This is a genomic window from Kitasatospora sp. NPDC087314, assembly GCF_044744365.1.
In the GTDB taxonomy this organism is placed as follows: domain Bacteria; phylum Actinomycetota; class Actinomycetes; order Streptomycetales; family Streptomycetaceae; genus Kitasatospora.
Genome location: NZ_JBIUYE010000020.1, coordinates 139613 through 195268, shown reverse-complemented (window position 1 = coordinate 195268; position 55656 = coordinate 139613). Strand labels below are relative to the sequence as shown.

Genomic DNA, 55656 nt, shown 5'->3' with positions numbered 1-55656 from the left:
AGGCCGAGGTTGACCAGCCACCACAGCAGCCCGAAGACCGTCCAGAGGACGGCGAGGGCCACCACCCACACCATCGGGCCGTCGTTCTCGGTGGGCTCGCGCCGTCCGAGCCCGAGCCGGACCAGCGGGTAGTTGAGGAAGAACAGGAGCGTCACCATCAGCGGAACGGAGGCGACGAACCCCAGGACGATGTTGACCGCCGCCGGGGCCGCCCACACCGCCCGGCCCGCCCACGTCGCCCGGCCCGGCTGCGGCTCAGGCACCACGGAGGGGCGCACCGCGCTTCTCCAGCTCGTCTGCCACGGTGCTCCTCCAGCCCTCCCCGCCCTGGCGCAGACACATGACCAGCGCTTTGCCATTCACATGCGCATCGATCGCCTTCGAATCCGGGGATCGGACAACCCCGGCGCGCAGGTTTCGTCGCCCGTCGCCCGAGGGGAGGAGCGCCGCCCCGGGCGGCCCCTCGACCCCCCGCCCCACGACGGGCACCGGCCTCCCGGCACCCCGGCGACACGAGAGGACCGCATCGTCCCCGCGTCCCCTCCGCCCCCCAGGCAGAATGACGGAGAGGGCGTCACCACTCACCGAGCGTGACGAGCGTGCCCCGGTGTGGTCGCGGGCGAAGCGGGCAGACGCGGGGCCTTCCGTTTCGAGGAGCGAAGGAGGCCCGTCGTGGCCGATCACGCGAAGCCGTCCGCACCCCGGACACCGGCCGATCCCGCCGGTGGATCCCTGGTCGTCGAGACCGACGTGCCGGCCAGGCTGGACCGGTTGCCGTGGTCCCGCTGGCACTGGCGGATCGTCATCGGCCTGGGCACCGTCTGGATCCTGGACGGCCTGGAGGTCACCATCGTCGGCAACATGGCGGCCCGGCTCGCCCAGCCCGGCAGCGGCATCAGCATCACGACGGCCCAGGTGACCACCGTCGCCGCCGCGACCTACGTGGCGGGCGCCTGCAGCGGAGCCCTGTTCTTCGGCTGGCTGACCGACCGGCTCGGGCGCAAGAAACTGTTCATGCTGACGCTCGCCGTGTACCTGGCGGCGACCGCCATCACCTCGCTCTCCTGGACGGCCTGGTTCTTCTTCCTCTGCCGCTTCTTCACCGGCTTCGGCATCGGCGGCGAGTACGCGGCGATCAACTCGGCGATCGACGAGCTGATCCCGGCCCGGGTGCGCGGGCGGATCGACCTGATCATCAACGGCAGCTTCTGGGTCGGCGCCGCGATCGGCGCCTTCGCGTCCATCGCGCTGCTCGACACCTCGCTCTTCGCGACGGACGTGGGCTGGCGGCTCGCCTTCGGGATGGGCGTGGTGCTGGGGCTGGCGATCCTGCTGGTCCGCCGGCACGTCCCGGAGAGTCCGCGCTGGCTGTTCACCCACGGGCGGGCCGAGGAGGCCGAGAAGGTGGTGGCCGAGGCCGAGGAGATCGTGGAGCGGGAGACCGGCCGACCGCTGCCGCCGGTCACCGGGAAGCCGATCAGGATCCGGGAGCGCGGCCCGCTCGGCTTCGTCACCCTCGCCCGCACCGTCGTCCGCCGCTACCCGCGCCGCACGGTGCTCGGCCTCGCGCTGTTCATCGGCCAGGCGTTCCTCTACAACTCGGTGACCTTCGGCTACGCCGTCATCCTCACCACGTACTTCGACGTGCCGGAGGGCGACACCGGCTACTACTTCGCGGTGATCGCGGTCGGCAACTTCCTCGGCCCGCTGCTGCTCGGCCACCTCTTCGACTCGGTCGGGCGGGTGCCGATGATCGCCGGCACGTACATCGGCTCCGGGCTGCTCCTGTTCGGCACCGCCGCGCTCTTCCAGCGTGGCGCCCTCTCCGCCGCCGGCATGACGGCCTGTTGGACGGCCGTGCTCTTCCTGGCCTCCGCCGGGGCCAGCGCGGCGTACCTGACGGTCAGCGAGATCTTCCCGCTGGAGACCAGGGCGATGTCCATCGCCTTCTTCTACGCCGTCGGCACGGCGGTCGGCGGCATCAGCGGGCCGCTGCTCTTCAACGGGCTGGTGAGCAGCGGGAAGGTCTCGCGGACCACGCTGGCGTTCTGCATCGGGGCGGCGCTGATGACGGCCGCGGGGCTGGTGGAGGCCGCGATCGGCGTCCGGGCGGAGGGGCGCAGCCTGGAGTCGCTGGCCACCCCGCTGAGCGCCGTCGAGCCGGCCGAGAGGTAGCGGGCCGTCGGGCACTCGGCCTCGGGGCACTCGGCCTCCGGATTCGGGCGTCGCCGGGCTCCGGCAGCGGGTGCCCGGCCCCGACATCCGGCGGGCCGGTGCGGACGGGGCCGGGCCGCGACGGTCACCGCCACAGCGACGGCCGTCGCGGCCGGCAGCCCGACCGCACACGTACCCGAGGCTCAGGCGTGGGCGCCGGCGCACTCCGGGTGTCCCCAGCTGCCGCCCACCTTGGTGATCGTGTCGCCCTTGGCGTACGGGCGGGTGCACGGGCAGGTGCCGGCGAATCGGGCGGACAGGGTCCGCGAGCCGCCCGAGGAAGCCCGCTTCGGCTTCGACCCGGCCGAGGAGGCGGCGCGGGCGCCGCGCGAGGGGGAGGTCCGGGCCGGTTCCGGCTCGGGGAGGTCCGCGCCCGTCCCGCCCGCGGCCTCCTGGCGGCGGGCGGCGTCGCTGGCGGCCTTGTCGGCGATGGCGTTCAGCGGGTCGCCGTTCACCTGGTGGGCGGGAACATACACGAAGGTGACGTCCCGCCCCTCCAGGAGCGCGTCGATGTGCTGGATCAGCGCCTGGTTGGCCACCGGCTTGCCGGCGGCGGTCTTCCAGCCGTTGCGCTTCCAGCCGACCAGCCACTTCGTCACCGCGTCGCGGGTGTACGTGCTGTCGAGACGGACCTCCAGCGGTACGGCGGGGTCCGTCGCGACCAGCAGCTGCTCCAACGCCGTCAGCTCGCCCACGTTGTTGGTGCTGTGCCCGAGCGGACCGGCCTGCCAGCGCTGCGGCACCCCGGCGGCGTCCGCGACCACGTAGGCCCAGGCCGCCGGCCCGGGGTTGCCCTTGGCCGCTCCGTCACAGGCTGCGATGAGTCGTTCGTTCATGCCCCGATCATGCCAGGGCCGGGCGGGTGCCCCGAAGCGCCGGTCAGCTGCGCAGGAGCAGCAGGAGCAGGGCGGCGGACCAGCTGAAGTTGGTGGAGTTCCGCCCCTCCCCCGTCAGCGGGTCGTAGTTCTCCCGCAGCGGCCCGTCACCGCCGAGGCCGGCGGCCGTCGCCAGCAGCCGGTCCGTCGCCTGCCGGGCGTCCTGGTTCCAGCCGTACCGGCGCAGGCCCTCGATGGCGAAGTAGGTCTGGTCGAGCCAGGCCAGGCCGCGCCAGTACCCGGCCGGATCGAAGTACGCGGAACTGCGGGCCACCGTCGGGAACGGCATCGCGGTGCCGAACTCCGCCGGGTCGAGCAGCAGCCTGCGCACCGCCCGGGCCTGGGCGGGGGTGGCGGTGCCGGACCAGAGCGGGATCGCCCCCTCGATGCCGCGCCCGCGGGCGGTGAGCCGTGCCCCGGTGGCCAGGTCCGTGTCGTGGAACCAGCCCGTGGCCGGGTCGAACATGGTGTCGCGCACGGCCCGGTCGATCGCGTCGGCCCGGCCGCGCAGCCGCTGGGCGGTCGCACGGTCGCCCAGTTCGGCGGCGATGGCGGCCAGGGAGCGGTGGTCGGCGGCCAGGTAGGCGTTCAGGTCGACGGACCGCTGGGTCAGGGACCAGCCCAGCAGGGCCCCCTGCGTGCCGTGGTTGGCGACGACCGTGGTACCGAGCGCGGTGTCGAAGCGCGGCGCGTTGTCCATGCCGGACTCCCAGGCCGCCGCCAGGACGCAGTCCTCCGGGGCGGCGTTGCCCGGGTCGACCGTGGCGCCGTACTCGCACAGGCCCTCGCCCTCGTGGTCCCGGTTGCGGTACCACCACTCCTGGTAGGCGGTCAGCCTGGGCAGCATCTCGCGCAGGAACGCGCGGTCGCCGCCGTGCCGGTAGACCTCCCAGACCGCCCAGGCGGCCAGCGGGGGCTTGGAGTTGCGCTCGTTCCAGTTGCCGCCACCGGTGCTCGGGTCGTTGTAGAAGACGCAGTCCGGGATCATCCCGGCGTCCTGCGGGCGGTCGGCGGAGTCGGGTCGGATCTGGTGGTCGAACATCGCCCGGATCTGGTCGGCGGCGAGGCCGGGGGCGAAGACGGCGGTGCCGGCGGCCTGCTTCCAGGTGTCCCAGGCCCAGACCCCGCTGAACCACTTGTACGAGAGCGAGGGCGTGATCGCGTCGTGCCGGATCCGCCCGGCCGGGCTGCGCCAGTTGGTGACGAGGGTCTGTACGCACTTGACGGCGTCCCGGCGGCGCGCGGCCGGGACGCCCTCGGTCGCCCGGGCGACGTACCCGGCCCACCGGGCGGCGCCCGCCGCCGCGACCCGGTCCGGGGCGCGCAGCGCGGCGTCCGCCTCGACGGCGGCGCGGGCGTACTCGGCGTCGGTGAACGTGTAGCTCTCGGTCCAGGCCAGGGTGCGGGCCGCGCCCGGTGCCAGCCGTACGGCGTCGGCCAGTTCGGTGCGGTGGCTGTCGCCGCTGACGGTGGTGCGGACCGGCGCGGCGTGGCGGACCTCGAAGCGCTCGGTGCCGTCGGTCAGGTAGTCCCACGTCCGCCGCACGCGCGCGAAACGGACGGCGACGCCGCGCTCGGCGGCGACCAGGTGGGGTGCGTCGCGCTGCGGGGCGTCGGCCGGGCGCAGCAGCGTCCCGGTCCAGGCGACCCGCAGGGTCCGCTCGCCCGCGCCGTCGTTGGCCAACCGCGCCCGGACCAGGGCGGTGCGGTTGCCCGCGAAGCGCAGTTCCAGGGTGAGCTCCAGTCCGCCGCCGAGCTCGTAGGACTGCCGCAGCAGGCCGGGCAGCGAGATGAGCCGGGGGGCTGCGCCGCCGGCGAGGTCCAGCGCCCGGCCCTGCTCGCTCAGGTGGATCCGGCTGAGGCCGTCGCTGAGCCACCACGGGTACTCCTGGGCCACGTGGAGCGGGCCGGTGAAGCCGCCGAGCGGCTCCTGCGGGCGCGGCAGGGCGTAGGCGTGCCAGGCACCCAGGTCGGCGAAGACGTTGATCGGATTGTTGCCCCCGGCGTCGCCGGGGTAGGCCTGCGCGGGTGTGCCGTGCAGGTCGAGGACGTCGGCGTAGCGGTCGAGCAGGGCCGCGGTGCCGTTGTCCGCCGGGCCTGCGGTGCCGTCGTCGGCCGGGGAGGTGGGGCGCTCGTCGGCGACGGCCGCCGGCGCGACGCCGGTCGCGGCGAGGGCGGTGCCGGCGGCGACCGTGGTGGCCAGGACGTGGCGGCGGGTCAGTGGCTTCATGCGCGCTCCTCGGCAGGGGTGGAGGGGGACGGGGAGGCGGACGTGCGGGACACCGGCCGGACCCGGAGGACGGCGGCGCCCAGCGGTGCGAGGGTGACGCCCTCGGCGACGTCGGTGCCGGTGAGCAGGTCGGTGCCGGGTTCGCCCAGCGTCACCCGGCACGCGGCGGAGCCGTGGTTGAGCAGGAACAGGTAGCCGGTGCCGTCCTCGGCGCGGCGGCGGGTGGCCTCCACGCCCGCCGGCAGGTCCGCCACCTCGGCGGCCACCCCGGCCTCGGCGAGCGGCAGGTCGAGCACCCGGCCGACGTCCGCGCCGAGGTGGCAGCCGAGGTACCAGGCGCTGCCGGTGCCGTGCCGGTGCCGGGTGACGGCCGGGAGGCCGGCCAGTTCTCCGGAGGCGTAGCGGGCGACGGTCTCGGCGCCCTCGGTGTCGATCCACTCGCTCCAGTGCTCCGCCCGGAGCTCCGCCCCGCCCTGGTCGAGCCGGACGGCGGTCGCCGCCCCGTCGGGGATCGGCCAGTGCTCGTCGACGACGACGCCGAACAGCGGCCGCAACGGCCCCGGGTGGCCGCCGGGGTGGATGTGGTCGTGCCGGTCGCTGATGCCGCTGAACGGGCCGCAGACCAGGTGGCCGCCCGCCGTGACGAAGGCGGTGAGCCGGTCGGCGGTGGCGGTGTCGAGCAGGTACAGGTTGGGGGCGAGCAGCAGCCGGTAGCCGTCGAACTCTCCGGTGGGCGGGACGAAGTCCACGGTCACGCCGCGGTCGTGGAGCGCCGCGTACCACGGCCGGAGCAGGTCGAGCCAGCGCATCCGCGCGGAGGGGTGGTCGTCCAGTTCCAGCGCCCACCAGCTGTCCCAGTCGAGCAGGACGGCCGCCTGCCCGCGCATCCGGCTGCCCGCGAGCTCCCCCAGCCGGCGCAGGTCGGCGCCGAACCGGACGGTCTCGCGCCAGCCGCGCGAGGCCGTGCCGCGGTGCGGCAGCATCGCGCTGTGGAACTTCTCGGCCCCGGCCACCGAGGCCCGCCACTGGAAGTGCAGTATCCCGTCCGCGCCCCGGGCCAGCGCCTGGAGTGACCAGAGCCGGTACAGGCCGGGCCGCTTCGGCAGGTTGACGGGACGCCAGCTGACGGCCGAGGGGGCCTGCTCCATCAGCAGCCACGGTTTGCCGCCCTTGAGCGAGCGCATCAGGTCGTAGTTCATGGCCGCGGTGACGTGCGCGCGGGGGTCCGCCGGGTCGGGGTAGGCGTCGTCGGAGACGAGGTCCTCGTGGCGGCTCCACTCCCAGTAGTCCAGCGACTTGAGCATCGACATGAAGTTGGTGGTGACCGGCACGCCGGGCGAGACCTCGTCGAGGACGGCCTTCTCGGTGCGGTGGAGGGCCAGCAGCGCGTCCGAGCAGAACCGGCGCCAGTCCAGCAGCTGGGTCGGATTGACCGGTCCGGGCGCGGTGCGCGGCGGCTCGATCTCGTCGAGCGACCCGTACCGCTGGGACCAGAAGGCCGTCCCCCAGGACCGGTTGAGCTCCTCGACGGTGCCGTGGCGCTCGCGCAGCCAGCGCCGGAAGTCGGTGGCGGAGGCGGGGCAGAAGCACTCCTGGACGTGGTCGCCGTACTCGTTGTGGATGTGCCACAGGGCCAGCGCCGGGTGGTCGCGGTAGCGCTCGGCCAGGGCCCGGGTGAGCCGGGCGGCGGCGGCCCGGTAGACGGCGGAGGAGGGGCAGTAGTGCTGACGCGAGCCGAACTCCAGCCGGACGCCGTCGGCGGTCACGGGCAGCAGCTCCGGGTGGGCCCGCACCAGCCATGCCGGCGGCGAGGCGGTGGCGGTGGCCAGGTCGACGGCGATGCCGTGGCCGTGGACGAGGTCGAGCAGGCGGTCCAGCCAGCCGAAGTCCCAGACGTCGGCGTCCGGTTGGAGGCGGGCCCAGGAGAAGACGCCGACGGTGACCAGGTTGACCCCGGCCTCGGCCATCAGCTTCACGTCCTCCGCCCACACCTCCTCGGGCCACTGCTCGGGGTTCCAGTCCCCGCCGTGGAGGAGGCCGGGCACACGGGTGAGTGCGTTCATGCGGGCGGTCATCCTTTCAGCGCTCCGCCGAGCAGGCCGGCCACGAACTGCCGCTGGAAGAGCAGGAAGAGCAACACCAGCGGGAGGGTGGCCAGCAGGGAGCCGAGCATGAGGCCGGAGTAGTCGACGTGGGTGAGCCCGGTCAGCGTGTTGAGCGCGACCGGCACGGTGTACTTGTCCTCGGTGTTGAGCATCAGCAGCGGCCAGATGAAGCTGTTCCACTGCCCCATGAAGGTGAAGATCACCAGCGCGCCCAGCTGCGGCCGCACGCAGGGCAGGACCACCTGGTAGAAGGTGCGCAGTTCGCCGGAGCCGTCGATGCGCGCGGACTCCAGCAGTTCGTCGGGGAAGTCCAGGAAGCCCTGGCGCATCAGCAGGATGCCGAAGGAGTTGGCCAGGAAGGGCAGGATGACCGCCTGGTAGCTGTCGATCCAGCCGACGCTGGCCATCATCTGGAACAGCGGGACGAGCAGCACCTGCAGCGGAATCATCATGGTCGCCAGCACCAGCCCGAGCAGCAGCCCACGGCCCCGGAAGCGGTACTTGGCCAGCCCGTAGCCGCACATCGCCGACAGCAGCGAGCTCAGCGCGGTGTAGACGACGGCGATGCCCAGGCTGTTGAGCAGCACCCGGCCGAAGCCGATGCTCTGCTGCAGGTGGGCCAGGTTGCGCAGCAGGTCCCCGCCGGGCAGGAACGGCGGCGGGGAGTGGAAGAGCTCGGAGCTGCTGTGGGTGCTCGCGATCAGCATCCAGACGAAGGGCACCAGGCTGACGACGGCTCCGAGGGCGAGCGCGAGCAGGACGGCGCCGCGGCCGAGCCGGGCGGGCAGCGGCCGGGTACGGGGACGGGCGGCGGCAGGGGTGGGGGCGGAAGTGGGGCTCACCGGCGGCGTTCCCTTCCGTAGAGCCGGAACTGGAGGAGGGAGACCGCGGCGATGACCAGCACCACGACCCAGGCGATAGCGGCCGCGTAGCCGAAGTCGAGCTGCTGGAAGCCGACCTTGTACAGGTAGACCACGGGGGTGAGGGTCGCGTCGCCGGGTCCGCCGCGCGTCAGCACGTAGTTCTCGTCGAAGAGTTGGAGCGTGCCGATGGTGGAGGTGATGACGCAGAACAGCACCACCGGCCGCAGCTGCGGCAGGATCACGCCGGTGTAGGTGCGCAGCGTGCCCGCGCCGTCGAGGGCGGCGGCCTCGTACTGGTCCCGGCCGATGGCGTGCAGGCCGGCGAGCAGGATGACGGCGTTGTAGCCGGTCCAGCGCCAGGTGACCGAGCCGATCAGGGAGATCCGGGCCCAGGTGGGCGAGTTCAGCCAGTCGACCGGGCCGGCGCCGAGCGCGTGCAGGAGCTGGTTGGCCAGGCCGCCGTCGGTGCGCAGCAGGACCTGGAAGACGACGGCGTAGGCGACCAGCGTGGTGACCGCGGGCAGGAAGAAGACCGCCCGCCAGCCGGCCCGGAACCGCAGCCAGGACTGGTTCAGCAGGACGGCCAGCACCAGCGCCAGCCCGATCATCACGGGCACCTGGACGGCCAGGATCATCGCGGTGTTGACCAGGGAGTGCAGGAAGGCCGGGTCGTCCAGCATCCGCCGGTACTGGTCCAGCCCGACCCAGACGGTGACGCCGTCGCGGCGGGCGGTGAAGCTCTGGTAGAGGCTGGCGCCGAGCGGATAGGCGAAGAAGAGGATGAAGAGCACGGCCGTGGGCCCGGCGAAGAGCCAGGCCGCGGAGCGCGGCAGCCGTCGTCGCCGGGTGCGCGCGGTCCGCGCGGGTACGGCGGCCACCTCGGGGGTGGGGGCCTGGAGACTGGTCATGGTGCGTGTCCCTACGGGGCCGGCTGGCGACTGGTCGCGGTGGCGATCTGGCGGGCGGCGGAGCGCAGCACGGTGCCGGGGTCGGCTCCGCCGTGCAGCACCTGGTTGACGGCGGTGTTGACGATGTCGCCGGCCTTGGCGTCGTCGGCGGTGATCTCGACGGTGGGGATGGACCGGGCGAGGTCGGCGAACAGCCGCATGGCCGGCTGGTTCGCGTAGTAGGCGTCGGGCTGCTGGAAGTACGGGTGGTCCAGGGCCGGGAGGTAGGCGGGGAAGAGTCCCTCGCGCTCCATCATCGAGGCCTGGTTGGCCTTGTCGGCGAGCAGGGCGGAGATGAACGCCCAGGCCAGTTCCGGGTTCTTGCTCTGTGCGGTGACGGAGAGGGTGGAGCCGCCGTTGTTCGAAGTGCGACAGCCGCCGGGGGTGAACGCGGGCAGCGGCACGACGCCGAACTCGCCCTTCAGGTCGGCCATCTCGCTGGTGAGGGTGCCGTCCCACCAGGCGGCGGTGGGGGTGGTGGCGACCTTGCCGTCGTGGGTGCCGGAGACCAGGCCGTCCCAGCCGTCCTCGAAGTCGACGAGGCCCCGGTCGACCAGCTGTTTCATCAGGGTGAGCGCCTGCTCGGCGGCGGGTGAGGCGACGGCGACCCTGCCGTCCACGAACCAGCCCTGGCCCTGCTGTTGGAGCAGCAGGGAGAACGTGCTGTCCTGCTTGGCGTCCATGATGAGCAGCTTCTTGCCGGTGCGGGCCTTGAGGGTGGTCCCGGCGGCGAGGTAGTCGTCCCAGGTGGCGAGGCCGGCCGGATCGACGCCGGCCTGCTGGAAATAGTCGCGGCGGTAGAACAGGGCGCAGGGGCCGCTGTCCCAGGGCAGTGCGAAGACCCGGCCGGCCGCGTTGGTGACGGTGCGCCAGGCCGCCTGCGCGAAGTCCGGGGCGAGGCCGGCGGCCCGGCCGGTCAGGTCGACCAGCGCGTTGGGGAAGTTGCCGATGTAGGTGGGCAGTCGGTGGCCCTCGACGGTCAGCACGTCCGGCAGCCCGCTGCCGGCACCGAGTCCGACGGTGATCTTGTCGTAGGCGTTGTCGTAGCCGATGTCGACGACGTCGATGGTGGTGCCGGGGTGGGCCTGTTCGAAGGCCTTGCCGAGCCGCTGCATGGCCTTGGCGGCCACATCCCAGGACCAGATGGTGATCTTCCCGGCGAGTTTGCCGCCGGAGCCGGCGTCCAGCCGCTTGGCGTCCGGGGTCCCGGCGCCGCCGGTGGCGCACCCCGCCGCCCCGGTCAGCAGCAGCGCGCCGCCGGCCAGCCCGGCGCCGAGGACACGGCGGCGGGAGGGGCCCGAGCCGGGCCCGTACCGTCCACCCCCGGGGCCGTCAACGTGTCTGTGACGACTGCCGGTTGAGATCTTTCCTCCCGACATCTTGCCTCCTGAAGAGTGAATGCCGAATGCTGTATACAGAACTCAGCACACACAGTGCCGTCAAGGCTTGTGACCGAAATCGCGGAAGGTGCCAGGATGACCGCACGCGTTCCCCGAACCCACCCGTACATCCCCAACTCCGCCCCCGACGTCAAGACGGCGATGCTGGCGGCGATCGGCGCGCGGACCGTCGAGGAGTTCTACGCCGACATCCCCGCCGCGCTGCGGCTGGACCGCCCGCTGCGGCTGCCCGAGCCGCTCGGCTCCGAGGCCCGACTGGTCGCCCACATGGAGGAGTTGCTCTCCCGCAACGCCGCCGTCCCGCCCGGCCGCAGCTTCCTCGGCGCCGGGTGCTACCGCCACCACGTGCCCGCCGTGGTCGACGAGGTCGTCAACCGCAGCGAGTTCCTCACCGCCTACGCCGGCGAGCCGTACGAGGACCACGGCCGCTTCCAGGCGCTGTGGGAGTACCAGTCCCTGATGGCCGAGCTGCTGGCGGTCGAGGTCGTCAACGTGCCCACCTACGACGGCTTCCAGGCCGCCGCGACCGCGCTGCGGATGGCCGGCCGGGCGACCGGGCGGCGCCGGCTGGTCCTCGTCGGCGAGCTCGACCCCGACAAGCTCTCCCGGATCCGCGACTACGTGCACGGGATCCACGACCTCGTGCCGGTCCCCGCCGAGCCCGAGGCCGTCCGCGCCGCCCTCGCCACCGGCGACACCGCCGCCGTCTTCGCCGAGCTGACCGACCACCGCGGCCGTGTCGACCCCGAGCTGCCGCAGTACGTCGAACTCGCCCACCGGGTGGGCGCGCTGGCCGTCGTCGGCGCCAACCCGCTGAGCCTGGGCGTGCTCGCCCCGCCCGCCTCCTTCGGCGCCGACCTCACCTGCGGCGACCTCCAGCCGCTCGGCATCCACCCCAGCTTCGGCGGCGGCAACGCGGGCTTCATCGCCAGCCAGGACGACGAACGCCTGGTCGCCGAGTACCCGAGCCGCCTCTTCGGCCTCGTCCCCACCGAGGTGCCGGGCGAGTACGGCTTCGGCGACGTCGCCTACGAGCGCACCTCCTTCGCGCTGCGCGAGGAGGGCAAGGAGTGGGTCGGCACCGCCGCCGCCCTGCACGGCATCGCCGCCGGGGTCTACCTCGCGCTGATGGGGCCGCACGGCATGCGCGAGATCGGCGAGACGATCCTCGCCCACACCGCCTACGCCCGCCGGCGCCTCGCCGAGGTCCCCGGCGTGGAGGCGGGCGACCCCGAGGCCGTGCACTTCGCCGACTTCACCCTCCGCTACACCGGCGAGCGCACCGCCGCCGAGATCGCCGCCGCCCTGCTCGACCGCGGCTTCCACGCCGGCACCCCGGCCGGGGAGCGCGAGGGTCGCTACTGCGTCACCGAGCTCCACACCCAGGCCGACATCGACCGCCTCGCCGCCGCCCTTGAGGAGATCGCCAAGTGACGGACCATCACCCGATCGCCGGCCGTCAGCCGATCGCCGACGAACACGGGACCACCGACCGGGCCGGGACCACCGACCGGGCCGGGACGACCGACCCGCGGATCGCCCCGAAGCCCGCCCTGCGCCGCTTCCACCAGGCCCGCTGGGACGAGAAGCTGATCTTCGAACTGGGCGCGCCCGGCGAGCGCGGAATCCTGCCCCCGACGCCCGAACCCGCCGTGACCGCCGCCGTCGGCAGCCCCGCCGACCGCCTGCCCGCCGCACTGCGCCGCGGCGCCCCGCCCGCGCTGCCCGAACTCGGCCAGCAGCAGGTGCTCCGCCACTACCTGCGGCTCTCCCAGGAGAACCTCGGCGCCGACCTCAACATCGACGTCGGCCAGGGCACCTGCACCATGAAGTACAGCCCCAAGGTCAACGACTCCTTCGTCCGCGACCCGCGGATCGCCGCCCTGCACCCGGCCCAGGACGCCACGACCGTCCAGGGCGTGCTCGAACTCGTCCACCGGCTGGAGCAGTTGCTCAAAGAGGTGTCCGGCATGGACCGGGTCTCGCTGCAGCCCGGCGCCGGATCCGCCGCGATCTGGACCAACGTCTCCGTCATCCGCGCCCACTTCGCCGCCCGCGGCGAACTGGAGCAGCGCGACGAGGTCATCACCACCGCCTTCTCGCACCCCTCCAACGCCGCCTGCGCCAAGACCGCCGGGTTCAAGGTGATCACGCTCCACCCGGACGCGGACGGCTACCCCGACATCGAGGCGCTGCGCGCCGCCGTCGGCCCCCGCACCGCCGCGCTGCTCATCACCAACCCCGAGGACACCGGGATCTACAACCCCCGGATCGCCGAGTTCGTCCGCATCGTCCACGCGGCCGGCGGTCTGTGCGCCTACGACCAGGCCAACGCCAACGGCGTGCTCGGCATCACCCGGGCCCGCGAGGCCGGCTTCGACCTGTGCCACTTCAACCTGCACAAGACCTTCTCCACCCCGCACGCCTGTGGCGGCCCGGCCGCCGGCGCCTGCGGCGTCACCGCCGAGCTCGCGCCCTACCTGCCGCGCCCCACCGTCGAGTTCGACGGCGAGCGGTACGTCCTCGACCACGACCGGCCGGAGTCCATCGGCAAGATCCGCCCGTACCTGGGCGTCGTCCCGAACCTGGTCCGCGCCTACGCCTGGATCATGTCCCTGGGCGCCGAGGGGCTGCGCGAAGCGGCCGAGATCGCGGTGCTCAACAACAACTACCTGATGCACCGGGTCCAACGGATCCGCGGCGTCTGCGTCCCCTACGCCGAGGGGCGGCCGCGCGTCGAACAGGTCCGCTACAGCTGGCGCCAACTCGCCGAGGACACCGGCCTGCACAGCGAGGACCTCGGCTACCGCGCCGCCGACTTCGGCACCCACTACTGGACCAGCCACCACCCCTACGTCGTCCCCGAGCCGATGACGCTGGAGCCGACCGAGTCCTACTCCCGCGCCGACCTGGACGAGTACGCCGCGATCCTCGCCGAGGTCGCCCGCGAGGCCTACGAGGAGCCGGAGACCGTCCGCACGGCCCCGCACAACTCCACCGTGCACCGCATCCGGCACGAGCCGCTGGACGATCCGAAGGTGTGGTCCGTCAGCTGGCGCTCCTACCGCCGCAAGGTCCTCGGCGAGCGGCCGTGACGACCGGGATCCGGATCGGGCTCGTGGTCAACCCGGTCGCCGGCCTCGGCGGCCGGGTCGGCCTCAAGGGCAGCGACGGCGCCGAGGTCCAGCGGCGGGCCCGCACCCTCGGCGCCCGGCCCGACGCGATCCTGCGGGCGGAAGTGACCCTACGTCAGTTGATCGCACTGGCACCGTCGTTGACTCTTCTCGCCGCAGCCGGGCCGATGGGCGCGGACGCGGCGCGGGCGGCCGGCCTGCACGCGACGGTGGTCCACCGGCCCGCCGGCCCGGACACCACGGCCGCGGACACCCGCGCAGCCGTCCGCGCCCTCGTCGCGGCCGGCACGGACCTGCTCCTGTTCTGCGGCGGCGACGGCACGGCCCGCGACGTCCTCGACGCTCTGGGGCCGGAGCCCGGCCCGCCCGTCCTCGGCATCCCGGCCGGGGTCAAGATGCACTCCGCCGTCTTCGCCGTCCATCCCCGTGCCGCCGCCGAGGTGGCCGCCGCCTGGGCCGGCGGCGAGGGCGTCCGGCTGGTGTCCGCCGAGGTCATGGACCGCGACGAGGCGGCGCTGCGGGACGGCCGGATCTCCGCCCGCCTCCACGGGTGGCTGACCGTCCCGGTCCTGCCCTCCCGGGTCCAGCAGCGCAAGACCGGCAGCTCCGCCACCGACCCCGAGGCGCTGGGCGGCATCGCCGCCGAGGTCGCCGAACGGGTCGGCCCCGGCGGGCTGCTCGCCCTCGGTCCCGGCGGCACCACCCAGGCCGTCGCCGCCGCCCTCGGCGCGGCCGACGCCTGCCCGGGCGGCGTCGACGTGCTGCGCCTCGAACCCGGCGGCGCCGCCCGGATCGTGGTCCGCGACGCGCGGGCGGACCAGTTGCTGGCGCTGCCCGCCGCCCCGTGGATCGCGCTGTCGCCGATCGGCGGCCAGGGTTTCCTGCTCGGCCGCGGGAACCAGCAGATCACCCCCGAACTGCTGCGCACCGCGGGCCCCGAACGGCTGCTCGTCCTCGCCACCGAGGCGAAGCTCGCCGCCCTCGCCGGCCGTCCGCTCCTGCTGGACACCGGCGATCCCGCGCTGGACCATGCCCTGTCCGGGCACGTCCGGGTGATCACCGGCCGCCGCTCCAGCGCCGTCTACCGCCTCACCGGCTGACCCACCCCCACCCCTGCCGCACCCCCTGCCCCGAAGAGGAGCCCCCCAGTGATCGACCTCCACGGCAAGCGCGCCATCGTCACCGGCGCCGCCTCCGGCATCGGCCGGGCCACCGTCGCCCTGCTGGCCGAACTCGGCGCGGCCGTCGTCCTCGCCGACCTCGACACCGACCGCGGCGAGCAGGCCGCCAAGCAGACCGGCGGCGCCTTCGTACGCTGCGACGTCTCCCGACGAGCGGACTGCGAGCGGGTCGTGCGCACCGCCGTCGACCTGCACGGCGGCGTCGACGTGCTGTTCAACAACGCCGGGATCATCCGCCGGTCCACCGTCTGCGACATCGGCGACGACGACTGGGACCTGGTGATGGCCGTCAACGTCCGCTCCATCATGCTGCTCAGCGGCCTGGTCGTGCCGCTGATGGCCGCGAACGGCGGCGGCAGCATCGTCAACACCGGCTCCGGCTGGGGCATCCGGGGCGGCGGCCGGGCCGTCTCCTACTGCGCGTCCAAGGGCGCCGTCGTCAACATGACCCGGGCCATGGCCATCGACCACGGGCCCGACAACATCCGCGTCAACTGCGTGTGCCCGGGCGACACCGACACCGGTATGCTCGCCGAGGAGGCCCGCCAACTCGGCGAGAGCCCCGACGCCTTCTACGCGGATGCCGCCGACCGACCGCTCGGCCGCATCGGCCAGCCTCGGGACGTCGCCCAGACCGTCGCCTTCCTCGCCAGTGACGCCGCCACGTTCGTCAGCGGCGCGATCATCGCCGTGGACGGCGCCGGGACCGCCTGACCAACACCCGGCCGGTACGCTACGGACCGAGGAAGAAGGGAAGCCCGATGGCGATCGAGCGGCGTCCGCTGCGCGAACAGGTGAAGGACGAACTCCTGGAGCGGCTGGGCCACGGCCGGTTCACCCCCGGCGAGTCGATCAACGAGGTCCACCTCGCGGAGGAACTGGGCGTCAGCCGCACCCCGTTGCGCGAGGCCCTGATCAGCCTGGAGCGCGAAGGCATCATCACCAGCGAGCGCGGCAAGGGCTTCCGCTTCGCGCCCACCGGCAGGCAGGAGTTCCTCGACCTCACGGCCATCCTGATCGCCCTGGAGTCCCTGGCGCTGCGGACCTCCGACCGGGAGCACCTGTCCGCCATCGCGCCCCGGCTGCTGGCGCAAGCCCGCGCCTTCTCCGCGCCGCAGGCTCCGCACGGCACCATAGAGCGCTACGACGACGCCTGGCACGCGCTGTTGCTCTCCGGCTGCGCCAACGCCCGGCTGCGCGAGCTGATCGACTCGCTCAAGCTGACCCTGCACCGCTACGAGCGGGTGGTCGTCGGCGACCACGCGATCCTCGAACGCGCCGCCGAGGAGCACGAGCGGATCGCCCAGTGCCTGCTCGACGGCGACATGGAGCAGGCGGTCGCCGCCCTGGAGGCCAACTGGACCAGCGGCATGGAACGGATCATGGAGCGTCTGCCCGCCGTCGGCACGCGCTGACGTCCGGCCGTCAGCCGTCAACCACCGGCAGAGGTACGGCGGCCCGTGCTCCTGCCGGTGGAGCGTCCCGGCACCCGGCCCCGTCGTACCGCTGTCGGCCGTAGGGCCGGTCCGCCCCGCGGCGTCACTCCTCGTCGGACCGGCCGCGGATGCAGGTGAGCACTCCGGCCACCGAGGCGATCTGCGCGGTGAGCCCGCCGGCGTCACCCTGTCCCTGCACGGACAGGGTGACCTCGACGGGCTTCTCGGCGGCCTCGCCGGAGAGTTCCCCGGCCACGTCGGACAGCGTGCGCAGTTCGAGGACCGCGAAGCCCGCCCGGGTGCACTGGTCCAGCACCTCCCGCAGCACCCCCTGGCCGGGGCGGTAGACGATCCGGTACGAGACCGCGGCCCGGCGCAGCGCGGGCAGCCGGTTCAGCAACGGCCTTATCGCGTAGGACACGACGAAGTACGCCGCGACGGTCAGCGCCGCGAGCAGCGGCAGGCCCGCGGCCGCGGCGGCGCCCACGGCCGCCGTGAGCCAGATCGTGGCCGCCGTCGTCAGCCCCTGGACCCAGCCCCGGTGCACGAAGATCACACCGGCGCCGATGAAGCCGAGCCCCGACACGATCTGCGCGGCCATCCGCGAGGGGTCCAGCTCGACCGTGCCCGTGTGCACGACGTCGGTGAAGCCGTACTTGCTCACCAGGGTGAACAGTGCCGCGCCGGCGCCGACGGTCGTGTAGGTCCGCAGCCCGGCGGCCTTGTGGCGGAGCTGCCGCTCGACTCCGATCAGACCGGAGAGCAGGAAGGCGAGCAGGAACTCCAGGACCTGGACCCACCCCTGCCCGCTCGGCCCGCTCGCCCACTGAACCGGTGCCATACTCCTGACGCCCCCTTCCCACCGTGCTGTCGACGGTGCCGGCGGCCGTCCCCCGCCCGGGGCGTGGCGCCGTCGTGCCGCCGGCCCCGGACGTGGAGGCGCGATGCCTGCCCATGCTAGGGCGGATCGGCCCCCTCCCGGGAGTCCGCGGGGGTCGATTCCGCGTCGATCCCGGCAGCGATCCCCCGCGTCAATCCCCCGTGTCAATCCCCCGTGTCAATCCCCCGCGCTGCCCGGCCTGTTGGTGCGGCAGGCCCGCCCGGGCCGCACCACGGCGAGGAGGGCGGCGGGGTCGGGGTGCTTCTGCAGACCCGGCAGCAGCAGGTGCCACAGGTCCGCCAGCCGGTCCTCGATGCTGAGCCGTCCGTCGATCGCGTCGGAGACGGTGTGCAGCCCGAAGAAGGCGCAGATCACGCCGTGGGCCGCGGTCGCCGGGTCGACGCGGGCGGCGAGTTCGCCCTCGGCGCCCGCGCGTTCGAGCAGGGAGCGGACGGTGTCGATCCATCCCACGAAGGGCACCGGCAGGTCGGCGTCGATGGCCGCGCGCTCGGACCAGAGCCGGGCGCCGGCCCTGACCACGACGTCGTCGCGGAAGGCCCGCGCCACCGCGAAGCTCAGCCGGACGAGTTGCTCCAGCGCGGGCGCCGGGGTGCCGGTGTGGCGCGCGACGAGCTCCGGCCACGAGGCGAAGTGCGCCTCGATGACGGTGCGGGCCAGGTTCTCCTTGCTGGTGTAGTGGAAGTAGATGGCGCCGCTCGTCCGTCCCGAGGCCGCGCTGATGTCACTGATGCTCGTGCCCGCGTATCCGCGTTCGTCGAACATCCGAGCAGCTGATTCGAGGACAGACCTGCGAGTCGTCTCAGCTCGATTCTGCACGCGCCTCTGCCTTTTCAAGATCACCCGGTTTTGCACGCACTGTAGTGATCCCGGGCGGGAACGCCAACTGACGACATGCGAACCCAGCTGGATTGATATTTTCTGTATATATGAAGATGCTGGATTTCCCTGCTTCCCCGGCGGCCCGGCATCCCGCCCGACCGCTCAGCTGGTCCCGCACGGTTCCGCGCGAACTGGTGCACCGCTCCGCCGTGGCGGAGGTGCTGCTGACCGACGTCCGCGCCCGGGGCGGCGGCCGCTTCGAGGCGGCGGCCCAGTGGCCCCGCTCCCATCCCACCTTCCCGCGCGGACGCGGCGAGCGGCACGACCCGCTGATCGCCGTCGAGACCGCGCGCCAGCTGGGCATCTACCTGCCGCTGTGTCACTACGGCGTACCCCGGGACACCCACCTGCTGATCACCGACGTGTCCTGCCGGGTCGATCCGGCGGCCGAGCCGAGGGGCGACGGCCCGGCGACGGTGCTCTGCCGGGCCGAGGTGCACGGCCTTCGGACCTCGGCCGAAAGCCGCCGGCCCACGGGGATGCGGCTGCGGGTGGACTGCTATGCGAGGGGCGCGCGCTTCGCCCGGATCGAGGGCGGGACGCGCTTCGTGGACCGGCTCGCCTACCCGACCCTGCGCGGCGCCGGCACCGCCCGGACGCCCGGCGACGCCGGCCCGCCGCCCGACCCGCCGTCGCCGGAGGAGGTCGGGGTCGCGCTGCCCTCCGACGTCGTGGTGGCCCGCGCGGAAGGCACGGTCCTGGTCTGTCCGGGCGATCCCGGGCACCCCTTCTTCTTTGACCACCCGTCCGACCACCTGCCCGGCATGGTGCTGCTGGAGGCGGCCCGGCAGGCCGCGGTGCTGCGCAGCGCAGGGCGGCTGTCCCGCCCGGTCGCGTACCGGATGAGAGCGCTGCGGTTCACCGAGTTCGCCCCCCTCGCGGTCGTTGAAATCACCGAGTACGAGCATTTGTGCGTTTTTCATATTCGCCAGTGTGGTCATATCACCGCAGCAGGGGTTCTCGGCTACTGAAGTAAAGACCTGACAAATATCGCGCCATCAAGTTTGACTGCGAAACATATCGATCGTAACGTAGCGATCGTTATGTTCCGGGTCGTTTTCTCCGGCCCGGATGCCGAGGCGCGTCGTTCTGCCGCGCTCCCGACTCCGGCCCCGGGCGGGTCGCGGCCGACCCCGCCCCCGCGCCGTGGTCGCCTCCCGTCCGGACGCGCGCTCGGTGAATCCCACAAGCCAATCCCACCTGAAGGGCGTAGGCATGACCGTGGAGAGCATCAACGACTGGACCCCTGCAGCCGTCGTCTTCGACTGCGACGGCACGCTCATGGACACCGAGTCGCACTGGCACGGAGCCCGTGCGGAGGTGCTGCGGGACTTCGGCATCGCGGCCGGACCGGACTTCACCGCGCGCGCGGCCGGGTTGCACTACTCGGACTGCGGGCGGCTGATGGCCGAGACCGCCGGCGATCCCGCGCTGGCGCCGGAGATGACCGACCGACTGCTGGTCAGCTTCCGGGCGCTGGTCGACGCCGACCCGATCCCCATGCCGGGCGCGGCCGAACTGGTCGGCCGGCTCAGCGGGTTCCTCCCGCTGGCGGTCGCCAGCAACTGCCCCCGCGACGTGATCGAGGCCGGGCTCGACGGCGCCGGGCTGCTCCGGCACTTCGAGCACATCGTGGTCCCGGCGGACGGGCTGGCGCCCAAGCCGGAGCCGGACGTCTACCTGACCGCCGCCCGGCTCTGCGGCGCCGAGCCCACCGACTGCCTCGCCGTGGAGGACACCTACTGCGGCATCCGCTCGGCCGTCCGGGCGGGGCTGCGGGTCGTCGGAGTCGGGCCGCACCCGTCGGCCGAGGCGCGGGAGGCGGTCGACCTGTGGGTCGCCACCCTGGACGAGCCGGGGCTGCTCGACTGGGCCCGGCGCCGGAGCGCTCTCGCCCTCACCGGCTGAGCACCACCCGGGCCGAAGCCGGGCACCGTGCGGCCGGGCCCGGCGGTCAACGGCCCGGCGGTCACGGGCCCGCGGGGGCCGGCTCGGGGCCCCACAGCGGATCGGGTCCGCCGGCCGGGGCGTCGGTGGGCGCGGTGTCGTCGAGCAGTACGACGTCCAGCGTCCGCGGCACCCCGCCGGCCGAGGCGAAGAGCAGCGCGATGCCCACGGCACCCGGGTCGGGGACCCCCGACGCCCGTTCCCCGAGGTAGCTGGCCCGGCCGCGGCGGGCCCGCAGCGCCCTGGTCCGGCGGACGCCTCCGGCCGCCGCGGCGGCGGCCATCGCGAGGCAGTCGTCCGGTCGGGCCCCGGGAGCGCAACCGCGCAGGGCCAGCGCGGCCGGGTGCAGGGCATCGACGAGTGTCTTGTCACCCGGCCGTGCCTCCCCCACCCGTTGGACGGCCTCCAGCGCCGCCGTCACCCCTCGGGCCAGGGCCGGGCCGGTCAGCGGGCCGGTGCCGGCGGCCGCCGCCAGTTCCTGGAGCACCAGCCCGAAGAGCGGCCCGCTCGTCCCGCCGACCTCGTCCAGGAACGCGCCCGCCGCCGCGCCCAGCGGTACGGCTGCGGCCTGCCGCCCCGGCGGCAGCCGGTCCAGCGCGGCCAGCGCGCACCGGACGCCGGTGAGCAGGTTGACGCCGAAGTCGCCGTCCCCCGCGGCCTGGTCGAACCGGGTGAGCTCCTCCTCGGTGGCGGCGACGGCCTCGGCGAACCGCCGCATCCAGCCGGCCGTGAAGACACCGTCGAATGCCTTTGTGCCCGTCATCTCCTGACCTCCTGGTGACCGGGGGCCGGCGCCGACTCCGCGGCCGGCCAAGCCGCCGTGTACGCGGGGGCGTCGAGCAGCGCGAGCGTCTGCTCGTCGGCGGCGAGCAGGGTGATCGAGAACCCCCGCATGTCGAGCGCGGTGACGTAGTCACCCACCAGGGCGCGCGCCAGGCGGCGTCCGCCCGTGTCCAGGACGGCGGCCAGTTCGTTCAGGACCGCGTACAGCTCCAGGCTGGTCGTCGCCCCCAGGCCGTTCACCAGCGCGACGAGGGGGGCCCGCGCCGGCCGCAGCGACTCCAGCAGGCGCAGCGCCATCCGGCCCACCAGGACGCCCAGCGGCTCGCGCTCCAGGGAGAGTTCGGCCCGTTCACCGTGGATGCCGACACCGAACTCGACCAGGTGCTCCAGCACCTCGAAGGCCGGCCGACCGGTGGCCGGGGAGGTGTGCGCGGCGCCGGCCACCGCGATGCTGCGGCACCGTCCGGCCAACGCGCTTCCCAGCGACGCGAGTTCCGTCAGGCCGAGCCCTCGGTCGGCGGCCGCCCCGAGGATCTTCTGCACCAGGACGGTGGCCGCCGTCCCGCGCCGGCCGGCGGCGACGGACTCGGACTCGGAGGCGAGGTCGTCGTCCACCAGGACTCTGGCGCACGGTATGCCCTGGCGGTGCAGCCGTTCGGCCGCGATGCCGAAGTTGATCCGGTCGCCGGTGTAGTTCTTCACGATGTGCAGGACGCCGTCCTCGCCGGCGACCGCGCGCGAGGCCTCGAAGATCTGCCGGTTGTGCGGCGAGGCGAAGATCCGGCCCGGGCAGGCGGCGTCCAGCATGCCCCGGCCGACGAAGCCGACGTGCATCGGCTCGTGCCCCGAGCCTCCGCCGGAAAGCAGTCCGACCCGGCGCCCGGGCGCCCGGTCACGGGCCCGGACGAAGCCGAGGTCGGGGTCGTGGACGACGAGCGATGGGTGGGCCCGGGCGAATCCGGCGAGTGCGCTCGCCACCAGGGCGTCCTGATCGGTTTCGAGGTAAGGGGCCACGTCCGGCTCCGCTCGGTAGGGCGGCCCCGCTGCGCGCGACCGCCGATCACGTTCACCCATGCTTGGGCAGACACCCGCGCGCGGCAACCCGCGCGCGGCAACCCGCGAGGGCTCGGGACGGCCGCCCGGCGCGCGGTTCGGGGCCTGCGGGACGTCGGTGCCCCGGCGGGTCCGGGCGCCCACCCGGGTGATGCCACGCACCCGCCGTCCGGCCGCGCCTGCGCCGGCGGTTTCACGCGCCCGCACGGGATCTCCCGGCGCCCGGGCCCGCGTCCGGTCCTGCGCACCCACAGCGGCCGGATTCTATCGGGACGTCCGACAGTCCGCTTGGCGTCGCCCGGCCTTCCCGGCGGGTCCGACCGTCACCCGATCGAGTGGGCCGTCATCGCCGAGCCGACACCGATCGGCGGGGACGCGCGCCCGAAGCCGACCGGCCTCCGGAGCCCGGTCGGCCCGCACCTCGCCAGGTGCGGGCCGACCGGGTCTCAGGCCAGGCAGCCGACGTGCGCCAGGGCCCGCTTGAGCAGCACGCCCTGGCCGCCGGGCATGTCCTGCTGCACCAGCGGCGAGGCGGCCTCCTCCGGGCTGAACCAGACCAGGTCGAGCGCGTCCTGGCGCGGCCGGCAGTCGCCGGCCACCGGCACGACGTAGGCCAGGGAGACCGCGTGCTGCCTCGGGTCGTGGAACTCCGTGATGCCCAGGGTCGGGAAGTACTCGGCGACCGTGAACGGCTGCAGCGAGGCGGGGATCCGGGGCAGCGCCACCGGACCGAGGTCCTTCTCCAGGTGCCGCAGCAGGGCGTCGCGGATCCGCTCGTGGTGCAGCACCCGGCCGGACACCAGGGTGCGGCTGACCGTCCCGTCCGGCCCGATGCGCAGCAGGAGGCCGATCTCGGTGACCTCGCCGGCGTCGTCGACGCGCACCGGCACCGCCTCCACGTACAGGATCGGCATCCTGGCCCGCGTGGTCTCGAGTTCCTCGGGAGCGAGCCAACCCGGCGTGGTTTCCGTCATGTCAGACATTCGCCGATCGTACGTTCCCCGGCCCCGTCCGCGCCGGGCGCCCCGCCTGTCACGGCGTCGGGAACCGTCCGGTCGAGGTGCCCGGTGCCCGGCGGCCCGTCCGAAGATCCGTACCCGGAACCGGAACCGGCCCGCCCGGCGGTACCGTCTGGCGTGAAGTACCGGGAACGGCAGGGGCGGGGCGCGGCGAGGGGAGAGACGGCGTGGAGGCGTTGGGGGACGGGGACCCACGGCAGGTGGGCGCGTACCGCCTGCTGCGCAGACTCGGCGCGGGCGGGATGGGTCGGGTCTACCTGGGGCGGACCGCGGGCGGGCGCACGGTGGCCGTGAAGATGGTGCACGCCCAGTACGCGGCGGACCCGGAGTTCCGGGTGCGGTTCCGCAACGAGGTGGCGGCGGCCCGGCAGGTCGGCGGGCGCTGGACGGCGCCGGTGCTGGACGCGGACACCGAGGGCGCCCAGCCGTGGGTGGCCACCGGCTACGTCGCGGGGCCCTCGCTGGGCACGGCGGTACGGGAGTTCGGGCCACTGCCCGGCCCGGCGGTGCGCTCGCTCGGGGTGGGGCTCGCGGAGGCGCTGGCGGCGGTGCACGGCCGCGGGCTGGTGCACCGGGACGTCAAGCCGTCGAACGTGCTGCTGGCGCTGGACGGGCCCCGGCTGATCGACTTCGGGATCACCCGGGCGCTGGACGCGGCGACCGTGCTCACCCGCTCCGGCTTCGTGGTCGGCTCGCCGGGCTACCTCTCCCCCGAGCAGGCCGAGGGTCGGACGGCCGGAGCCGCCTCGGACGTCTTCTCGCTCGGTGCGGTGCTCGCCTACGCGGCCACCGGCACCGCGCCCTTCGGCTCGGGCGTGAGCGCGCCGGTGATGCTCTACCGGGTGCTGCACGAGCAACCCGAACTCCACCTGACGGACCAGGAGTTGCGGGCCATCGTGGCGGACTGCCTGGCCAAGGATCCGGCCCGCCGGCCGACCCCGGCGCAGCTGCGCGACCGGCTGGCGGCGAGCGACCGGGCGGCGGCGGAGCGGCTGGAGCAGCGGGACTGGCTACCGCCCGCGATCGCCGCCGCGCTGGCCGGGCTCGCGGTCGAACTGCTCGACCTGGACGGCGAGGCGGCGACCCAACCGCCCGCTCCGCCGGGGGCGTTCGGCCCGGCGGAGCCCTGGACGGCCACGGCGGGCCCGCACACCGCCCCGGCGGCGATACCGGCGCCGGCCCCGGGCACCGCGGTCCCCGGACCGCCGCCGCCCGGCTTCGGCGCCACCCCCGCGCTGCCCTACCCGCCCCGGCCGCCGTCACGGCCCGCCCGCCGGGGCGCCGGGCGGGTCTCGCTGGCCGTCGCCGCCGTCCTGGCGGCCGCGGTGGCGGGGACGGCGGTGTTCCTGGCGACGCGTCCGGACGACTCCGGCGGCGCCGGGGCGGCGGCCACCAGCCCGGGCACCACGGCGGCCCCGCCGAGCGGTGGCACGGCAGGTGGTGGCACGGCGGCCCCGGCGGGTGGGGCGGCCACCCCGGCGCCCACCCCGGCCGGCTCGGTCCCGGACGGCTTCCTCGGCACCTGGCAGGGCCAGCTCGGCAGTCCGCAGGTCTCTCTCAAGGCCGATTTCAAGATCACCATCACCCAGGGCCGCCCGAACGACCCGATCGCCCAGATCCACAACAACACCGGGCCCGGCAGCCGGTACTGCGACTCCGTCGCCGACCTGGTCTCGGCCACCGCCGACCGCGTGGTCCTGCGGACGGCGCCCATGAGCACCCTCAGCGGCTGCACCGCCGACCCGCACGACCAGGTGTACACCCGCAACGCCGACGGCAGCCTGCACCTGATCGTCGGCGGCTTCACGGGCGACCTGAGGAAGTAGCCCAGCCGCCCGGCGGGGCATCCGCGGTCCGCGACGGCGCCCCGCCGCACCAGCCTGCCCGGAAGCCCCCACCAGAGCGCCCGGAACCGCGCTCGACGGGCACTTGAGGAATCCGACCCCCACCCGTTGACGCAACTAGGGTGCGACGCGTCCGCCCCACCATCCCCCTGACCCGAACAAGCGGCCGAACGCCGCCCACCCGAGCAGACGTCACGCGCACGAGAGGAGAACCGCCATGCACCTCAAGGTCCTCGGCCCCCTCACCGCCGACCTCAACGGCATCTCCGTCGTCCCCACCGCCGCCAAGCAGCGCCAGATCCTGGCCCTGCTCGCGCTCTACCCGAACCGCATCCTGCCCACCGCCACCCTGATCGAGGAGATCTGGGGCGACGACCCGCCCAGACAGGCGCTCACCACCATGCAGACGTACATCCTGCAACTGCGCCGCCGGATCACCCAGGGCCTCGGGCCGACCCCGCACATCACCGCCAAGGACATCCTGACCACCCGTCACGGCGGCTACCAGCTCACCACGCACCCGGACAACCTCGACGTCCACACCTACAGCCTGCTCACCACCCAGGGGCAGCACGCCTTCAACCACGGCCACGACCACCAGGCCGCCACCCACTTCCGGCAGGCCCTCGCGCTCTGGCACGGCCCCGCGCTGGTCGACGTGCGGCCCGGACCGATCCTCGCCATCGAGATCATGCGCCTGGAGGAGAGCCGGCTGATCACCCTGGAACGCCGGATCGACACCGATCTGCGGCTCGGCCGGCACAACGAGCTCATCCCCGAACTCACCCACCTCACCCACCAGCACCCGCACCACGAGGGCCTGCACGCCCAGGCCATGGTCGCGCTCTACCGGGCCGGCCGGCAGACCACCGCCCTGACCACCTACCACCACCTGCGCCACCGCCTCACCACCGAGCTCGGCATCCAGCCCTCCCCACACCTGCAGCACCTGCACCACGCGATCCTCACCCTCGACCCCACGCTCAACACCCCGACCACGGCGCACCCGACCACCTACAACCTGTACCCGGCCTGAGCTCCCGCCCCGCCCTCACCCCCAGGACCCGTCATGACCACCGCACCCGAGAAACCCCTGGCCCTGATCACCGGCGGAACCCGCGGGATCGGCCTCGCCATCGCCCGCGAGCTCGGCAGCCGCGGCCACCGGATCTTCATCTGCGCACGCACCGGCCACGACATCACCCAGGCCCTGGCCACCCTGCGCGAGGAGGGCCACCAGGCCGACGGCACCACCTGCGACGTGCGCGACCCCACCCAGGTCAGCGCGCTGATCCGGCACGTGGTGGCCGAGCACGGCCCGATCACCGTGCTGGTCAACAACGCCGGCCGCACCGGCGGCGGGCCGACCGCCACCACCACGGACGACCTCTGGTACGACGTCATCGACACCAACCTGAACGCCGTCTTCCTGGTCACCCGGGAGACCCTCAAGCACGGCAGGATCACCGGCACCGCGCACCCGCGGATCATCAACATCGCGTCCACCGCCGGGAAGCAGGCCGTCACCTTCGGCGCCCCGTACACCGCGAGCAAGCACGCCGTGATCGGCTTCACCCGGGCGCTGGCCAAGGAACTGGCCCCGACCGGAACCACCGTCAACGCCATCTGCCCGGGCTACGTGCACACCCCGCACACCACCCGGATCCACCACGAGTACGCCACCGCCTACAACACCACCCCCGAGACCATCCACCAGCACTTCCAGACGCACATCCCGCTCGGCCGCTACACCACCCCTGAGGAGGTCGCCTCGCTGGCCGGCTACCTCACCTCCCCGACCGCCGCCAGCATCACCGCGCAGGCACTGAACGTCTGCGGCGGCCTCGCCACCCAGTAACCCCGGCGCAACCCTGGCCGGCCCACGGGAAGGAACCGGGCTCCGGTGCCCGCTGATCAGCGATGACGAACCGTCACTTCTCCAGCGCACCCGTCACCCTGCTGGTGGCCGGCGCCACGTCGCCCGAGCCCTGCCTACCCGCCGCCCGCCCGCCGAGACGGCTCGACGCCGGGGCGGTCAGCGCCGCGCTGGCCCGCACCGCGACCCGCCGGCCGCGGCCGTCGCCGCCGCGCGGGGGCGGCCGGCTCCCGGAGTTCCTGCTGGTCGAACTCCACGGCGGGTACGAGGCCGAGGTGCTGCGCGCCGCGCTGCGCGCCGTCCTGCCGCCCGACGAGACCGACGCCGGGATGCCAGGCGGGACACCGGGCGGGACACCGGGCGGGTCGGAGCCGCTCTGGGAGCGGGCGGTGGACGGCCCCGACGGGCTCGACCGGGTGCTGGCCGAACTCGGACGCGCCCTGACCGCCGGAGCGCGGCTGCGGGCCGTCCTGGTCGAGGACCGCCGGGACGGCCTCCGACGCCTGTTCGTCGGGCTCGCCGCCGGTCCCACCGCGCGCGCCGCCGAGCTGCTGGAGCGGCTGCGGGAGGCACTGGCACACCCGCCGGAGCCCGTGACGGTGCCCACCAGCGCGCTGCAACGGGAGATGCTGCGCCAGGTGCTCGGGCGCGCCGACCACGGCGGGCGGCACGTCGAGCAGCTGTCCTGGAACTGGCACGGGCCGCTGGACACCGAGCGGTTCACCGCCGCCTGGCAGTCGGTGTTCGACCACGAGACGGTGCTGCGCGCCGCCTTCGACTGGGACGACACCGCCGGCGACGGCGGCGACGGCGGCGACGGCGGCGACCCCTGGATGGTGCTGCACGAACGGGCCGTCCCCGAGGTGACCCGCCACCCGCACGGCGCGGTCGGCTGGGACGACCTGCTGGAGGCCGACCGGCTGCGCGGCTTCGACCTGCGCCGACCCGCCCTGCTACGCGCCACCCTGCTCGACTCCGGCCCCCAGGACGAGGACGACGGGCCCGCCACCCGGGTGCTGCTCACCTACCACCACGCGATGCTGGACGGCTGGAGCGTGCGCCTGCTCCTGCAGGCCTTCTACCGCGCCTACCTGACCGGCGGCGTTCTGCCCGGTGGCGAGCGCCGCCCCGACGTCCGCGACCACGCCCGCTGGCTCGCCGCCCAGGACAGCGACGCCGCACGGGAGTTCTGGGCCACCCGGACCGCCGCCCGCGCCGTCCTGCCACTCGCCCCCGACCCCGCCCGGCGCGGCAGCGGACGCGCCCGGCGCCGGCTCACCCCGTACGAGGCGGTCCGGCTGCGCGGCTGGGCGGCAGCCTGGGGGGCGGGCGAGAGCAGCGCGCTGCAGGCCGCCTGGGCGCTGCTGCTGTACCGCGCCGCGCAGGCGCCCGAGCAGCGCCGGCCGGCCCGGGCGGTGCGGGTCGGCTTCGCGGTCACGGTCTCCGGCCGGGGCATACCGTTGGACGGCATCGACCGACTGCCCGGGGCGCTGCGCAACCCGCTGCCGATCTCCGTCCGGGTGCACCCGAGCACGACGGTGCCCCAGCTGCTCGCGGCGCTGCGCGACGAGGTGCTCGACCTCGCCGCGTACGAGTGGGTCTCCCCCGGGCAGACGCACCGCTGGAGCGCCACCCCGCGCGGGCAGCGCCCGCACAGCCTGGTCGTCCTGGAGCACCAGCCGACCGCGCCGCACCACCTGCGGCTGGAGACCGACCTGGCCGCGCACGGCATCCACGTGGGGAACCCCGTCCCGGCCGGCACCTTCACCTCGTACCCGATCACGCTGGCGGCCCACTACGACGCCACCGGCGGGCTGGTCCTCACCACCACCCACGACCGCGCCCTGCTGGCCGACCAGGACGCCGTCGAGCTCCTCAGCCAGAGCGCCCGCCTGCTGCGCACCTTCCCCGACCTGCCGAACGGCCTCAGCACCTCCGAGGTGCTGCGCTCCACCCTGGCCGGGCACCCGGCGCCCCGCCCCGGCGGGCCCGCCGACCACCCGACGGGCCCGGACCCGGCGGAGCGGGGCCCGGCCGTCCGGCTGGAGGTACTGCGCCGGGCCGCCCGCCCGGGCGCGGGCTGGGTCCTGCTGCTGCCCCCGCCCGACGCCCCGCACACCCGCTACCCCGGCACCGCGCGCGGCTGGCCCGGCCCGCAGGCCCTCGGCGTGCTCCGCCCGGCCTCCGGCCCGCCGTCGCCGGGCGCCTACCGCCCGGTGCTCGCCCCGCTGCTGGAGTCCCTGGCCCCGGTCGCGCTGGTCGCCGCACCCGGCAGCGGCGTCACCGCCTACGAGGTCGCCCGGCTCGGCCCGCCGGCCCGCCCGCCCGTGGTCGTGCTGCTCCCCGAGCAGGCCGGGCCCTCCGACCTCTTCGCCCTGGCCCCCCTGCTGGCGGACCCGCCCTAAGCTGAGGCATGGCCCGCTTCGTCCTGACCCGCCGTTCGCCGCTGCTCCCGGCCGTCTGCTGGGAGCGGCTGACCGCCTGGCCCCGGCACGGCGAGCGGGTGCCGTTCACCCGGGTCTCGGTGGCCCGGGGCACCGGCCGGCGGGCGGGGGACGTCATCCTGGCCCGGACCGCCATCGGGCCGTTCCGGTTCGACGACCCGATGGAGCTCGTCGAGCTGACCGCCCCGGCGGCCGGGCGCGACGGGCTGTGCCGCCTGGAGAAGCGGGGCCGGCCGGTCCTCGGCTGGGCCGAACTCCGGGTGCGCGCCCCGGACGGCGCGGCCGTCGGGACCGAGGTGAGCTGGACGGAGGAGATCCGGATCGCGGGCCTGCCGGGGTTCTTCGACCCGGTCGTGGCCCGCGCCGGACGGCTGGTCTTCGGCCGGGTGCTGGACCGCCTCCTGGGCCCGGGACCGCCTACGCCGTGACGCCGCACCAGGCCCGGTACTGCTGGCGGACGTACCCGCGCGGGTCGTCGTCGGCCGTGACCCGGTCGTGCTCCGCGAGCTGGTGGGCCGTCAGGACGGCCCCGGCCACCTGCTCCGGATCGGCGTCGCCGCCCCGGAGCGCGACCCGGTCGCACATCGCGGCCCGGCGCAGCAGGAACTCGCGGCGCAGCCGGGGCGGGGCCGTGGCGATCCGGCGCTGCGCGTCGAGGTGCCGGCGCTCGTCCTCGATGCCCGGGGCGTCGGCGTAGGCCTGCCCGGGCGCGGGGACGGGGCCGGCCGGCACCCGCGGGGCGGGCTGGTCCGGGAGCGGTGGCAGGCCGTGGGCGGCGAGGACGGCGTCGGCGAACTCGGGCCGGTCGACGGGCAGGCCCCGCCGCCCGAACAGGGCGAACAGCTCGGCGAGGGCACGGGGTTCGGTGCCGCGCGGCCGGGCGTCCCCGGTGACCGGGAGTCGGCCCAGGAACGGCCCCCAGTGCCGCCCGCGCGGCTCGGCCAGGCGTAGCCGCAGGGTGAGCCGGTGCGCACCGGTCTCGGCCTCCTCGTCGAACTCCATGGCCAGGCCCCGGATCTCCGGCCAGCCGTAGCCGCGCCGGACCAACAGCCGTACCAGGGTGAGGCCGGTGTCGTCCGCCTGGAGCCAACAGCTGCGCGGTCCGCCGAGGGCCGCAGCCGCGACGATCGCGGCGGCGACCAGCAGGCACCCCCCGGTGCCGACGGCGCCGGTCTCGCCGAGTGCGATCACGGTCACCAGGGCCAGCACGCAGCCGAGGCCGACGGCGTCCCCCCGCCGCCGCATGAACGCCAGCCGTACCGTGGTCATCCCGCTCCCCCTTCCGGTGCGCGCTCCCACGATCCCCACCCGCCCGCCGCCCGGGCAAGCACCGGCCAGCACCTGTGACGGCCCTGTGACACCCGCCGGTGGCCCTCGGGGTCCTCAAAGGCTGTGTCCGAGCCCCTAGTTTGGGTAGTCCGAGAAGCTGTTGCCGTATCGATCACGGGAACTGCCGCTCAAACAGGAGTCCTGTCCGTGGCGCTGGCACAGACGGGGCGGGTGCGGGCGGCATAGGAGCGGGCGGCCACAACGAGGCCGATGCCCAGACCGGCGAACGCCAGGCCGCCGAACTCGACCATCCAGGTGATCCCCGAGCTGGTGGTGAACGGCGGGGACGGCTTGCTCCTGGGCAGCACGCCGACGGCCATGAGCGGGGCCATGACGGTGAGGACGGCCCCGTACATCGTCAGCGGGATGCCGGTCAGCCAGGCCGGGATCAACGGCAGCAGGCGCGGGACCCGTCGTCCGGACAGGAACAGCGTCCAGCGGGGGAACACCTGCCCCCACGCGTACAGCAACCCCAGCAGCAGGAAGACCCCGACCATCGCGGCCAGCACGGTCACGTCGATCCCCGCCGCCGCGGCCGCCTTCGACGGCCCCGACGCGCCGACGCTCGTCGTCCTCTGCCAGTCATCACCCGCGACGCCGAGCGCGTTGCCGCCCAGCGTCCAGATGGTCTTGGCTCCCGCCCACGGCAGAAGTCCGCCCATGAGCAGGTACACCGCGACGCGGGTCCGCCTCGGGGCTCGGGAGGCGGCCGGGTGGGCAAACGGGCCGTCGGCTGCGCCGGCGTGCGGCCGCCCGCATCGCGGGCAGTCTCCGCGCAGCCGTCGGCGGTACGACAAACCGACAAGGAGCAGGACGGCGGCACCGGCCGTGTTCAGCAGCACCTGGGCCAGCCCGGTGGCGCTCTCGACCCCCGAGAGCGTCGCAATCGTCACGAAATAGATCGGCAGCCCGGCCATTCCCACGACGAACACCGGGAGCGCCACGATCAGCGCCGTCGTCACCGCAACCCGGCCGAGCTCGGCGAGAGTTCGGGTGCTGGCCAGGCAGGCACCGCCGGCCAGGAGCGCGAGGGCCGCCAGGAAGAGCTGGACCCCCGGCGCGTACGCGGAGTGCTCCTTCCATTGCACGGTGGTGCCCGTCACCGCCCAGGTGACCTCGACAGCGGCGTACAACACGCCCCACACCGCAGCGACCATGGGCGCCCACACAGGCCACCGCCGCCACCACAACACCCGCCCCGGGCTTACGGTCGGCGGCTTAGGAACGCCACCTACCTCCAAGTTCGCAGGAACAGCCACTGTGACCCCCGTATCTCCGGATTGCCGACGCTCCAAGACTCCGCGTCACCCGCGCTGATCACATCCGTCCCACGGATCATCGGCCTCCCCCGCGCGGGGGAGGCCGGATCGTGCGTGTCAGCCCGGCCGCAGGATTACGGTGCGGTGCGCCGACCCGCGCGCATTGCGGCGAGCCGGGTGCCGAGCAGGTGGATGCCGTTGCCGGCCAGCTGGTTCATCAGGTAGGTCGGGTGGATGTGCTGCCCTGGACGGTTGCCGGTGAAGATCCACGGGCTGCTCTGGTCGGCCGTGATATTGCGTGGGCCCCGGTTCGTGGCGTGCTCGCGGAGCACGTGTCCAAAGGGTTCTGGAACCGGGACCGGTCCGTGGGGGCCGAGGGTGATGCGCACTTCCTCGCTGCTGATGTCGAGGTCGTTCATGGTGAGGGCGGCTCGCATCTTCTACGATTCACGATGCTCGGGGTGTGAAGACCGGCACTCACCGCCCCCGCATGCTGCGGACCAGGGTGCGGGCGGCCTGCGGCCAGTGGGGGTGGTCGAAGGTGAAACCCGCGTCGAGCAGGCGGGTCGGGGTGACGCGGCGGCTCTTGAGGAGCAGTTCGGTCTCGGAGCGGAGGGTGAAGGCGCCGACTTCGGCCATCCAGCGGGTCGCGGGCAGGGCGAGCGGCATGCCCCAGGCGGCGCGCAGGGCGCGCATGAAGTCTCGCTGGGGCAGCGGGTCCGGGGCCGCGAGGTTGACCGGGCCGGTCAGGCCGTCGTGGGCGATCAGGAACTCGACGGCGCGGACGAAGTCGCGGGCGTGGATCCAGGACACGTACTGCCCGCCGCCCGCGATCGGGCCGCCGACGCCGAGCCGGGCCAGCCAGGACAGGGCGTCGAAGGCACCACCGCGTTCGGGGCCGAGCACGATCGCGGTGCGCAGCGCGACCTTGCGGGTGTCCGGGGTGTCGGCCTGCGCCTGGGCCTCCTCCCAGGCGCGGGCGAGGTCGACGCTGTAGCGCCAGGAGGCCGGGGCGTCGGGCTCGCCGCCGCCGAGCAGGCCGTCGCGCTCGTCGTTGGGTGCGTCGTGGCGGTGGGCGTAGACGGTGGCGGTGCTCATCTGCAGCCAGACGGCGGGCGGGCGCCGGGCGGTGGCGACGGCCTCGCCGAGGATCCGGGTGGAGTCGATCCGGGAGTCCCACATGGCACGCCGGTTCTCGTCGGTGTAGCGGCAGTTGACGCTGCGCCCGGCGAGGTTGACGACCGCGTCGGCGCCGTCCAGCTCCGCCGCCCAGCGGCCGAGGGTCCGGCCGTCCCAGCCGATCTCGCGCGGGCGCCGGGGCCGACGGGTGAGGACGACGACCTGGTGGCCGGCGGCGGTCAGGATGCGGTCGAGCAGCGTGCCAAGGGCCCCGGACCCGCCGGGTATGACGATCCTCATGAGTTCCCCCCTATGTCCTCATGTCCGGCTCCGAGCGTAGCGCACAGAGTTGAACGCGTTCAAAGTAGGGCTGGGGGTGGGCGTGACACCGCACTGAAACCGGGGTGAAGGCGGGCTCCGGCAGTGGATCTCGGGCCGGGCGGGATCACGCCCAGCCTGGCGGTGCGGCGCGGTGCGGTGCGTCCACCTTCGCTTGCCGATGACGGCGCTGCGGCGCCGGGGCCACACCGGATTCCAGCGGCGTGGCCCCGGGCCCGGTGGGCCGAGCGAACCGTCCCGTCAGGGGAGTTGTACCGGGGTGAAGGTGCCGGCCGGGGTGCCGGCGAGGGCGCCGTCCATGGCGTCGCGCCAGATCGGGCCGGCCAGGGTGCCGCCGAAGGCCTGGCCCACGACCGTGCCGCCGATGCGCTGGCCGTCCAGGGGCTTGGGGTTGTCGGTGTCACTGACGACGGTGGCGCCGGCCATCTCGGGGGTGTAGCCGACGAACCAGACCTGGCGGCTCGCGTCGGTGGTACCGGTCTTGCCGGCGCTGTCGCGGCTGGTGAGGCCGGCGGTCTGGCCGGTGCCGTCCTCGACGACGCCCTTGAGCATCGCGGTGACGGTGTCGGCGGTGGTGGGTGACATCACGGCGGAGCAGTTCGCCTGCGGCACCGCCAGTTGCCTGCCGTCGGGGCCGGTCACCGAGGCGACGGCGGTCGGCGCGCAATAGGTGCCGTGGGCGGCGAAGGCCGCGTAGACGCCCGCCATCTCCAGCGGGGTCAGGTCGTTGCTGCCGAGCGTCATCGACGGGACGACCTGGAGCTTCTCGCCGCCCGCCTGCTCGGTGATGCCGAGCTTGTTGGTCATCTGGGCGACGTGGCACAGCCCGGCGTCGGCCTCCAGCTTCGCGAAGTAGGTGTTGACCGACTGTGCCATGGCCGTCTTCATGTCGAACTGGCCGGTGAGGCTCTGGCTGTCGTTGTGCACCTGCCCGGAGGAGGGGAACCGGCCGCCCGAGCAGTCCGTCATCGCCGGCCACGGGATGCCGTAGTCGGTGGTGTAGCTCTGGCCCGGCGAGATCCCGCTCTCCAGGGCCGCCGCGGCGACGATCGGCTTGAACGTCGAGCCGGTCGGGAAGCCGAGCCCGCCGCCCATGGCCTTGCCGACGTTGTAGTTGATCTGGGTCTGATGCTGCTTGTCGTCGACGCCGTACGGGCGGCTCTGACCCATCGCGAGGATCCTGCCGGTGCCCGGCTCGACGATGCTCATCGCGGTCGCGGCCTGGTCGCCGGCGTTCACGTGGCCGGTGACGGAGGCGTAGAGCGACGCCTGGGTCTTGGGGTCGAGCGTGGTGTGGATCTGCAGGCCGCCGCGCTTCCACACCGCCTGCCGTTCGGCCGCGGACTTGCCGAAGGCCGGATCGGTGAGCACCACCTGGCGCACGTAGTCGCAGAAGAAGCCCTCCCCCTGCTTGGCCAGGATGCAGCCCTGCTGCGGCGCCTGGACGTTCAGTCCCAGCGGGGTCGCGATGGCCTGCTGGGCCTGCTCCTTGGTGATGTGCCCGTACTCGGCCATCTTGCGCAGCACGGTGTCGCGCCGGTCCTTCGCCGCGGTCGGGTTGACCGTCGGGTCGTAGCCGGTGGGCGACTGCACCAGGCCGGCCAGCATCGCGGCCTGCGGCAGGGTGAGGTCCTTGGCGTGCACGCCGAAGTAGCGCCGCGCGGCCGACTCGATGCCGTAGGCCTTCTCGCCGAAGAAGGTGATGTTCAGGTAGTTGGTGAGGATCTGGTCCTTGCTCAGGGTCTCCTCGACCTTGATCGCGTACTTCAGCTCCTGGATCTTGCGGCCGACCGTCTGCCGCTGCGCCTCCGCCACCTTCTTCGGGTCGTCGCCCGCCTCGTCGACGAAGACGTTCTTCACGTACTGCTGCGTCAGGGTGGACGCGCCCTGCGCGGTGCCGCCCGAGGTGGCGTTCTTGTCCAGGGCGCGCAGCACGCCCTTGAGGTCGATCGCGCCGTGTTCGTAGAAGCGGTTGTCCTCGACGTCCACGAGTGCGGTCTTCATCAGCGGGGAGATCTGGTCCGCCGGGACCACGGTCCGGTCGCGGTCGTACACCGTGGCGATCGTGCCGCCCTGCGCGTCGAGGATCGTCGAGGCCTGCGACAGCGGCGGCGTCTTGAAGTCGTCGGGCAGGCTCTGGAAGTCGTCGGCCGCCGACTGGGCGCCGAGCCCGGCGGCGGCCACCGCGGGCAGGGCTATTCCCGCCGCCACGATCCCGGCGATCACGCTCACCCCGATCAGCCGCGTCCCGTGCCCCAGTTTCCGCATACCCGTCGCCTCCCGCTTCTCCGCCATGACGTGCGCGACCCTACGTGCACGTCATGAGGAACTCCTTGGGAATTCGTCCCCGCCGTGTCACAGCCGCGTGAGAAGCTGTCAAACCCACCTCGAGATGATCTCGAAGCCTGGATCCGCCGACCGGGGTCGCTTCCACGACGCCCTGGACATGGCGCAGGCGGCGCGGGAACTGCGGACCGGGGGCAGCAGTCGTGAGAGTCCGTAGTGGAAGCGGTTGTCGAAGGAGTCCGTGACCCTGCTCGCCCACCGCGACGGGGGCCGCCTGATCCGGACGGCAACCGGATCTCACTGCGCCAGCGCGCCACCTGGCAGAACCGTGGCGATGGCTGACCGTTCGTGGACTCGGTGTGGCTGGCACCGTCCGGCGCCGGCCACACCGGGCTCGAACGATGAGTGCGATAGGCGCGCCGGTGTTGAACACAGACCCTGACCCTGACGGACGAGGTGCTCCAGCATGCCGATGACGATCGACTCGGTGATCGCACGACCGCGCGTCGACGACCTGGAAGCGGCCATCCCTTTCTACGAGCGGCTGACCGGCCAGGCGGCCGGCCGCTTCGACTTCGGCAGTTTGCGCCTGGCGAGTGCTGGGCCCTTCCTTCTGTTCTGCGGTCCGGACGAGGCAGTGCAGAGGGTCGCCGGAGTGGGTGCCACTCTGGCGGTCGCAGATCTGGCCGCTGCCGTCGAGGAAGGGATTGCAGCCGGTGCCACCGTGGTGATGCCGGCGCTGCCCTCCTCCTTGCGCTGACCCAACACCACCGCACGCCCCCGACGTCCTGGCCGCCCAACGTAGGGAACGCGTTCACATCCGCAGCGAGAAGGGCATGCGCTGGACAGACCCGACCCCCTCCTCACCGCGTGATCAACCAACCCGGCGAACGTATGCGGTCACAGCGCTAGTTGTGCGGGTGGCCGAGCCAGCGGGTCGCGGCCTGCTGGAACGCGTTGGAGTCGGCGTGATCGTCCGCCCACGCCACGATGCCATCCGGGCGGATGAACAGGGCGGTGAGTCCGAGGTCGTCGTGTACCGGTCCGGCCGCGTAGTGAATCCGGCCCTGCCAGCCCTTGGCCGCGGTCTGGAGCGCGCGGTCGTGGCTGAAGTCGAGGAGCACGCCCTGTCCCTGGCGCAGTAGTTCGCCGAGGCGGGTGCCGTCGGTGAAGCGGAAGTCGGGGGCGCTGCGGCCGACGAGCGGCTGTTCGCTGCCCAGGTCGTAGCGGTTGAACAGTCCCGAGGTTTGTCGGTACACGTGGGTGACACCGTCGGGGGTGCTCATCAGGTCGAGGATGAGCTTGCGTAGGGCGGGGGCGTTGGAGCCCGGCTTCATGGTGGCGACCTGGGCGCGAGACCAGTCGAGGATGGCGGCGCCGACGGGGTGGCGCTCGTCGGCGTAAGTGTCGAGCAGGCCCTCGGGCGCCGTGCCGTGCACGGTCGCGGCGAGCTTCCAGCCGAGGTTGACGGCGTCACCGATGCCGAGGTTGAGGCCCTGGCCGCCAAGCGGTGAGTGGATGTGCGCGGCGTCACCGGCGAGTAGGGCGCGGCCCTTCCTGTAGCTGGTCACCTGCATCGCACGGTCGGTGAAGCTGGAGGCCAGCTCGACGCCGGTCAGCGTCACATCGGTGCCGGAGATGCGGCGCAGGACTGCTTGGAGGTGCTCGCGGGTCAGCGGCTGAGAGCGGTCGAAAGTGCCGCCGTCGAAGTCGTTCATGCCCAGGTACCCCTCGAAGGGCGTACGCAGATACATGCCGGTCGGCGTCAGGTTGAAGCCGAGGGGCAGCTGTTCGGGGTCGGCGAAGGTGACCTTGGCGACGTAGCCGGTGAACAGCGGGTCGGTGCCCACGAAGTCGAAGCCGACGAGTTCGCGCACCGTGCTGCGCCCGCCGTCGCAGCCCACTAGCCAGCGCCCCCGGTACTCCTGCCCGCCGGTGGTGGCGGTGACGCCGTCGTCGTCCTGGGACACGGCGGTGACCCGGACGCCCCGGATGATCTCGACGCCGAGCGTGGCGGCCCGCTGGGCCAGCACCGTGGAGACGGCTTCCAGGCTCGTCATGAAGCCTCCCATCGCCGGGCTGGGCAGCCTGAACGGGAGAGCGTCTGCGTCGATGCCGCCCGCGTCCAGGCCCATGCCCGCGAAGTGGGAGACGTCGCGGGGAGTGGGTGCCTCGACAGCGTCGGGGTCTGCGCCGACCTCCTTGGCGTCGGCGCCGGAGGCGTCCAGCATCGCGTCCAGCAGGCCGCGGCGGTGGAACGTCTCGGCCGAGCCGGCGTTGAGGCCGCGCATCCCGAGCGGGAGCGCCTTCAGCGGCGAGGTGGGTTCCTGGTCGCGCTCGAGGACCAGGACCGAGCAACCGGACAGGGCCAGTTCGCCGGCCAGTAACAGGCCGACCGGGCCGCCGCCCACGATCACTACGTCGCGCATGGGAGATTTCCCTTCAAGGAATGATCAATGGCGGACCCGGCCGGGTGCGGCCGGTCAGCGCAGGTAGGTGAGGCCGTCGAGGACGACGGCGATGCCGGTGAGGAACTGCTCGCGGTCGTCGTGCTCCCTCATCTGGCCGACGATGGCGTGCATGAACGGGTAGGACTCGGCATCAAGGTCCTGCCACGCCTGCGACATCGCCTCGAAGAACTCCTCGCGGTCCGCCTCGGGGTCGATGCCCGAGGTGTCCCCTTCGACGCGGGCGTTCTGGCTGACCGCGCCGAGGATGTAGTGGACGAGCGTCGAGGTTGCGTCGAACCAGCGGGCCTGCGGGACGCCCAGGGCGCCCACCTGCTGGCCGAGCCTCTCGAAGATCCCCACCGTCACCGGGCCGGCAGGGTTGCGGATGATCTGGAGGGTCAGCCGCGTGGCGAGCCAGTGGTGTTCGGCGATGGCGTCGAACAAGGCCAGGGCGACGGCGCGGATCTCGTCCGCGGGGGCCGCCGCGGCACCGGCGGGCCGGGTGGCCAGGGCGGCGGTGATGACGGTTTCCGTCGACGCGTCCAGCAGCTCGTCCCGGTTGCCGACGTGGTAGTAGATCGCCCCTGACCCGGTGGCCAGGCGATCGGTCATCGCCCGGACGGTCAGAGTCCCCTCGCCGCCGGTATCGAGAAGGTCGATCGCGGTGGCGATGATCTGCTCCCGGGAGAGCACCTGGTTACGCCGCCGAGTGCGGCGTGCTCGTGTTGGCATGTCCCGAATATGACACATTTGGAGCGGCACGCCAACTTAGAGCCCTGGACCATCTTGGAGTATCGTTCCACTTTAGGACAGTGCACCAATCGGGTCGGCGGGCCACGCCGCTCCCGCTCATCACGGAGGCTCGATGCACCCCGTCACGATCATCGGCGCCGGGCTCGGCGGACTCACGCTGGCCCGCGTCCTGCACCTGCACGGCATCCCCGCCGTGGTCTACGAGGCGGAAGCCTCACCCGCGGCCCGTACACAGGGCGGCATGCTCGACATCCACGACTACAACGGCCAGCGCGCCCTGGAGGCGGCCGGTCTGCTGGACGCCTTCCGCGACATCGTCCTGGAGGGCCGCCAGGCGATGCGCGCACTGGGACAGGACGGCACCGTCCTGTTCGAGAAGGCCGACGACGGAACCGGCGGCCGGCCGGAGGCGCTGCGTGCGGACCTGCGCCGGATGCTGCTCGACGCGCTGCCCGCAGGCACGGTCCGCTGGGGGTGCAAGGCCACTGGGGCCCGCGCTCTGGGTGGTGGCCGGCACGAGGTGACCTTCACTGACGGCAGCAGCGTGATCACCAGGGTGCTCGTCGGTGCGGACGGCGCGTGGTCGCGGATACGCCCGCTGGTGTCACAGGCGATACCCGCGTACGCCGGGACGTCGTTCGTCGAGACGTACCTGTTCGACGCCGACAGCCGACACCCGGCCGCCGCAGGGGCGGTCGGCAGCGGCTCGATGTTCGCCCCCGCAGGGGACCGGGCCATCACCGCCCACCGCGAACGCGGCGACACCCTGCACGCCTATATCTCGCTCACCCGCCCGCTCACATGGTTCGACCGGATCGACTTCTCCGACCCGGCCGCAGCCACAGCATGCGTCGCCGCCGAGTTCGAGGGCTGGGCCCCCGAACTCACCGCTCTGATCCGCGACACCGACACCCCGCCCGTCCTGCGCCCGCACTACGCCCTGCCCGAGGGGCACCAATGGGAGCGCACGCCCGGGGTGACCCTCATCGGCGACGCCGCCCACCTGCTGGCCCCCAACGGCGAAGGCGCCAACTGGGCCATGTACGACGGCGCGGAACTCGGCAAGGCCCTCGCCGCCCGCCCAGGTCACCTCGAAGCCGGCCTCGACGCCTACGAGCAGGAGCTGTTCACCCGCATGAGCCAGGCCGACGACGAAACGGCCAAGCATCTCGAAGAGACCTTCGGCGACACCATCCCCGACAGCCTCCTCGCCCTGATGCCCGACCATCAGCAGGGCCGCTGAACAGGCCACGCAGACCTTCGCCCGACCTGTACCGGATCGACCTCCAGGCGATCCGCCACGTCATCAACGCCCGCGAGCTCGCCCTGCAGGCCGAGGACGGCTTCGGTGCCGAGCGCGTCCGGGCCGCGACCGCGCGCAGTGCGCTGTCCCCTCGTCCGCTCGGTCTGCCTCCGGGCCGGTCTGCCCCGCCGACCGCAGCCCTCCCGGCCAGCCGACGGTGAACCGGCGGTAGCGGCCGGTCAGTCCGCGGCCCGGTCGCAGTGGGTGCCGGGATCAGCGGCGCCCACCGCACGGGCCAGCTCCTCCAGCGTCAGCTCCACCCGGATCAACTGGCACACCGTCGGGTCCATCCTGGCCCCGGTCGAGGCCGAGCGGGACCGGCAGGACGACGACCGCCTCGCCGGTGTCACCCGGATCGGCATCGACGAGGTCTCCTTCGCCAAGGGCCAGAGGTACCTGACCGTGGTGGTCGACCACGACAGCGGCCGACTGCTCCACGTGGCCGAGGGCCGCTCGAAGAAGACCGTCCACGCCTTCTTCGACCTCCTGGGCGCCGCACGCTCCCGGGCGCTGGCCCACGTCTCGGCCGACGGGGGAAGAAGAGCCTGGCCAACCTCGCTCCCCCTCGCCGGCGGGGCGTGGGTCTTTTGCTGCGCTGCTCAGGTACTGAGCAGGCGGTTGAAGAACGAGCGGTAGCGCCGGAGCGCTATGCGCAGTTCCTCGGTCGGTACCTCGTCGCCGCGGTGCCACTGGCCTTCGAGCTCCTGCTTGTGTGCGGCGAAGGTGGTGGCAAGTGCCTGCATCGCTTCGGCGACCAGGGTGTCGGCCGCGTGTACGGCGTTGCGCGGGTCGTCGACGAACTCGCTCTGGATCTTCTGCCACCGGGAGCGGAACTCCTCCTGCTCCGCCCCCAGCAGGGGTTCGCTCTCCTCGGCCGCTTCCGGATCTTCGGCGGGCTCGGATGTCTGGGCGTCACCTTTCTCCCGGTCTTCGCCCACGGACTCCTGCTCGCTGCGCTCTCGCTCGGTGGTGGTGGCTTCCCCGGGGAACGTCGGTGGCGAATCCGCCGAGGGGTCCTGGGCCTGTTCGCCGGTCTCCTGGCGGGCGCCGGCCAGGTCCTGCGTGGACAGACCGCCCTCGCCCGGTTCGGGCGTCTCTTGGCTGTGCATCTCTTTCACTTCCGTTTCGGCCTCCGGCCGACCCGCGGCCGTCGGCAGGATCGACACGTCGGCTCAACTCGCTGGTACCGGCTCATGCCCGGCTGTCCCGTGGCCGGTCGCCGTTGTGGAGCAGCTCCTCGAACAGCGTGCGGTAGTGCACCATCGCACCCCGTAGCTCCTCCGTGGTCGCCTGATGGCGGCTGCTGCGATCGTTGACCTCGTGGGCGGACCGGAAGTGCGTCAGCACGTTCCCGTGTTCGACGGAGAGGTCCTTGAGTCGCTGCTCGTACCCCTCGGTCGGGTACCCGCGTTCGGTCATGAGCGTGGTCACGAGCCGGTCCGCCTCGTGGACCGCGTCGTCGGGCCGGTCGACGAACCGTTCCTGCACCCGGCCCCAGTCCTGGGCGTACCGCTGCCGGGCGGCCGGCGACAGCGGCTTGATGTCCAGCGCGTCGTGGCGTGCCTCCCGCTCGTGCAGCTCACGGTCGGCCGCCAGACGGCCGTCCTTGGCCTCCGCAGTCCGGTCGTACTCCGGCCCGAAGCGGTCCCGCAGATGGCGGCGGCGTACGACCAACCGCGCCACCAGCGCGCACACGATCAGCAGGACCACGACGGCACCGATGATCACGGCAAGGGTTCCTGTTGTCATTGGGTCCTCCGCTTGTAGCCCACGAACCCCGTCTACTGAACCCCCCGAAGTGCGCTTGCCCCTGGCCTCCGAGCCAAAACACGGACAAACCAGGCCAAACACTCGCCACCTGGTGCCGTCGCCGAAGACCGGCCCCTACTGAGGGCAAACGCCTTCGGCCGTCGCGGCGGCTGCCTCGAAAAGGGGACGCCGACAGGCCGTCGCGCAGGCTGCCGGTGCCGTCCCGTGCAGGGATCCGGTCGGCCCTCGACGTCATCTCCTTCCTGCGCTGTCCGTCCTGCGGTGAGGCGATCGGCGATCACGGCTGGAGGACTACTTGCCTCCGTCAGCGGAGCGAGCGTCGGCCTGAGCGTCGCCGGGCCGAGCGCACGGCGAGGAACACCACGTCGGCGATGAGGAGAAGAACACCGACGGCGAGCAGAAACACCAGCCCATGGACGACGGCACCGATGATGCCAAGGACGATGGCCGCGATGAGCACGAGTAGGAAGCCGACCATGAACGGGAATACCTTCCTCGGCCGGTACGGATGCCAGCAGCGCGGGCTGCCACCCGCCGTGGGTTGTCTGGCCGATAGGCCCGGCCGCAGTGCTCTCAAGCATGCGGATCTTGAACCGCGATACCGGCGGGTTGCGGTCGCGGTGTCGACGACCCACGCCGTCAACGTTGTGGTCACGGATCTGTGTTCTCGTGGTGCGGGCCCTCGGAGGGGCTTCCTACGGCTTCCTCTGGGGCGAAGAGGCTGGTTGTTTCGGTGATCGCGAGCAGACGCTCGACCCGGGTGCTGGCCGCGGTGATCGTGAGGGTGCGGTCGGTGCGGTGCGCGGTGCTACGCAGGCCGAGCAGGAGATTGAGGCCGGTGCTGTCGCAGAAGGTGACGGCGGAGAGGTCCAGGTCGAGCCCGGTGTGGCTGGCGTGCAGCGCGCGTTCGAGGGCTTCGCCGAGACCGCCGGCGACGTCGAGGTTGATCTCTCCGGATACCGTCGCGCTAGCTCGCTTGCCGTCGGTGACCAGCTTGACCAGCAGGCCGTCGGCGATCCACTGGTCCGCGTGCAGCTGTCTGCCGATCGGCGCGGGCGGTGGAGGAGTCGGGGTGGCGGAGCGCGCCACGGGCGGCTTACCGCTCATGGTCTCTTTCTCCTGCCTGGGGGCGTGGGCTGACACCTTCAGCGTCTGCCGAATAGCGGCTCACGTCAACCGATACGTGAACGGTGATTCGCCAATGGCAATACGTGTAACCAGGCTCCTACGATGGAGGTATGGATGGCGAGAAGCCGACGAGCGTGAGGACGCGTTGGACGTTCGTCACCAATCATGCCCGGGTGCTGACCGCGATCGAGCGGGACTCCGGTGTCCGTCTGCGGGACGTCGCAAGGGTGTGCCGGCTGACCGAGCGCGCCGTGCAGTCCATCGTCGCCGACCTGGAGCAGGCCGGATACCTCACCCACACCCGATCCGGGCGCCGCAATCACTACAGTGTCACCTCCGACACCCCGCTCAGGCATCCGGCGGACAACGGTGTGCGGGTGGCAGCCCTGCTCGATGTGCTCGCGCGAGCCCACCCTGGCCTCGACACGAATGCCGACAGCCCCCCGAAAGCCCGCCCGCACAGCGGAGCCGGCCCCGACGCCCCCGGGGCGCCGGCTGTTCAGCCGTCTGACCACCGGCAATGACACGGCGCCCGAAGGTACGGTCGGCACCTGTGCAGTCGGTCAGCGGAGCAGGACGGCCAGCAGTTCGGCCAGCGTCGGGCCACTGTCCGCGGGGTGGCGCAGTTGTTTGCCGTCGATGACGTGGTAGACGTTTGAGCGTCCGACGCGATGGTGGCTGAGATAGCCCTCGGTTTCGAGGTCGGCGATGATTCGCTGGACCGCTCGCTCGGTCAGCAGGCAGCGTGTCGCGATGTCCCGCACCCTGATGCCCGGGTCGCGCGCGATCTGCACCAGGACCCGCGCGTGATTGGTCAGGAACGTCCACTGGTGCCCGGCCGCCGGTTGTTCTTCCACCTCCTCAGGATAGGACGATCCCGATACGCGGGACATGAAATGAGATTCGCGTTTTCCTTTGACGCGAAATGCACGATGCAGACGCGGGCGGTGTGCGGCGGACGCGCTGACGGCCTCGACAAATCTCCGGCCACATGCATGAACCCGCCCGGGCCGGGCACACCCGGCGTTCGGACGTTCCGCTGCGCACGAAAGGGCCGATTCTGATGCTTGTCCTCGCCCTGCTGCTGGCCTTGATCCTGGGTGGTGCCGGCTTCGCCATACACATCCTGTGGTGGATCGCACTGGCCGTCCTGGTGCTCCGGGTCCTCTGCTTCGTCTTCACCGACGGCGGCGCCGGCGGCCGACGGTGGTACCGATGGTGACTTTCCGTCACACTGTCGGAGCCGGGCAAGCGCACGGACCGAACGGCGAACAGCCGACCACTGTGGGCATCGGGAAGGAGCAATGTCAGCGGGGTTCGCCCGGGGTCAGGAAGTCACGCGGGCGCTCGCCAGGCGAGCGCTCAGGTGGCGGCAGGTGGTCGGCCGGGCGAGCGCTCGGGGGCTGATGGCGGGGACGGCCGGAGACCAGTTCCTTCGTCACCCGCGTGGTGGTCGGCGAGTTCGCGCGCCACCACGGCCTCTCCGTCGGCCAGCCGGTCGCGGGCGAGCGGGCAGAGGTGTTCCTCCTCGGCGCGGGTGTGACGCACGAGCTGGTCGGTCACGAGATCGGCCGGCTCCTTGCGCTGCGGGTCTGCGCTGGGCAGGCCGTTCGGTTCGCTGAAGTGGACGAGCACCGACCGGTGGTCGGCGGTGAGCTGCTCCAGCAGGTCTTCGTCGGGGTGCACGGATGTGTTCCGTTCGCCTTTTGCGGTCGTGCTGTCGTGCTGTTGTCCGCCGGCCGCAGTCAGCCTTCGAGCGCGTCGGCGATGCGGTGGAGCACGCCGCCGCTGGACGGACGGCGCGGCGCGGTCTGGCGCATGGCCTGCATCCGCTCGCCGATCTCCTGGAGCTCCTTGCGGCCGAGCGCTGCCCGGACCATCGGGAACCAGGAGTCCTCCTCCTGCTCGATGTGCCGCTCGACCGCGTCGATCAGGACTGCGGTCTTGGCGTCATAGCCCTCGTCGCCGGGGCTCATCCGGCTCAGCTCCTCACAGAGCAGGTCGGCGACGTGGTGCTCCTCCCGGGCGCGGTCCATGGCCTCCGTGAGGCCGGGAACCTCCTGCCGGATTCTGGGGTAGACCAGTTCGTCCTCCAGGTAGGTGTGGACGGTCAGCGCCTCGACGATCCGCTCGACCGTCTCGCGCCGCGCGTCGGCCCCGCCGGCCCCGTCAGCGAACTCACGGTATTCGCGGAACAGGTGGCGGACTTCCTTGTGGTCCTCCCGCAGCAGGACGATGGCATCGTTCGACATTGCTCGTCTCCTCCTCGGTAGCTTCCCCACCCGACCGGGCGTGTCCCCGGGCGGTCCCCGGCCAAACACCGCGCCTTGCGAGCCGTCTTCTGCCGGGTCGGACAGCCGGGCGGCCTTGGGTACCGCGTCGCATCCCGGAGGACGGGGCGCTTCCCAGCCGGATGCCGGGCCTGCCCGGAGAGCTGTCCCGCCGGGCTCGGACTACCGGCGGGCACAGACATGCGGCGGCCCCGGCCGCTCGGACCGGGGCCGCCGACAGCGTGCGGTCGGCAACGGGACTCAGCCAGGGGTGATCCGGCCGCGCCAGCCGCCCTCCTCCCGGGCCTCCTGCTCGATGAAGTCCTTGAAGCGCCGCAGGTCCCCCTTGACCCTGCGGTCGACCATGCCCAGCATGTCACCGGCCTTCTCGGCCATGCCCTCGGGCTCGAAGTCGATGGCCAGATTGACCCGGGTGTGCCAGTCGTCCAGCCGTTGGAAGGTCACGACGCCCTTCTGGCGCACGTCGCCGTCCGTCGTCCGCCAGGCGATCCGCTCGTCGGGCAGCTGGTCGACGATCTCGGTGTCGAACTCCCGGGTGACACCGCCGATGCCGGTCCGCCAGTGGTTGTGGCGGTCGTCCAGCTGGGTCACCGCCTCGACGCCTTCCATGAAGCGCGGGAACTCCTCGAACAGGGTCCACTGGTTGTACGCGGTGTGCAGCGGCACGTCGACGTCGACCGTCTCCTTCACCATGCTCATCTGGGGCCTCCTCACGGGGTTTGGCGGCCGAGGTCTTCCCGGCCCGCCCGCGCGCCTGCCCGCTCCGCGGCGCCCTAACCGCTCCTGCCGGGCCGCGTTCACGTAGGGGGCATCCGTCTGTCGTACCTCGGGTTGGACCTGTCGTACCTCGGGTTGGACGGGGACGAGAGCGGCGTGGCCGACCATGTGCCCCGGTGGCAAAGGGGACGTTACCGCTCGCCGAGCGTAACGATCGGCCAGGTGTGGTCGCGGGAAAAGCGGGCAGACGCAGGGCGATCCGCACGTGGCGAGAGCAGGGAAGCCCGTCATGGCCGGCCCGGCGAAGTCATCAGATCGGGCAGCACGGCCCGGACGTCGGGGTGGAAAAGACCCGGGTACCGGCCGGGCTGGACCGTCTGCCGTGCTCCCGCTGGCACTGGCGGATCGTGATCGGCCTGGGCACGGTGTGGATCCCACCCGGGCCGAGTTGGCGGGCGTTGCCGCCCTCAGTGGCCGAACAGGTGGCGAATCCGGCCGCCGCGTGGGGGTTCGGCCGGTGTTCCGGCGGCCCGGCCGCCCTGCTGGGCGGCACGTTCCTCCTGTGGCGCGAGCGCCTCGCCCTCGTCGGGCGGGAGGGATCGCACGGGCGGGGCCGACCGGACCGGACGGGCCCTGCGGTAGGCCAGCCGGCGCGCGCCCGGCCGGACGGGGCGCCGCGCCCGCCGGGTCATGAGGGCAAGACCCAGACAGAAGACCAGGGCCAGGGCCATCCCTGACAGGAAGATGCCCAGGCTGTCGAGCGTCGCCAGGCTGATGCCCAGCACGGTCGCCTGGTAGTCGGGCCCGCCGGAGAGGTTGTCCGCGATCAGCAGCCCGGCGAATGCGCCGGACGCCGTCATCAGCAGGAGTCCTAGCAGCAACATGGGGAGTCTTCTCCGTTCCGGTCCTGGTCGCCCCCGCAGGTCGCGGCTACCCGGGCGGGCCTGCTCCTAACGCCGCGCGTCGCAGAAGCGCTCAGCTGGTGCGTGTCGCCGGAGTTTCACGCTGCACGGGCTCTACTCCACCCGGACGGCGATCAGGCAGATGTCGTCCTCGGTGTCGGCCGGGCTGAGCTCCAACAGGCGGTCCAGGTAACGCTCCAGGTCCGGGCCCGGGGCGCCGGCGGCACGGATCAGCTGGTCGACGGACTCCTCGACCGGGCGGTCCCGGCGCTCGACCAGGCCGTCGGTGTAGAGGAGCAGGACGTCGCCCGGGGGCAGGTGGGCGGTGTGCTCCTCGTACCGGGCCTCCTCCAGGGCGCCGAGCAGTACGCCGTGGGGCAGCGGCAGGACCTCGGCGCCGTCAGGGCCGAGCAGGATCGGCGGCAGGTGGCCGGCCCGGGCCCAGCGCAGCCCGCCGCCCGCCGGCTCGAGCAGGGCGCAGACGGCCGTCGCGGTGACCTGGCCGGGCTCGCGCAGGGCGACGGTGTTCACCCACTCCAGCAGTTGTGCGGGGCCGGCCCCGGTGACGGCGAGGCCACGCAGCGCGTGCCGCAGGGCCACCATGCCGGTGGCCGCGCCGACACCGTGGCCGGCGACGTCCCCGACGGCGAGCAGCACGCGCTTGTCGGGCAGTGGCAGGACGTCGTACCAGTCGCCGCCGACACGGTTGCGCTGGGCGGCGGGGCGGTAGCGGACGGCGGCGTGCAGACCGGTGGTCCCGAGCGGGGGCGGCGCGGCGGGCAGGATGGCCTGCTGGAGTCGCAGGGCTAGCTGCTCGCTTTCGGCGGTCTTCTGCTCGCTGTCGGCGAGGCGTTCCCGGGTGGCGCCGAGTGCGATCTCCGTCCGGTGCTGGGCGGACACGTCGTGGTGGGCACCGCGGACAGCGGTGAGCCGGCCGTCGTCGTCGAGGACTGGCTCGGCGATCACGCGGGTGTGCCGGGAGGTGCCGTCCGGCCGGAGCAGCCGGAAGACGGCGGAGGCGGTCCGGTGCCAGTGGCTGATGGTGTCCAGCAGGCGCCGGATCGCGGGCTCGTCGTCGGGGTGGGTGTGCCGGGCGAGCTGGGCCGGCGGGACGGGGTCGGCGCCGGGCGGCAGCCCGAGCATGCGGAGCACCAGCGGGCGGGCGCGGGCCAGCTCGATCCAGCTGCCCTTGGCTGCCGCGCGGTTCTGGGCCCGGAGCATCGCGTTGAGCCCGGTGGAGTCGCAGAACTCCAGGCATGCGCATCCGAGGACGATGACGGTGATGGGCGCAGCGGCCAGGACCGTGTCGAGGGTCGTGTGCAGTTCGCCGGCCGAGTCCAGGTCGAGTTCACCATGCAACTCGAGGACGGTCCCGTCTTTCAACGGCCTGGCCTGCGCGGTGAACACGCCCGGCCCTGGAGCGCGGTCGGTGATCGACGGTTGGCGTGGCATGGTGTCAGCTCCTTCTGTTCCTGGCACGGCAGGCGGGTCACGCCGTCCGGTACGTCTCCGCCCGGTCGGGGCCAGCCGAAATCCGTGGTCCGGGACATCGTCGGCGCCGGGGGGGGTGACGGTGCTGCTGGCGGGGACCCGTTGATGACGTCACCCGGGTAGTCGAAGACGTAATCGACGTCCCAGACGCGCAGCCGTTCCAGGATGTGATCGGAAACCTTCGGGGGCACGACGCTCCTCCGTCCCCCCGGCGGCCCCTCGCAGCGCGGCTATCCGCTGCGAGGGGCCGAAAACGCCCGGGAGAGGAGGAATTCATCCCGGCACCGTGGGTTCGGCCGCATCCTCGGGTTCGTCCGCCCAACCGGGGGCCTCACGGTCCTCCAACTGCTCGCGCAGTAGGGACAGCGTGGCGCTCAACAGCCGGGAGACGTGCATCTGGGAGACACCGATGCGTTCGGCGATCTCGGACTGGGTCCAGCCGTCCCAGAAGCGGAGCTTGAGCACGGTCTGCTCGCGCTTCGGGAGATGGGCGAGTAGCGGGCGTACGGCGGTGCGGAAGACGGCGAGGTCGATGCCGGGGTCGCAGGAGCCGAGGCGGTCGAGCATGGCGCTGCCGCTCTCGTCGGCGTCCTGGTCGCGCAGCGCGTCCAGCGAGTCGGGGCGGTAGACGCGGCCCGCGACCAGGCCCTCGACGACCTGGGCCTCGGTGAGGTCGAGGTCCTCGGCGATCTCCTCGGGGTGCGGGAGGCGGCCGAGTTCCTGCTCCAGCCGGTCGGAGCCGCGGACCACGGTCAGGTACAGCTCCTGCGTGCTGCGCGGGACGCGGACGGGCCAGGAGGTGTCGCGGAAGAAGCGTTTGATCTCGCCGGTGATGGTGGGGATGGCGTAGGTGATGAACTCGGCGCCGCGGTGCGGGTCGTAGCCGTCGACGGCCTTGATCAGGCCGATCGTGCCGACCTGGAGGATGTCGTCCATGTCCTCGGCGCGGTGCCGGAAGCGGGCGGCGATGAAGCGCACCAACGGCATGTTGAGTTCGATGATGGTGCCGCGCACGTAGCTGTAGGCGTGGGTCTCGCGGGCGAGGCCGGCCAGGCGCTCGAACAGCGCGTCGCTGAGTTCACGCGCCTCGGATTTGCCCATCGCGCGCAGTTGCGTGTCGCTCGGGCGCGGGGGCAGATCGGGCGGGAGACCGGACGGCGGGGCGGCCGTCCGGCCGGCGGGACGGCCGGTTTCCAGTGTGGTGGTCATGGATGGCGTCTCCTGGGCATCGGGGCGAACGCCCGGCACCGCGAAGCGGCTCGCGCTCATGCACGGCGGGCGGCTTTCCGCCGAACCTGTTACCCGGCGTCGGCAAGGAACGGGCCGCAGTGGCACCCGGCGAAGGTGGCGATACGGCCGACTGGTGCCGTGGTCGCGTCACGCGTTCTCTACCCGACACACGACTTTCAATTCACGTTTTGGTTGTTTTATTACCTTTTCTCCGGGTACGCGCCTCGGGCAACAACCTCCGCGGTGAGAGGAGACACCGCCATGCCCCGAGGATCCAGCCCCAAGCGGGAGCGCCAGTACGAGCACATCAAGGAGAGCGCGCTCGACCGCGGCGAGAGCGAGAAGCGGGCCAAGGAGATCGCCGCGCGGACGGTGAACAAGGAACGCGCCCGGCACGGCGAGTCGAAGACCGCGAGCCGCAGCTCGACCCACGACATCTCCTCCGGTCAGCGCGGCGGGCAACGCTCACACAAGGGAGCCCAGGGCCCGACCTACGACCAGCTGTACAACGAGGCCAGGCACCGCAACATCAAGGGCCGTTCGAAGATGAACAAGCGCGAGCTGGCACACGCGCTGGGCCGTTGAGGACGCCGCCGTGAAGACCATCGCGATGACCGTTCCGGTTCCCCCGGACCCGGACACCCAGCCGATCCCCCACCCCAACCCCGCGCCGAAGCCGGGCGAAGGCCCCGACCCTGCGACGCCACCGATCCCCCCGTTCCCGCACCCCGGTCCGTTCCCTGGTCCCGTGCCCGATCCCCGCCCCCGATCCGGCACCGCCGGCCGAGCCGCACCTCGGGCAGGTGCCGGACTCCTCGCTTCCGGCCGTCGCGGATGCCCGGCGACGGGTCCGTGGCCTTCAGAGCGGCGTCGAGGTCGGGGTGGATGCGCAGCACGCTGTCGGCCTCGGTGATCGCGAACAGCCGCGCCATCGTCGGCCGCGGACCGGCCAGTTCCAGCCGCAGTCCGGCCGCCTCGGCGTCCCGGCGTGCGCGCAGCAGGATGTTCAGCCCGGTGGAGTCACCGAACCGCAGGTCCGCGAGATCGACGACGATGCGCTCCCCGCCTTCGGCGGCTGGACGGGAGCGCACCGTCCACAGGCCGTTCGCGGTGCCGTGGTCCAGTTCACCGACGACGGAAACCACTCGCGCCGGGCCCTCCCGGCGCACCGCGACACGCAGGTTGCCGGGCTCCCGTTCCCCCTCGCCGGACTGCTCGACTGGCCATGGCATCGCGTACTCCCGGTCCGGTCGCAGCGGCGTCCCGTCGTCCCGACCATCATGCCGCCCGACATGTCGGGCCGCCCGGACGACCCGAGCCTGGGAAACCCCCGTCCCGGGCGGGGCCGGGCTCACCGCCTCCTCCTCGTCCATGCCCCGCGTTTGCCCGGCCCCGCAGCGGCTACACGCACGAGGGAAGCAGGAGGCGATCACCATGACCACGCCGGACACCAGCCTCGACGGCACCGCAACCCGGCCCCGGACCGGCCGCCGGGAGTCGCCCGAGGAGCGGGCGGACCGGTGCTGGGGCGACCTGCTCCAGGAGGTGCGGGTCGCCCAGACCGGCGCCCAGATCCTCTTCGGCTTCCTGCTGAGCGTGGTCTTCATGCCACGCTTCGCGCAGCTCGGCGGCTTCGACCGGAGCCTGTACGTCACCACGGTCGTCCTCGGCGCGCTCGCCACCGGCGCGCTGACCGCACCGGTGGCCTACCACCGGATCTTCGCCGGCCGCCACCTCAAGCCCCAACTGGTCGACGCAGCAGCCTGGTTGGTTGCCGTCGGTCTGGTCCTGCTGGCGCTGACCATCGGCTCCGCGCTGCTGCTCCTGCTGCGGGTGGCGACGGGTTCGGCGGCTGCAGGCTGGATCGCCGCAGCCGTCATGTTCTGGTTCCTGGCCTGCTGGCTGGTCCTGCCCGTTCAGCACCTGCGCCACCACAACGGGCACCGCACCCGGCCTCCGGCGGAGACCGAACGCAGCACCCCCGATCCGTGACGTTTCGGCGGCACACCCCGAGCAAGACGTTCGCCACGACATCCCGCACCCGTTCGATGCCCCGCACCGTGGTCATCACGCATGTCGTCGCGACGAATGACGACACCCTGACCGTTCACGCACTCGGCAGCGGCACTGTTGTGCCAGCCCCGAGCGGGCCAGTGCGTGTCCACGCCGCCCACCGGCGGCCGCCCCGCCAGTCAGCAGGTAGGTATATCTCTACAACTCCCATACTTTCAAGGCCTTTTGCCGGCCAGACCCTGCCCGCCGTCGTCGCCCGGCTCCGGCGACCGGCTCTTCGAGCGCACGGCTCGGGATGGCTGCGGGCCGTGGCGGGCAACGGGCCGACGGCCGCGAGATGGTGACGCAGAAGGACGCCGTGCTGCGGTTGCCGATCTGGGCCGCTCCGGCTCGATCCAGGCAGCGGCGATCCTCAACAAGCAGGTGATGGGCCACGACTGGCCAACCGCAGCGGGGCGCCGGACATTGCTCGCCGAGGCCGTCGCTTGTGGCAATCGGATCGAGGACTTCGTCGACGCGGTACGACTCGTCGTGGACGCCGCCGATGGTACTGGCCCACTCCGCACAGACGGAGGCCCGCCATCGCGCGGCGCAGTGGTGTTCAAGCACTACATCGCCTACCGGCGGATGCCGAACGTGGCATCGGTGATCCTCCGGCCGTCGGGGTTCCACCGGGGGATCCTGGTGCACCTGCGGCTGGACCCGGACTCGGTGGAGCTGGAGGAGGGCTTCACGCGGGACGTGCGCGGCATCGGGGGTCGATGATACCCCCGGGGGTACGAACGCCGCAGCGGGCCCGTGCGCTCACCCCGAAGCAGCCGACCGCGCGCCGACCGTTGACGGGGCTCGGACGAGCATGTGAAATACCACATGTCACCCGTCACACGCTTGATCCCCCGCAGCACTAGGGGTTTGAACGTTCAAACCCCAGTCACACCCCGGACACCCGCCCGACAGGAGAACCGCCATGCCCCCCAGCCGCGCCCCGCACCGCCGACCCGTCCGCGCCCTGCCCTCGGGCCTCGCGGTACTGGCCGTCCTCGCCGTCCAGGCGATCGGCGCGGGCCCGGCCCGGGCGGCCGGCGCGGCCCCGCTGGTCGACGGCGGCGGCTACGTCATCGGCGCCGCCCTGGACGGCGGCTGCCTCGGCCCGCAGTACGCGCAGTCGGCGGCCGGCACGCCCGTCGTCGGGGCGGCCTGCCAGGGACTGCTCAGCCAGCGCTGGCAGTTGCGCCGCACCACCGACGGTTACCGGCTGGTCAACGCCGCGAGCGGGCGCTGCCTGACCCTCGACGGCACCGGGCGCCGACCCGGCACCGCCGACTGCGACACCGACCCCGCCGCCGGGACCTTCACCATCTCCCCAGCGCCGGGCGGGAGTTACACCCTGGCCGCGCACGGCGCCTGCCTCACCACGGCGGAAGCGACCGAGCAGAACACCGCATCCGACCGCCGGCACTGCGACGCCCGGCCCGCCCACCGCTGGACCCTCACCCGCAGCGAACCGCTCACCCTCACCGACCCCGGCTTCGAACAGGGCACCGACGGCTGGACCTTCACCGCGCACACCGGCGTCGCCACCAACAACCCGCACAGCGGCACCCGCCTCGCCTACCTCGACGCCGGCCCGGGCTACCGGATCAGCCAGCAGGTCACCGCCGTCACCGCGGGCAGCTACGACCTGTCCGCCTGGATCGCCACCGGCGGCGCCGGCGGCACCTTCGCGGTCAGCGTCAACGGCACCGTGGTCCGCTCGACCGCCCTGCCCGAGCAGCCCACCTACGCGAAGTACACCCTGCCCCGGGTGCGCGTCGCGGCCGGCGACCAGCTCACCCTCACCATCGGCTCCTCCCCCACCGGCTGGGTCAACGTGGACGACACCGCCGTCGCCCCGTCCGCCCCCAAGGACCCGCGGATCAGTTCCTCCGACCCGGAGGTCGTCGCCCTGTTCGACTGGGCCAAGACCAAGGCCAACAGCTGGGTGCAGCAGGCCGGCACCACCGGCGTGCTCGACATGGACGAGAACAACCCCGGTGGCACCGGCACCACCACCTACGACACCACCTACTGGGCCGGCTACCCGTTCCGCTCCGACTTCTACAGCCGCGACTTCGCCCACCAGCTGGTCGGCGCCCACCTGCTCGGCCTGGACGCCGAGAACAAGACCATGCTGCGCGGCTTCGCCTCCTCCGCCACCGAGGTCAACAAGCTCTACCCGGTCTGGGCGCTCAACTTCGACGCCAGGACGTACGGCAGCATCGACTACCGCAGCCCCGACCGCTTCGTCCGCGAGCTGCCCGCGCCGTTCGAACTGGTGGAGAAGGCCGGCGAGGCCTACCGGTGGACCGGCGACCGCGACTACGCCGACGACCCCACGCTGAGCGGCTACGTCCGCAACACCCTCGGCCCCTTCATCGCCCAGCACCCCGGCCCGGTCGACAACGGCGGCATCCCCATCCCGCAGGCCACCAGCCGCAGTATCTTCGCCGGCACCGCCAGTTACGCCGAGAACGCCACCAGCACCTACGCCGAGGCCGGCGACGCGCTCGGCGCCCAGTACCAGGCGTACCTCGCCGCCGCGACCCTGGCCGCCGCGCACGGCGACACCGCCGCGGCCACCGGCTACCAGCGGGCCGCCACCGCGCTGCGCACGTACGCCAACACCACCTGGAGCGTGGACCCGCAGCAGCCCGGCGAGGTCGTGCACGGCTACGACACCACCGGCAAGCCGGTGACCGGCTGGGGCTACGAGTCCAGCGTGCTGATGCCGGTCAAGCAGCTGCTCGACCCGGGCCCGCGCCGCGACGGCCTCCTCGCCGCGATCGACGCCGCCGACTCCGGCCCGCAGCGCTCGACCAACCTGGAAGCCCTCACCTACCTGCCGGACGCCTTCTTCGCCAACCACGACGGCGACACCGCCTGGAAGTGGATGCGGCAGATCTACCAGGGCGTCGACCAGCTCCACGCGAGCGGCCGGATGCTCAACGGCGACTACCCCGAGGTCCCGTTCACCCTGCTCAGCCAGACCGTGCAGGGCCTGCTCGGCGTCCAGCCCGACGCCGCCGCCGGCACCCTGGTGACCGCCTCCCAACTGCCCGCCTCGATGGGCTGGTTGCAGGTCGCCGACATCCCGGTCGGCGCCGGATCGGTCACCGTCCGGCACGACGGCCACCACGGCAGCACCCTCACCAACACCGGGCGCGCCCCGCTCACCTGGGAGGCCCGCTTCACCGGCCGGCACAGCGGACTCACCATCGACGGCAAGGCCCGGCCCACCCGCACCACGACCGTCGACGGCGTGACCTACACCTACGCCACCGTCACCGTCGCCCCCGGACACACCGCGACCGCCGCCGTCATCGACTGACCCCCGGACGCCGGCACCGGCTGACCCCGGGCGCGCCCCACGGCCGATCGGCCCCCCAACCGGCCGGCCATGCCCACGAGTTGCCCGACGCGCCACCCATCCCCCACTCCCCAGGAGCGCGCATGCGCCACATCCCCCACCGCCTCGCGGCACCCCTGCTCGCGCTGGCCCTCGCCACCACCGGCCTCGGCGCCCTCACCGTCGGTGCGGCCGCCCCCGCCGCCGCCCTCGGCAACGGCAACGCCCTCACCCCGCCGATGGGCTGGAACTCCTGGAACTCCCTCGGCACCGAGGTCACCGAGGACCAGGTCGTCCAGACCATCGACTTCATGGCCGCCAACGGCCTGGTCGCGGCCGGCTACGACACCGTCACCATCGACGACGGCTGGTCGCTGTGGCACCGCGACGGCCAGAGCAGCGACATCGTGCGGACCCCGTACGGCTCGATGCAGCTCTACGACGCCGCCGGAAACCCCGTCGGCGGCACCGACGGCACCGGCAACGACCCCACCTCCGGCCACCTCGTCCCCCGCCCCGACCACTTCCCCTCGCAGACCGTCAACGGACGGACCGTCAACGGCATCGCGTACCTCGCCCAGTACGCGCACAGCAAGGGCCTGAAGTTCGGCCTCTACGCCACCGACACCTACCTCACCTGCCAGATGCACCCCGGCAGCCTCGGCCACGAGAGCACCGACGCCGCCGACTTCGTCTCCTGGGGCGTCGACTTCGTCAAGTACGACGACTGCCCGTACGGCCCGCCGATCACCGGGCCGGA

General features: G+C 72.9%; 54 protein-coding genes (2 of these 54 only partly in view). 23 read left to right on the top strand and 31 right to left on the bottom strand.

Annotation, left to right across the window (positions count from 1 at the left end; translation table 11 throughout):
• Nucleotides 1–263: the 5' portion of a hypothetical protein gene (locus ACIO5E_RS35300; protein ID WP_400675944.1), read on the bottom strand. It extends 127 nt beyond the left edge of the window; 263 of the gene's 390 nt are visible here — the first part of the coding sequence; its start codon is at nt 261–263; its stop codon lies off the left edge, out of view.
• Nucleotides 264–672: 409 nt separating this feature from the next.
• Here ACIO5E_RS35300 and ACIO5E_RS35295 point away from each other — a divergent pair, with 409 nt between their 5' ends.
• Nucleotides 673–2175 carry an MFS transporter gene (locus ACIO5E_RS35295; RefSeq protein WP_400675942.1) on the top strand — a complete coding sequence of 501 codons (1503 nt, stop codon included), beginning with the start codon at nt 673–675 and terminating at the stop codon, nt 2173–2175.
• A gap of 182 nt (nt 2176–2357) precedes the next feature.
• Here ACIO5E_RS35295 and ACIO5E_RS35290 read toward each other — a convergent pair whose 3' ends face one another.
• From ACIO5E_RS35290 to ACIO5E_RS35265, 6 genes are read right to left on the bottom strand one after another with little or no spacing between them, the layout of a single operon-like run.
• Nucleotides 2358–3050 carry a ribonuclease H gene (locus ACIO5E_RS35290; RefSeq protein ID WP_400675940.1) on the bottom strand — a complete coding sequence of 231 codons (693 nt, stop codon included), beginning with the start codon at nt 3048–3050 and terminating at the stop codon, nt 2358–2360.
• 43 nt (nt 3051–3093) lie between these two features.
• Nucleotides 3094–5319: an MGH1-like glycoside hydrolase domain-containing protein gene (locus ACIO5E_RS35285; protein WP_400675938.1), complete on the bottom strand. Its 2226-nt coding sequence runs from the start codon at nt 5317–5319 to the stop codon at nt 3094–3096.
• A complete protein-coding gene (locus ACIO5E_RS35280) occupies nt 5316–7382 on the bottom strand; it encodes a beta-galactosidase (protein ID WP_400675936.1) in 2067 nt (688 codons plus the stop codon). Before ACIO5E_RS35280 ends, ACIO5E_RS35285 begins: the two co-directional genes overlap by 4 nt.
• Nucleotides 7383–7390: 8 nt before the next feature.
• On the bottom strand, nt 7391–8266 hold the full coding sequence (locus ACIO5E_RS35275) for a carbohydrate ABC transporter permease (protein WP_400675934.1): 876 nt from the start codon (nt 8264–8266) through the stop codon (nt 7391–7393).
• Nucleotides 8263–9195, bottom strand: a complete 933-nt coding sequence (locus tag ACIO5E_RS35270) for a carbohydrate ABC transporter permease (RefSeq protein WP_400675932.1) — start codon at nt 9193–9195, stop codon at nt 8263–8265. Before ACIO5E_RS35270 ends, ACIO5E_RS35275 begins: the two co-directional genes overlap by 4 nt.
• Nucleotides 9196–9206: 11 nt before the next feature.
• Entirely contained in the window at nt 9207–10613 is a 1407-nt protein-coding gene (locus tag ACIO5E_RS35265; RefSeq protein WP_400675930.1) for an ABC transporter substrate-binding protein, read from the bottom strand.
• A 96-nt stretch (nt 10614–10709) separates the two neighbouring features.
• Between ACIO5E_RS35265 and gcvPA the strand changes: the two genes are divergently transcribed.
• Genes gcvPA through ACIO5E_RS35240 form a run of 5 tightly spaced genes read left to right on the top strand, consistent with a single transcriptional unit; the run spans nt 10710 to nt 16364 of the window.
• Nucleotides 10710–12068 (top strand): aminomethyl-transferring glycine dehydrogenase subunit GcvPA, encoded by a 1359-nt coding sequence (gcvPA, locus tag ACIO5E_RS35260; RefSeq protein WP_400675928.1) that lies wholly within the window; start codon nt 10710–10712, stop codon nt 12066–12068.
• The gene (gene gcvPB / locus ACIO5E_RS35255; protein ID WP_400675926.1) at nt 12065–13729 is read left to right on the top strand and encodes an aminomethyl-transferring glycine dehydrogenase subunit GcvPB; all 1665 of its coding nucleotides are present in this window, start codon (nt 12065–12067) and stop codon (nt 13727–13729) included. Before gcvPA ends, gcvPB begins: the two co-directional genes overlap by 4 nt.
• Entirely contained in the window at nt 13726–14868 is a 1143-nt protein-coding gene (locus tag ACIO5E_RS35250; protein WP_400675924.1) for an ATP-NAD kinase family protein, read from the top strand. The genes gcvPB and ACIO5E_RS35250 overlap by 4 nt, the downstream gene beginning before the upstream one ends.
• Nucleotides 14869–14916: 48 nt before the next feature.
• The gene (locus tag ACIO5E_RS35245; protein ID WP_400675922.1) at nt 14917–15663 is read left to right on the top strand and encodes an SDR family NAD(P)-dependent oxidoreductase; all 747 of its coding nucleotides are present in this window, start codon (nt 14917–14919) and stop codon (nt 15661–15663) included.
• A gap of 47 nt (nt 15664–15710) precedes the next feature.
• The gene (locus ACIO5E_RS35240) at nt 15711–16364 is read left to right on the top strand and encodes a GntR family transcriptional regulator (protein ID WP_400675920.1); all 654 of its coding nucleotides are present in this window, start codon (nt 15711–15713) and stop codon (nt 16362–16364) included.
• A 124-nt stretch (nt 16365–16488) separates the two neighbouring features.
• Here ACIO5E_RS35240 and ACIO5E_RS35235 read toward each other — a convergent pair whose 3' ends face one another.
• Nucleotides 16489–17226: an MgtC/SapB family protein gene (locus ACIO5E_RS35235; RefSeq protein WP_400675918.1), complete on the bottom strand. Its 738-nt coding sequence runs from the start codon at nt 17224–17226 to the stop codon at nt 16489–16491.
• Nucleotides 17227–17442: 216 nt separating this feature from the next.
• Entirely contained in the window at nt 17443–18102 is a 660-nt protein-coding gene (locus tag ACIO5E_RS35230; RefSeq protein WP_400675916.1) for a ScbR family autoregulator-binding transcription factor, read from the bottom strand.
• Nucleotides 18103–18212: 110 nt separating this feature from the next.
• Here ACIO5E_RS35230 and ACIO5E_RS35225 point away from each other — a divergent pair, with 110 nt between their 5' ends.
• Both ACIO5E_RS35225 and ACIO5E_RS35220 read left to right on the top strand, forming a co-directional pair.
• Nucleotides 18213–19136, top strand: a complete 924-nt coding sequence (locus ACIO5E_RS35225) for a ScbA/BarX family gamma-butyrolactone biosynthesis protein (RefSeq protein WP_400675914.1) — start codon at nt 18213–18215, stop codon at nt 19134–19136.
• A 244-nt stretch (nt 19137–19380) separates the two neighbouring features.
• Nucleotides 19381–20073 carry an HAD family hydrolase gene (locus ACIO5E_RS35220; protein ID WP_400675912.1) on the top strand — a complete coding sequence of 231 codons (693 nt, stop codon included), beginning with the start codon at nt 19381–19383 and terminating at the stop codon, nt 20071–20073.
• A 61-nt stretch (nt 20074–20134) separates the two neighbouring features.
• On the opposite strand, the gene ACIO5E_RS35215 is transcribed toward ACIO5E_RS35220, so the two are convergent.
• The 3 genes from ACIO5E_RS35215 to ACIO5E_RS35205 all read right to left on the bottom strand — a co-directional run bounded on the left by ACIO5E_RS35215 (nt 20135) and on the right by ACIO5E_RS35205 (nt 22922).
• On the bottom strand, nt 20135–20875 hold the full coding sequence (locus ACIO5E_RS35215) for a DAK2 domain-containing protein (protein WP_400675910.1): 741 nt from the start codon (nt 20873–20875) through the stop codon (nt 20135–20137).
• Nucleotides 20872–21909: a dihydroxyacetone kinase subunit DhaK gene (locus tag ACIO5E_RS35210; RefSeq protein WP_400675908.1), complete on the bottom strand. Its 1038-nt coding sequence runs from the start codon at nt 21907–21909 to the stop codon at nt 20872–20874. Before ACIO5E_RS35210 ends, ACIO5E_RS35215 begins: the two co-directional genes overlap by 4 nt.
• A 485-nt stretch (nt 21910–22394) precedes the next feature.
• On the bottom strand, nt 22395–22922 hold the full coding sequence (locus ACIO5E_RS35205; protein ID WP_400675956.1) for an NUDIX hydrolase family protein: 528 nt from the start codon (nt 22920–22922) through the stop codon (nt 22395–22397).
• Between the two features lie 245 nt (nt 22923–23167).
• On the opposite strand from ACIO5E_RS35205, the gene ACIO5E_RS35200 reads away from it, so the two are divergent.
• The 5 genes from ACIO5E_RS35200 (at nt 23168) to ACIO5E_RS35180 (ending at nt 29559) form a co-directional block, all read left to right on the top strand.
• Nucleotides 23168–24793, top strand: a complete 1626-nt coding sequence (locus ACIO5E_RS35200) for a serine/threonine-protein kinase (protein ID WP_400675906.1) — start codon at nt 23168–23170, stop codon at nt 24791–24793.
• Nucleotides 24794–25028: 235 nt separating this feature from the next.
• Nucleotides 25029–25847 (top strand): BTAD domain-containing putative transcriptional regulator, encoded by an 819-nt coding sequence (locus ACIO5E_RS35195; protein WP_400675904.1) that lies wholly within the window; start codon nt 25029–25031, stop codon nt 25845–25847.
• Nucleotides 25848–25880: 33 nt separating this feature from the next.
• Nucleotides 25881–26669, top strand: coding sequence for an SDR family NAD(P)-dependent oxidoreductase (locus ACIO5E_RS35190; protein ID WP_400675902.1), 789 nt, complete (start codon nt 25881–25883; stop codon nt 26667–26669).
• A gap of 62 nt (nt 26670–26731) precedes the next feature.
• Entirely contained in the window at nt 26732–29092 is a 2361-nt protein-coding gene (locus tag ACIO5E_RS35185; protein ID WP_400675900.1) for a condensation domain-containing protein, read from the top strand.
• A gap of 8 nt (nt 29093–29100) precedes the next feature.
• On the top strand, nt 29101–29559 hold the full coding sequence (locus tag ACIO5E_RS35180) for an SRPBCC family protein (RefSeq protein WP_400675898.1): 459 nt from the start codon (nt 29101–29103) through the stop codon (nt 29557–29559).
• Here the strand turns inward: ACIO5E_RS35180 and ACIO5E_RS35175 are convergent.
• From ACIO5E_RS35175 to ACIO5E_RS35155, 5 genes are all read right to left on the bottom strand, one after another.
• Nucleotides 29549–30400, bottom strand: coding sequence for a hypothetical protein (locus tag ACIO5E_RS35175; RefSeq protein WP_400675896.1), 852 nt, complete (start codon nt 30398–30400; stop codon nt 29549–29551). The genes ACIO5E_RS35180 and ACIO5E_RS35175 overlap by 11 nt on opposite strands.
• A 188-nt stretch (nt 30401–30588) precedes the next feature.
• Nucleotides 30589–31596 carry a hypothetical protein gene (locus ACIO5E_RS35170; protein WP_400675894.1) on the bottom strand — a complete coding sequence of 336 codons (1008 nt, stop codon included), beginning with the start codon at nt 31594–31596 and terminating at the stop codon, nt 30589–30591.
• A 257-nt stretch (nt 31597–31853) separates the two neighbouring features.
• Nucleotides 31854–32156 carry a hypothetical protein gene (locus ACIO5E_RS35165; RefSeq protein ID WP_400675892.1) on the bottom strand — a complete coding sequence of 101 codons (303 nt, stop codon included), beginning with the start codon at nt 32154–32156 and terminating at the stop codon, nt 31854–31856.
• A 40-nt stretch (nt 32157–32196) separates the two neighbouring features.
• The gene (locus tag ACIO5E_RS35160) at nt 32197–33138 is read right to left on the bottom strand and encodes a TIGR01777 family oxidoreductase (protein WP_400675890.1); all 942 of its coding nucleotides are present in this window, start codon (nt 33136–33138) and stop codon (nt 32197–32199) included.
• A gap of 279 nt (nt 33139–33417) precedes the next feature.
• A complete protein-coding gene (locus ACIO5E_RS35155) occupies nt 33418–35472 on the bottom strand; it encodes a transglycosylase domain-containing protein (protein WP_400675888.1) in 2055 nt (684 codons plus the stop codon).
• A gap of 457 nt (nt 35473–35929) precedes the next feature.
• On the opposite strand from ACIO5E_RS35155, the gene ACIO5E_RS35150 reads away from it, so the two are divergent.
• Nucleotides 35930–36223, top strand: coding sequence for a VOC family protein (locus ACIO5E_RS35150; RefSeq protein ID WP_400675886.1), 294 nt, complete (start codon nt 35930–35932; stop codon nt 36221–36223).
• 148 nt (nt 36224–36371) lie between these two features.
• Here ACIO5E_RS35150 and ACIO5E_RS35145 read toward each other — a convergent pair whose 3' ends face one another.
• Nucleotides 36372–37892: an FAD-dependent oxidoreductase gene (locus tag ACIO5E_RS35145; RefSeq protein WP_400675885.1), complete on the bottom strand. Its 1521-nt coding sequence runs from the start codon at nt 37890–37892 to the stop codon at nt 36372–36374.
• Nucleotides 37893–37946: 54 nt separating this feature from the next.
• Nucleotides 37947–38645: a TetR/AcrR family transcriptional regulator gene (locus ACIO5E_RS35140; RefSeq protein WP_400675883.1), complete on the bottom strand. Its 699-nt coding sequence runs from the start codon at nt 38643–38645 to the stop codon at nt 37947–37949.
• Between the two features lie 133 nt (nt 38646–38778).
• Between ACIO5E_RS35140 and ACIO5E_RS35135 the strand changes: the two genes are divergently transcribed.
• Both ACIO5E_RS35135 and ACIO5E_RS35130 read left to right on the top strand, forming a co-directional pair.
• Entirely contained in the window at nt 38779–39909 is a 1131-nt protein-coding gene (locus tag ACIO5E_RS35135; protein ID WP_400675881.1) for an FAD-dependent oxidoreductase, read from the top strand.
• 264 nt (nt 39910–40173) lie between these two features.
• Nucleotides 40174–40605 (top strand): transposase, encoded by a 432-nt coding sequence (locus ACIO5E_RS35130; protein ID WP_400675880.1) that lies wholly within the window; start codon nt 40174–40176, stop codon nt 40603–40605.
• Here the strand turns inward: ACIO5E_RS35130 and ACIO5E_RS35125 are convergent.
• The 4 genes from ACIO5E_RS35125 to ACIO5E_RS35110 form a co-directional block, all read right to left on the bottom strand.
• Nucleotides 40569–41135 carry a hypothetical protein gene (locus tag ACIO5E_RS35125; RefSeq protein WP_400675879.1) on the bottom strand — a complete coding sequence of 189 codons (567 nt, stop codon included), beginning with the start codon at nt 41133–41135 and terminating at the stop codon, nt 40569–40571. The two genes, ACIO5E_RS35130 and ACIO5E_RS35125, sit on opposite strands and share 37 nt — an antisense overlap.
• Nucleotides 41136–41160: 25 nt before the next feature.
• Complete coding sequence (locus ACIO5E_RS35120) at nt 41161–41718, bottom strand: hypothetical protein (RefSeq protein ID WP_400675877.1); 558 nt, start codon at nt 41716–41718, stop codon at nt 41161–41163.
• 325 nt (nt 41719–42043) lie between these two features.
• Nucleotides 42044–42217 carry a hypothetical protein gene (locus ACIO5E_RS35115; RefSeq protein ID WP_400675875.1) on the bottom strand — a complete coding sequence of 58 codons (174 nt, stop codon included), beginning with the start codon at nt 42215–42217 and terminating at the stop codon, nt 42044–42046.
• A 173-nt stretch (nt 42218–42390) separates the two neighbouring features.
• Nucleotides 42391–42846 carry an STAS domain-containing protein gene (locus ACIO5E_RS35110; protein ID WP_400675873.1) on the bottom strand — a complete coding sequence of 152 codons (456 nt, stop codon included), beginning with the start codon at nt 42844–42846 and terminating at the stop codon, nt 42391–42393.
• Between the two features lie 131 nt (nt 42847–42977).
• Here ACIO5E_RS35110 and ACIO5E_RS35105 point away from each other — a divergent pair, with 131 nt between their 5' ends.
• Complete coding sequence (locus tag ACIO5E_RS35105; RefSeq protein ID WP_400675871.1) at nt 42978–43391, top strand: helix-turn-helix transcriptional regulator; 414 nt, start codon at nt 42978–42980, stop codon at nt 43389–43391.
• A gap of 39 nt (nt 43392–43430) precedes the next feature.
• Here the strand turns inward: ACIO5E_RS35105 and ACIO5E_RS35100 are convergent, their stop codons facing one another.
• Nucleotides 43431–43724 (bottom strand): helix-turn-helix transcriptional regulator, encoded by a 294-nt coding sequence (locus ACIO5E_RS35100; protein ID WP_400675869.1) that lies wholly within the window; start codon nt 43722–43724, stop codon nt 43431–43433.
• A 206-nt stretch (nt 43725–43930) separates the two neighbouring features.
• Between ACIO5E_RS35100 and ACIO5E_RS35095 the strand changes: the two genes are divergently transcribed.
• Complete coding sequence (locus ACIO5E_RS35095; protein WP_400675867.1) at nt 43931–44089, top strand: hydrophobic protein; 159 nt, start codon at nt 43931–43933, stop codon at nt 44087–44089.
• A 140-nt stretch (nt 44090–44229) separates the two neighbouring features.
• On the opposite strand, the gene ACIO5E_RS35090 is transcribed toward ACIO5E_RS35095, so the two are convergent.
• From ACIO5E_RS35090 to ACIO5E_RS35065, 6 genes are all read right to left on the bottom strand, one after another.
• Nucleotides 44230–44553, bottom strand: coding sequence for a hemerythrin domain-containing protein (locus tag ACIO5E_RS35090; protein WP_400675865.1), 324 nt, complete (start codon nt 44551–44553; stop codon nt 44230–44232).
• A 59-nt stretch (nt 44554–44612) separates the two neighbouring features.
• A complete protein-coding gene (locus ACIO5E_RS35085; RefSeq protein WP_400675863.1) occupies nt 44613–45119 on the bottom strand; it encodes a hemerythrin domain-containing protein in 507 nt (168 codons plus the stop codon).
• 279 nt (nt 45120–45398) lie between these two features.
• On the bottom strand, nt 45399–45857 hold the full coding sequence (locus ACIO5E_RS35080) for an SRPBCC family protein (RefSeq protein ID WP_400675861.1): 459 nt from the start codon (nt 45855–45857) through the stop codon (nt 45399–45401).
• Between the two features lie 485 nt (nt 45858–46342).
• Nucleotides 46343–46759: a hypothetical protein gene (locus tag ACIO5E_RS35075; RefSeq protein WP_400675859.1), complete on the bottom strand. Its 417-nt coding sequence runs from the start codon at nt 46757–46759 to the stop codon at nt 46343–46345.
• 132 nt (nt 46760–46891) lie between these two features.
• Complete coding sequence (locus ACIO5E_RS35070) at nt 46892–48229, bottom strand: SpoIIE family protein phosphatase (protein WP_400675857.1); 1338 nt, start codon at nt 48227–48229, stop codon at nt 46892–46894.
• Between the two features lie 312 nt (nt 48230–48541).
• Nucleotides 48542–49477 carry a SigB/SigF/SigG family RNA polymerase sigma factor gene (locus ACIO5E_RS35065; RefSeq protein ID WP_400675855.1) on the bottom strand — a complete coding sequence of 312 codons (936 nt, stop codon included), beginning with the start codon at nt 49475–49477 and terminating at the stop codon, nt 48542–48544.
• A gap of 282 nt (nt 49478–49759) precedes the next feature.
• Between ACIO5E_RS35065 and ACIO5E_RS35060 the strand changes: the two genes are divergently transcribed.
• Nucleotides 49760–50083, top strand: a complete 324-nt coding sequence (locus ACIO5E_RS35060; protein WP_400675853.1) for a plasmid stabilization protein — start codon at nt 49760–49762, stop codon at nt 50081–50083.
• Here ACIO5E_RS35060 and ACIO5E_RS35055 read toward each other — a convergent pair.
• Complete coding sequence (locus ACIO5E_RS35055; RefSeq protein ID WP_400675851.1) at nt 49990–50871, bottom strand: STAS domain-containing protein; 882 nt, start codon at nt 50869–50871, stop codon at nt 49990–49992. The two genes, ACIO5E_RS35060 and ACIO5E_RS35055, sit on opposite strands and share 94 nt — an antisense overlap.
• Nucleotides 50872–50932: 61 nt before the next feature.
• Here ACIO5E_RS35055 and ACIO5E_RS35050 point away from each other — a divergent pair, with 61 nt between their 5' ends.
• The 4 genes from ACIO5E_RS35050 to ACIO5E_RS35035 all read left to right on the top strand — a co-directional run.
• Entirely contained in the window at nt 50933–51490 is a 558-nt protein-coding gene (locus ACIO5E_RS35050) for a DUF6328 family protein (RefSeq protein WP_400675849.1), read from the top strand.
• 246 nt (nt 51491–51736) lie between these two features.
• Entirely contained in the window at nt 51737–52276 is a 540-nt protein-coding gene (locus tag ACIO5E_RS35045) for a hypothetical protein (RefSeq protein ID WP_400675958.1), read from the top strand.
• Between the two features lie 202 nt (nt 52277–52478).
• Nucleotides 52479–54878 (top strand): RICIN domain-containing protein, encoded by a 2400-nt coding sequence (locus ACIO5E_RS35040; protein WP_400675847.1) that lies wholly within the window; start codon nt 52479–52481, stop codon nt 54876–54878.
• A 122-nt stretch (nt 54879–55000) separates the two neighbouring features.
• Nucleotides 55001–55656: the start of an alpha-galactosidase gene (locus ACIO5E_RS35035; protein WP_400675845.1), read on the top strand. The gene runs 1420 nt beyond the window's last position; only the first 656 of its 2076 coding nucleotides appear in the window; the start codon lies at nt 55001–55003; its stop codon lies off the right edge, out of view.

Bases quoted from the DNA above. Each gene is read 5' to 3' on its own strand.
- ACIO5E_RS35080 (WP_400675861.1), bottom strand. From the start codon at position 45,857: ATGAGCATGGTGAAGGAGACGGTCGACGTCGACGTGCCGCTGCACACC.
- ACIO5E_RS35115 (WP_400675875.1), bottom strand. From the start codon at position 42,217: ATGGTCGGCTTCCTACTCGTGCTCATCGCGGCCATCGTCCTTGGCATC.
- ACIO5E_RS35105 (WP_400675871.1), top strand. From the start codon at position 42,978: ATGGATGGCGAGAAGCCGACGAGCGTGAGGACGCGTTGGACGTTCGTC.
- ACIO5E_RS35290 (WP_400675940.1), bottom strand. From the start codon at position 3,050: ATGAACGAACGACTCATCGCAGCCTGTGACGGAGCGGCCAAGGGCAAC.
- ACIO5E_RS35280 (WP_400675936.1), bottom strand. From the start codon at position 7,382: ATGAACGCACTCACCCGTGTGCCCGGCCTCCTCCACGGCGGGGACTGG.
- ACIO5E_RS35270 (WP_400675932.1), bottom strand. From the start codon at position 9,195: ATGACCAGTCTCCAGGCCCCCACCCCCGAGGTGGCCGCCGTACCCGCG.
- ACIO5E_RS35065 (WP_400675855.1), bottom strand. From the start codon at position 49,477: ATGACCACCACACTGGAAACCGGCCGTCCCGCCGGCCGGACGGCCGCC.
- ACIO5E_RS35140 (WP_400675883.1), bottom strand. From the start codon at position 38,645: ATGCCAACACGAGCACGCCGCACTCGGCGGCGTAACCAGGTGCTCTCC.
- ACIO5E_RS35180 (WP_400675898.1), top strand. From the start codon at position 29,101: ATGGCCCGCTTCGTCCTGACCCGCCGTTCGCCGCTGCTCCCGGCCGTC.
- ACIO5E_RS35185 (WP_400675900.1), top strand. From the start codon at position 26,732: ATGACGAACCGTCACTTCTCCAGCGCACCCGTCACCCTGCTGGTGGCC.
- ACIO5E_RS35070 (WP_400675857.1), bottom strand. From the start codon at position 48,229: ATGCCACGCCAACCGTCGATCACCGACCGCGCTCCAGGGCCGGGCGTG.
- ACIO5E_RS35215 (WP_400675910.1), bottom strand. From the start codon at position 20,875: ATGACGGGCACAAAGGCATTCGACGGTGTCTTCACGGCCGGCTGGATG.
- ACIO5E_RS35040 (WP_400675847.1), top strand. From the start codon at position 52,479: ATGCCCCCCAGCCGCGCCCCGCACCGCCGACCCGTCCGCGCCCTGCCC.
- ACIO5E_RS35235 (WP_400675918.1), bottom strand. From the start codon at position 17,226: ATGGCACCGGTTCAGTGGGCGAGCGGGCCGAGCGGGCAGGGGTGGGTC.
- ACIO5E_RS35205 (WP_400675956.1), bottom strand. From the start codon at position 22,922: ATGACGGAAACCACGCCGGGTTGGCTCGCTCCCGAGGAACTCGAGACC.
- ACIO5E_RS35155 (WP_400675888.1), bottom strand. From the start codon at position 35,472: ATGGCGGAGAAGCGGGAGGCGACGGGTATGCGGAAACTGGGGCACGGG.
- ACIO5E_RS35145 (WP_400675885.1), bottom strand. From the start codon at position 37,892: ATGCGCGACGTAGTGATCGTGGGCGGCGGCCCGGTCGGCCTGTTACTG.
- ACIO5E_RS35085 (WP_400675863.1), bottom strand. From the start codon at position 45,119: ATGTCGAACGATGCCATCGTCCTGCTGCGGGAGGACCACAAGGAAGTC.
- ACIO5E_RS35095 (WP_400675867.1), top strand. From the start codon at position 43,931: ATGCTTGTCCTCGCCCTGCTGCTGGCCTTGATCCTGGGTGGTGCCGGC.
- ACIO5E_RS35135 (WP_400675881.1), top strand. From the start codon at position 38,779: ATGCACCCCGTCACGATCATCGGCGCCGGGCTCGGCGGACTCACGCTG.
- ACIO5E_RS35060 (WP_400675853.1), top strand. From the start codon at position 49,760: ATGCCCCGAGGATCCAGCCCCAAGCGGGAGCGCCAGTACGAGCACATC.
- ACIO5E_RS35190 (WP_400675902.1), top strand. From the start codon at position 25,881: ATGACCACCGCACCCGAGAAACCCCTGGCCCTGATCACCGGCGGAACC.
- ACIO5E_RS35265 (WP_400675930.1), bottom strand. From the start codon at position 10,613: ATGTCGGGAGGAAAGATCTCAACCGGCAGTCGTCACAGACACGTTGAC.
- ACIO5E_RS35225 (WP_400675914.1), top strand. From the start codon at position 18,213: ATGAAGATGCTGGATTTCCCTGCTTCCCCGGCGGCCCGGCATCCCGCC.
- ACIO5E_RS35165 (WP_400675892.1), bottom strand. From the start codon at position 32,156: ATGCGAGCCGCCCTCACCATGAACGACCTCGACATCAGCAGCGAGGAA.
- ACIO5E_RS35240 (WP_400675920.1), top strand. From the start codon at position 15,711: ATGGCGATCGAGCGGCGTCCGCTGCGCGAACAGGTGAAGGACGAACTC.
- ACIO5E_RS35285 (WP_400675938.1), bottom strand. From the start codon at position 5,319: ATGAAGCCACTGACCCGCCGCCACGTCCTGGCCACCACGGTCGCCGCC.
- ACIO5E_RS35160 (WP_400675890.1), bottom strand. From the start codon at position 33,138: ATGAGGATCGTCATACCCGGCGGGTCCGGGGCCCTTGGCACGCTGCTC.
- ACIO5E_RS35150 (WP_400675886.1), top strand. From the start codon at position 35,930: ATGCCGATGACGATCGACTCGGTGATCGCACGACCGCGCGTCGACGAC.
- ACIO5E_RS35195 (WP_400675904.1), top strand. From the start codon at position 25,029: ATGCACCTCAAGGTCCTCGGCCCCCTCACCGCCGACCTCAACGGCATC.
- ACIO5E_RS35175 (WP_400675896.1), bottom strand. From the start codon at position 30,400: ATGACCACGGTACGGCTGGCGTTCATGCGGCGGCGGGGGGACGCCGTC.
- gcvPA (WP_400675928.1), top strand. From the start codon at position 10,710: ATGACCGCACGCGTTCCCCGAACCCACCCGTACATCCCCAACTCCGCC.
- ACIO5E_RS35050 (WP_400675849.1), top strand. From the start codon at position 50,933: ATGACCACGCCGGACACCAGCCTCGACGGCACCGCAACCCGGCCCCGG.
- ACIO5E_RS35110 (WP_400675873.1), bottom strand. From the start codon at position 42,846: ATGAGCGGTAAGCCGCCCGTGGCGCGCTCCGCCACCCCGACTCCTCCA.
- ACIO5E_RS35120 (WP_400675877.1), bottom strand. From the start codon at position 41,718: ATGACAACAGGAACCCTTGCCGTGATCATCGGTGCCGTCGTGGTCCTG.
- ACIO5E_RS35220 (WP_400675912.1), top strand. From the start codon at position 19,381: ATGACCGTGGAGAGCATCAACGACTGGACCCCTGCAGCCGTCGTCTTC.
- ACIO5E_RS35055 (WP_400675851.1), bottom strand. From the start codon at position 50,871: ATGGACGAGGAGGAGGCGGTGAGCCCGGCCCCGCCCGGGACGGGGGTT.
- ACIO5E_RS35075 (WP_400675859.1), bottom strand. From the start codon at position 46,759: ATGTTGCTGCTAGGACTCCTGCTGATGACGGCGTCCGGCGCATTCGCC.